This window comes from Thiomicrorhabdus sp. (assembly GCF_041583835.1).
Lineage (GTDB): Bacteria > Pseudomonadota > Gammaproteobacteria > Thiomicrospirales > Thiomicrospiraceae > Thiomicrorhabdus.
The window spans coordinates 1-47,473 of record NZ_JBFHFC010000016.1; the positions used below are offsets into that span (position 1 = coordinate 1).

Sequence of the window (47,473 nt, forward strand, 5' to 3'; positions counted from 1 at the left end):
ACCCTTTGTGACGCAACGACTGTGTCCAACAGCGCTAATCTTGATTTAAATACCGCCAGCGTGGTCTTAGTTGCTTACAACCAAGACGGTGAAGCCACTTTAAATGACTGTAACAGCCAAAACGTCGCCTCAAAAGAGAACTGCGACATCGATTTGTATTATCACCGAGCTACCGCCTCAAACGAGGATAACCGCTTCTTTGACGACGTGATCGTCTCTATCAGCGGCTATGAAATAAAAGCCCATATTCTTTCGCAAATGCTTTCTTGGGACAGCTTTTCCTCAACGACGACCAGTTCCGGCTTGACGCCGACCTATGAGGATTTTGACATCACGGCGGACGACACGGTTCCGGTTTCCAACGACGTTGATACGCCCGACGTCATTCTGGTCAACCGAAACGTCGAAACCGACCTCAATCTTGGTGGTGGTGACGACTATCTGGCGATCGGACACAATCAAGAAACCGGAGCGAACATCGACACCGGTTACGGCGACGACCAACTTTATATCGTCGGACAATCTCAAGCCAACGTCGATCTAAGCCGTGGGGACGACACCTACGTCTTAGGCGCGGATTTAGTGAAAAACCTTGATGCCGGCTGGGGTAACGATAAGGTCTGGATTCAAGGAAATGTTCTCTCCGGTTCAAACCTGGACATGAACAAAGACGATGACATCTTGTGGGTCGGTACCGCCGGGAATGATTCGACAGGACAAATCAACGATGACATAAGTGGTGGTGCCGACTATGACATCCTGGTACTTGAAAACACGAGCAAAGCCGAATGGGAGAGCAACTCCACACTTCGAAACCATGTAAATAATTTTGAACTGGTGATTTTTGAAGCGGATGCTTCGGGCAATCGCGAGTATATCGTACTGTAATCATGCTTCTGGCATTAAGAGTTTCTGTGGTACAACCAAACTAAACACGACTTGAATATTCAAGAACTCAATTTTTTTGCAAAACCAAGCGCTCCTTTTCCGGTTTGGAATACTGCTTGATTTCATATTCACGCTGTGAGGCTTTTTGACGACTTTCCGCTGCCTCTTGATAGACTAATTGACAGGGGCGGCGCGCCTGCGTGTATCGGGCACCACCTTTAATCTCGCCGTTGTGCTGTCTTATCCGGTTTTCCAAACGGTTAGTGATACCGCAATATAAACTGTCATCCGAACAGCGCAGTAGATAAACCCACCAGGCCTGTTCGGTTTTCACGACCACTTCGGAATCAGACTTCGTCACCCTGACGCACCCAATGACCCGATTTACCGCCTTTTTTCTCAAGCAACTGTACCTGATCGATGATCATGCCTTTGTCCACGGCTTTACACATATCGTATAACGTCAATGCGGCTGCACTCGCGGCGGTCAAAGCTTCCATCTCGACACCGGTCTGCCCGACCAGTTTGCAGATGGCGACGATTTCAACGCAGCTTTTCTTGATATTCGGCGTCAATTCAACTTTCACTGACGTCAGCATCAGCGGATGGCACATAGGAATGATATCCGGCGTCTTCTTAGCCGCCATAATTCCCGCAATACGTGCGGTCGCCATGACGTCACCTTTTTTATGCTTGCCTTCGACGATCATCTCTAACGTCTCCGGCAGCATACGAATCACCGCCATAGCACGTGCTTCACGCTCGGTATGCTGCTTTTCGCTGACATCGACCATACGTGCCTGCCCTTTGGAGTCCAAGTGGGTTAGTTTGTTCTCTGTTGTCATAACTTACTCATTAATCGGGTTAAATGGATAAAACGCTACTTTATCACCTTTTTGGATGACAGTATCTTCAGGGATGACCACAAACCCTTCCGCCCAGACGGTCGACGTCAGAACGCCGGAACCCTGGTTCGGATAGATGTCGACATAGGTCTTCTGGTTCTTGTTGACCAATTTGGCACGTGCGAACTCGCGTCTAAAACCGACTTGCGGCCATGCGAAAATGGCTTCCAACCAAATCGGTTTAGACTTCAATTCATTAGCACCCTGCATCTTCAACAGATAGGGACGTGCGAACAGGTTGAACGTCGCAAACGCCGACACCGGATTACCCGGCAGGCCGATGAAAGGCGTACCTTGGATATCACCGTAGGCCAATGGCTTTCCGGGCTTCATTTTAACCTTCCACATATCCAGCGAACCTAGCTGCTCGATAGCCGGCTTGATATGGTCTTCCTCACCCACCGAGACACCGCCTGTCGTCACAACGACATCGGAAATTGAAGCGGCTTGCTTCATTGCTTCGACGGTCGCTTCCAACGTATCTTCAACCTGACCCAAGTCGATCAACTCAAAACCGAGCGCCGGAATCAGACCGGCCAATACATAGCGGTTTGCATTGTAGATTTTACCGGGCTGTGGAGCTTCACCCGGCTCCAGCAGTTCGTCGCCGGTCGTGAAGGTAGCAATTTTTAATGGCTGGTAAACTTCGACTTCACCGATTCCGATGGAGGTGATCAAGCCTAAATCCTGCGGGCGTAATTTATGCCCCGCTTTCAGAATTTCATCGCCCAAGCCGATGTCTTCGCCCAATCGTCGAATATTCTGGCCGGGTTTCGTCTTTTTTGCGTTGATTTTGATCTGCTCGCCGTCTGCTTCGGTCTCTTCCTGCATCACAACCATGTTCGCCCCTTCCGGAATCGGCGCACCGGTAAAGATACGCGCCGCAGTGCCCGGTTTCAGTGCTTGAGGCTGAGATCCTGCTGGGATACGCTGACTTACGCTTAAGGTCGTGTTGTGCTCTAAATCAAAGCTATGCAAAGCATAACCGTCCATCATACTGTTATCGTGCGGCGGCACATTCACACCCGATACAATGCCTTTGGCCAGTACACGTCCAAGCGCCTGAAAGACCGGAATACGTTCGGTCTTTTCGGTAGGCTTAACCTGAGTTAAAAGATAGTGCAAAGCTTCATCAAATGTTTTCATAATCAATCTCAAAAAAATCCCCGCGAAAGCGGGGAAATGACAGAATCCGTTAAAAATTAATGTTTGTTACCTATAACAAGTTTATTGCCAACGCTGTTCGGCGTCTTTATCGCTTAAGCGGGCATCCACCCAACGCTCTTCACCATTCGGCAAAGTTTCTTTCTTCCAGAACGGCGCATTGGTTTTAAGGTAATCCATAATAAAATGCGCGGCATAAAACGCATTTTCTCGATGACGGCTGCTGACCGCCACTAAAACTATTTGGTCGGTCGGGTACATCTTACCGATTCGATGAATGATCACACTCGACTCCAACGACCAACGTTCGTGCGCTTCAAGACGAATTTTTTCAAGAGCCTTTTCAGTCATACCCGGGTAATGCTCAAGTTCCAATACGGAAACGTCATCCCCTTCGTTAATATCGCGTACGGTCCCGACAAACGAAACAACCGCACCGATATCGGTATGACCCTCACGCAATTTGGCAACTTCGGTCGTCAAATCGAAATCGTCTTGCTGAACCTTGATATAAGGATAAGTCGACATTTAGCCTTAGCCTCCCGTAACCGGCGGAAAGAAGGCGATTTCGTCGCCCGCGCGAATTTCCGTTTGGCGGTTAGCGACATCGTGGTTAACAGCGATCTGAAGGTTCTGATTATCCAATAACGCTTGCTTCCAATTATCACCACGGGAAGCCAATTCGACGATTAACGAATCGACAGTGCTATGATTGGCTGGCAACTGTTCGTCTGCCTTGCCTAACATTTCCCGAAAGCTTGCGAAATAAAGTACGTTTACCATCGTTTTTATCCTCTACTGGATTGGATACCAATCAATTTTCTGTTTGTCGGTTTGTATTAACCGCCAAGTTGGACCATTTGTCTGAATTCAATATTGTGGACATTTTCATTAAAGAAATGTCTTTCCGGTTTTTTCAACATCGCATCCGTTATCAGCTGCTCCAACTCTTCGTCGGAGATACCATTTCTGAGCGGTGTGCGCAGGTCAACCGAATCTTCCTGACCAAGGCACAGTGCCAAGACTCCGCGGGCCGTTAAACGAACACGGTTGCAGGTTTCACAGAAGTGTTGTGAAACGGCGGAAATTACACCGATACGCGTATTGGTTCCGGCAATCAAGAAATTACGCGAAGGGCCGTCATGCGTCTTTCCTGAAGACGGCAGTAGATCCTTACCGACGTGCTTCTTAATTCTTGCCAGAATTTTTTCTGCCGGATAGTGCTGATCCATCATACTCACGCCGGCCGGACCGATCGGCATGGTTTCGATAAAGCGCACTTCAACACCTTTCTCAAGGCCATAATCCACCATCGCTTCAATCTCGTCGTCATTGGTACCTTTCATGACCACCATATTGAACTTAACCGGTTGCATTCCTACTTCTAGAGCCTTATCAACCCCAGCCAAGACCTTCTCAAGGTTACCGCCGCGGGTAATTTTATTGAAACGCTCCGGCTTAAGGGAGTCGATCGAAATATTGACCCGTGTAATTCCCGCCTCTTTAAGTGCCAAGGCCTCTCTTTCAAGGTGATGTGCATTGGTTGATAATGCAATATCTTCAAGCCCGTCATACTGGCTGATCTGCCCGACAAAAGTGGGGAGATTCTTTCTAACCAAAGGTTCTCCTCCGGTTAAACGGACTTTAGCGACGCCTAAATTTACAAACGCTTTGATAATCCGCGCCAATTCATCATAAGACAGATATTCGGTATGCTGACCTTCGGGATGCACCCCTTGTTCCGGCATGCAATAACCACAACGGTAATTACATTTATCGGTCACCGAAACACGTACATATTCGATTTTTCGATTAAATGGATCAATCAGTTCTTTTCTCATCAGAAGGTCTGTCTCATTCTAATTATTGCCTAGCGTTATAGCCAGATGGGAATAACGCATTTTACACGAATAATGCATTAGAATTCAATAATGTATTTAAAAAAATAGAGAATTTATTAGTGTCTATTTAAGGCGTATTTTAAAAGCCCTGAAACAAAAAAAGCCCGCATAAAAGCGGGCTTTTTCAACTTCGATGTAATCGGTTGATTACATACCAGAGTGACCTACACCTGGTGGATCTTCATGCATACGTTGAGGAACGTTATACTGAGGAGTACCATCTGGTAGCTTACGTGCTTGACGATAGCTATGGATGTCACCTTTACCGTTACCAACTTGCGCATCAGGACAGTTAGTCATGCAACGCTCGTTATGAATAACAGGACGGTGGTCACAGAAGAAGTTACCTTGGTTCTTCATGAACTTGTTAGCTTTCATCAACATTTCAGAGTTGAAGAAATCTTCGTCTTGAATTTCAGTACCTTCTGAATCCAACTTGATGTAGTTAGATTGTAGGATATAACCAGTCATACCCATGTAACCTGCATCACCGATGAACGGAGCGTTAGGCGTCCAGAAAGGCATTGTACGACGGATGTAGTCGAACAAAGTAACCGCATACGGCCAGTAGTTACCAACAGCTTTCATCGGAGCTGGATCGTAGAAGTCAGAAGTAACAAGGTTTTCTTCAACCGCTAGAGGAAGATAACCTTTAGCACCTTCACCGAATTCACCGTGACACATACCACAGTATTGAACGTAAATCTTAGCACCTTTCTCAACAGTCATACCAACTGAAGCATCAGGAAGACCTTTACCGTCACCGTCTACAGTGATGTTCCACTTCTTCATTGCAGTTTCAGCAATCGGAGTACCGAAGCCGTATGCAGTGAAGTTAGCATCGCTGTAGTAGTTCTTGTTAACACTGTCGTGAACTTCAGTGAAAGCCGCAGGAACTTTACACTGAGCGTTACCGTGGTTACCACCGTCGATGCTGTCGTCAACTTCGAAAGAGTAAGGGTTAGCAGGATCTAACTTACCTTCCAAACCGTCACGACCGTAAGTAGCGTCTTTACCAAGGATCGCTTCAATTACTTTAGCGTCTAGGTATTTACCATCGTTTGCTTTGATAATTTCTGCGTAATCCGCAGCGTACTTACCGTTGATTTTCTCACCAGAAGCCGCACCGTCAGAGCTTCCGCTCATTGCGCTTGCAGAACCAGCAAATAAAGTTGCAACTGCTGCTGCAACGAATGTTTTTTTAGTACTGAACATTTTCAATCATGCCTCCGTTTTTGCCGTCTTCCCAAGCGTGTACGCGCCATGTAACCATCGCAGTACGGTGGTAAACGTTTTTTGTACCTTCTAAGCTACGCATTTGCGGCATAGGCGGCTGAACATAACCGGTTTCATCTGTAACACGGCTCATTAGGAATGCTTCTGAACCATCCCAATCCCATTCAACTTCGAAACGAGTCCAAGCCTTATCAAGAACAGGAGAAGTAAAGTGAGCTTCTTTCCAGTTTTTACCACCGTCGAACGATACGTCAACGTGAGCAACTTTACCGCGACCAGACCATGCTAGACCACGAACGAAGTACTTACCAGGACCTTGCATTTTGAAGTCTGGTGATGGGTAAGTGATTACTGAGTTTGGTTCCATGTACCATGAGAAACGCTGTGCAGTTCCGTCAGGCATCAATTCAGTATACTTAGATGTTTCTTCACGGTGCTGCATAGGCACATCGTGAACTTGGATACGACGTAGGTATTTAACCCACATGTTCGCTTCACAACCAGGAACAACTAAACGGATTGGGTAACCCTGTTCACGACGTAGAGCTTCACCGTTCTGCGCGTAAGCAACGAAACAGTCATCCATAGCGATTTCAAGCGGGATAGAACGTGCCATACCAGATGCATCCGCACCTTCAGGAATGATCCACTTACCTTCCGGCTTGATACCCGCTTCTTTCAATAGGTCAGATAGACGTACACCAGTGTATTCAACACAAGACATCATACCGTGAGTCCACTGAACAGAGTTCAACTGAACACCTTTCCATTCCATCGCACCGTTCGCAGGACACTCAACGAAGTGAATACGTGAGACAGATGGGAAACGCTTAAGATCATCCATAGTGAAGATCAATGGACGCTCTACCAAACCGTGAATTACTAAACGGTGATCATCTGGGTTGATTGTTGGTACACCACCGTGGAAACGCTCGAAGTGAAGACCGTTTGGAGTGATGATACCGTGCAAGCTTTGTAGCGGAGTCATGGTGATAGACGCCATTGAGTCAGGAGTCAACCACTCTAGAGTACGACGTTGAACTTCTTTCTCGAATGGAGAAGGCATACCATAAGGGTACTTACGAACACCGAAACCTAAAGATTTACGAGCTGCACCATCTTGTAGTACTTCTGTAATTTCTTTCTTACCGGCATATGGCGCAACTGCTTTTTTAGCGTCATAACCCGCACCTTCTGCAGCAGAAGCGGCCTTAGTGAAAAGCACGCCTCCAGCTACAGCCGCACCACCTTTTAGAAAGGCACGACGGCTTTGGCTACGGCTTTCTTCAGTTTGAACCGCAACCTTTTCTACGTTTTGATCTGTCATTTAATGCTCCTTGATTGATCTTGTTGCCTGGCAACAACACCCCAGATTCAAGAGTTTTAATTTATTTTAGTTAGCGTGTACTTGTACTGCGATACCGAGTACCGGCTATACATATTTTGCTGGCCTGTAATGATATGTTTTATAACCCAATACTTCAAGCCATGAACTACACAAAAATTAGAAATCACTTATATAATTTTTTTATAGGGGATGTGCCGACAATCTATTTGTAAGTACTTTTATGTAGAAAAATCCACCTTAAAGGACAATATCTAACATAAAGCACCAAAAACCCATCCATCTTAATAAAAATCAACAAGTTACAATCCAGGCAAATTTTCTCTACGGCAGATCGGTCCGGACTTAGGGTTCTCGATATCTTCGGCAACCTGACTCAGAAACTTCTGCAACTCATCAATGCTTAACACCGACAATATCTTATTCATGATTTCAGGATGAATGGCGACCGTCGTGTATTCACCGGACTGCAACATCACTTGTACTCCGCAAGCATCGGCCAAGGCTCCGCCGTCATCGTTACCTTCAATCTGTGCCGCCTGCTCGCCAAAAAACATTTCATTATAAGCCTCTTCAATCAATTCAATGACGTCCCCATCAACATCGTCTTTGAACTGAACGGAGTATGAGTTTTCACCCGATGGCATCTCCTCAACAATCAAAGAGGGCTTTACGGATTGGGATACACAAAAGTCCGCAAATTTCTGTGCCAAAGGTTCATCAAAAAAAACATATTCCACCTGCTCACTCACCGCTTCACTCCTTTTCTTTTTCAGGTTTGAATAGTATCATTCAAACACTTCCATTTAGCGTTATTCAGTTTCTTACAAAGGTTCTCGTTATGATTGATCGTCAATATCCCATTACCCGCATGCGTCGAATGCGTAAAGACGCTTTTTCACGCCGTTTAATGTGTGAAAACGTTCTAACCACAAACGATTTGATCTTGCCGATGTTCGTTATTGAAGGGCACAACACCCGTGAACCGGTTAAATCCATGCCGGGCGTTGAGCGTTTGAGTATAGATCTTTTAGTAGCGGAAGCCAAAGAAATTTACGACCTTGGAATTCCTATGATCGCCCTTTTCCCGGTCACTCCGGACGAAGCCAAATCACTGGATGCAGCCGAAGCTTATAATCCCGACGGACTGGCACAGAGAGCGATTCGCGCGGTAAAACAAGCCTGTCCGGAACTGGGCGTCATGACCGACGTGGCTCTGGATCCGTTCACCACCCACGGTCAAGACGGTATTATCGACGAAAACGGTTATGTGCTTAACGACGACACCGTGGACGTATTAATGCAGCAAGCGTTATCGCATGCCGTCGCCGGTGCCGACGTGATCGGACCTTCAGACATGATGGACGGTCGCATCATCGAAATCCGTGAACTGCTTGAAGACCACGGTCACGTCAACACCCGCATCATCGCTTACTCGGCAAAATATGCATCTTCTTTCTACGGCCCGTTCCGTGACGCGGTCGGTTCTGCCGGCAACTTAGGCAAAGGTAATAAATATACCTATCAAATGGATCCGGCCAACAGTAACGAAGCGCTACACGAAGTCTCTTTAGACTTGAATGAAGGTGCGGACATGGTCATGGTCAAACCCGGCGTACCGTATCTGGACATCGTGCGCCGCATCAAAGACGAGTTTAAAGCACCGACTTACGTTTATCATGTCAGCGGCGAATATGCGATGCTTAAAGCCGCCGCCCAAAACGGCTGGATAGACGAACGCGCCGTAGTTATGGAAACCTTGCTTAGCTGCAAGCGTGCCGGTGCAGACGGCATCTTGACCTATTACGCCAAACTGGCTGCCATCTGGTTAAACGAAAATCGCTAATTCAGGAACTCAAGCTACTATGACGGATGCATACGCGGTGGTCGGCTACCCAATCGCCCACTCAAAATCTCCACTTATTCATCGTTTATTTGCCGAACAGACCGGCGAAGACATCAGCTATGAAGCCATCCTGGTAGATACCGACGAATCTTCGTTCGAGTGGGCAATGGCGGACTTAAAGAATCGCGGTTATAAGGGCATCAATATCACCGTGCCTTATAAACTGGACGCTTTTGAATATGCCGACACGCTTTCAGAACGCGCTCAAACCGCGCATGCCGTCAACACCTTTATCTTTAACGAAGACGGCACCACTATCGGCGACAATACCGACGGCATCGGTTTGGTCAATGACATTGAAATCAACGGTTCCCGACCTTTCAAAAATCAAAAAGTATTGATTCTTGGAGCCGGCGGAGCCGTTCAGGGGATTTTGCAGCCGCTACTCGAAAAGCAACCGGCGATGGTACACATTGCCAACCGGACGGCAAAACGCGCCGAAGTGTTAGGCGAACGTTTTCAAAGCCCGGTTCCAATTAGTGCCAGCGGATGGGACGACATTCCAAATGGTCCTTACGACATCATCATCAACGGCACTTCGGCTAGTTTGGAGGGTAAACTGCCGCCTGTTTCAAGCGATCTGATCGCGGCTAACAGCTTGGTCTACGACATGATGTACGGGCAGGAACCGACGGTGTTCATGAACTGGGCAAAACAGCACCAACCAGACTGTTCCACTATGGATGGCTTGGGAATGCTGGTCGGCCAAGCCGCCGAAGCTTTTTATTTATGGCGCGGCGTCCGTCCACAGACCTCACAAGTCATCGAAACCGTCAGAGAAATGATGGATAAAAACTAAGTCTTCCGAAAATCAAACCCAACAAGTCTGTTGGGTTTGATTTGACAGGGATCTTACGGCACTACCCCTTATTCCTCTTCATCATAAGCATCTTCGCTCTGATACTGATCTTTCAATTTCACGTAATGCCCGGCGGAATATTTGAAAAAGGCCAACTCCTGTTCGGTCAATGCTCTCGCTTGTTTGACCGGAGAGCCCACGTACAAATAACCGCTTTCCAAAACTTTGCCCGGCGGCACCAGGCTGTTCGCCCCCACAAGTACATGCTTTTGCACTACGGCATTATCCAATACCACCGCACCCATGCCGATTAAACACTCGTCTTCAATGATACAACCATGTAAAACTGCGTTATGCCCGACGGTCACATCCTTGCCGACAATACACTTGGATCCCTTGGAAATTTCACTTTCATGCGTGGTATGCACAACACAACCGTCTTGAATATTTGAGCGGTCGCCAATAACGATATCATTTACATCGCCACGAAGCGTAGCATTTGGCCAAATACTGACATCTTCTCCCAACACACATTTCCCGATCACCACAGATGATTCGTCCACCCAAGCCGTTTCGTGCATCACAGGCACTATACCTCGGTAACTTCTAATCGCCATTCCGTTTATCCCATAATCATTTATTCGAGACCTTGGATTATAACGCAGCCAAACTCATTTCAAAACGTAGCCGTTCAACCCCACCCGCCAAGACATAACTCAAACTTATGCCGTTAAAAAATCATTCATGACAAAGCTGCATTTCACCACCGATACTCTAGCTATAATAACCCTATTAGTATTGCTACTAAAGGAATTGTTTATGTCTCAACCGGTTGAAAAACGCTTTGCCAAACGGATACCTTCCAATCGTCCCGTCTTGTTAATATCGGGAAACCAAAACATTTACGCCACTATGACCGACTTTTCAATGCACGGTGTCGGGTTAATTTCGGATATTGCCTTACAGGTAAACGATCGCATTGAAATCCATTTCGACATTCCGGAGGCAGACAAACCGCGTTCATTTCAATTTAAGGCACAAGTCAGGCACTGCATTCCATTGCAATTCAATGCCCACATTGGTGTAAAGCTGGATTTTCCGACCCAAGCTTATTTAGCGCTTTACGAAAAACTTTCGGCGGCTTAACTGCACGATCAAAAATACACATTAATCACTATATACTTATAAAGTTAACTGATTATATTGGCTATACAGATATATAATTTTTCTGATATAGTGCTTTAAACAATTTTTAATACAGACCTCATTTAAGGTACTGCTATGTCACCAAAACAAAAAACATCAAATGCAGACAAACGCCAGGCTGAACGGTATCCGTCCCATAAGGCGTCTATTCTTTTACAAGATGATAAACAGATCTACACCACGATCATCAACTTTTCAGCTAGCGGCGTCGGGTTTTTAAGTGCCGTTCCCCTTATCCCGGGCGACGAGGTTGAACTGCTGTTTGACGTAGAACTGGACGAGCAAACCGTTTCATTCAGACTTCCGATTGAAGTGATTCGATCTACGCAGGATGACGATGAGCATGTGATTGGTGCAAAATTGCAGACCGTCACTTTTGAATATAGACAACTATTGAAGAAACTGGCAAACATGTACACATCTTTAGGAGCGGTTAAATCCCACGATCCTAAAGCAACGCTTTTTTAATCAAAATAAAACAAACTTAATTAAGCGTTAAAAATTAATCAAATCATAAAAAAAAGCCTGGCATAGCCAGGCTTTTTTTATCCGATCTCAATATGCCAAAACATTAACGCATAGTGACCAATTCTTCTGAACTCGATGGATGTATGGCTATCGTCGCATCCAAATCCGCCTTGGTTGCGCCCATTTGCACGGCCACAGCAAATCCTTGCAACATCTCGTCCGCACCGTCGCCGACAATATGAATACCGACAACCTTCTCTTCTTCTCCCGTCACAACCAGCTTTAATGCCGTTTTAATCTGGTGCTTGGTGAACGCATAACGCATCGGCGTAAATTCCGAGGTATAGACTTTAACGTTATCGTGCCCGTACTGCTTACGCGCATCATGCTCGGCCAATCCAACCGTTCCCACAGGTGGATGCGAGAAGATCACCGTCGGCACCGAACTCAAATCCAACTTCAAGTGAGGCTTGTTGTTGTATAAACGCTCGGCAAGGTAACGTCCCGCCCGGATAGCTACGGGTGTCAACTGAGGCTGGCCGGTCACGTCACCGATAGCAAAGACATTATCAACCGCCGTTCTATGTTCATCATCGACGTCAATAAATCCGTATCCGTTTGCCTGTAATCCGATGTTTTCCAGCTTAAGCGGTTCGATCAACGTTTGACGGCCGACAGCCCAAACCACCTGATCGAATCCGCTAATCATTTGTCCGTCGGTACTGTAGACCGTCAAAGTACCGTCTTCCGCTCGCTCCAGCTTCTTCACGGCAAAGTGGTATTCTTTTTTACACCCGCTTTCTAACATCGCATCGGTTAAGGTTTCGCGAATCATGTCGTCAAAACCACGCAAGACCAAATCCTTACGGCTCACTAGTGTCGTCTCCGATCCTAACGCCTGGAAGACACCCGCCAATTCAACCGCAATGTAACCGCTTCCGATGACCGCCACTTTTTTAGGTTGTTCCGTTAACTGGAAGAATCCATCCGACGTAATCCCCAAATCGGCGTTTTCAGTCTCTTGCGGAATCGTTGGCGTTCCACCCGGGGCGATGACAATGGTTTCGGCTGTATATCGCTTACCATCCACTTCAACGGTATGATTATCTACAAAACTTCCCCAACCCTGAAGTACATCTACGCCCTTATCGGACATATAACCGCCATACCAAGTAGTAATATTGTTAATGTACTGTTCGCGCTTTTCTACCAAGGTGCTCCAGTCGAAGCCCTTTTGTTCCACGTGAAACCCGAAATCCGGCGCGTCACGCAACGCTTCGGCGATATGCGCGCCGAACCACATAACTTTTTTAGGAACGCAGCCAATATTAACGCAAGTTCCGCCTAATTTTTTGGCCTCGACGACTGCACATTTCTTTCCGTATTCCGCTGCACGTTCCGCTACCGAAAGCCCACCACTACCGGCACCAATGGCAATCAAATCATAATCGTACTTCATCTCTTTTCCTTTTATCTAACAACGCCCCAAACAAAAAAGGGCCTGAACTCGGGGCATTAACACCGCCCCAAAAGACCCTTTTGCATTTATCTTGTCGTGCGTTTAATCGAAGCGACCGATTTGGTCGCTTCGAAAAAGCTTATTTTGACAAAAACACCTCTAGATCGTCGGAACCGCCGATCAACTCGCCTTCGATAAAGACTTGAGGCACTGTGCTGGCAGATGCAACCGCACGCAAGGTTTTCGAACTTGGACCATGGTTAGAAATCGTAATTTCTTCATAGTTGATTCCGTTTTCTTCAAGCATGGCTTTCGCTTTCTTACAGAAAGGACAACCCGGCTTAGTGAAGATAGTCGCAACCTTCGGCGGCTGTGCTTCCGGATTAATGTAACCTAGCATGGTGTCTGCATCGGAAACCTCAAACGGGTCGCCAGGTACGTTAGGCTCGATAAACATCTTATCGATAACGCCGTCTTTAACCAGCATCGAATAACGCCATGAACGCATTCCAAAACCTAGATCGGTTTTATCTACCAACATGCCCATGCCATCAGAAAACTCACCGTTACCGTCAGGAATTAAAGTGACGTTGTCAGACTCCTGATCTTCGGCCCAAGCATTCATAACAAACGTGTCATTAACGGATAGACAGATAATGTCATCAACACCGTTTGCCTTAAATACACCGGCCAATTCGTTATAACGCGGTAAGTGGCTTGATGAACAGGTTGGTGTAAACGCACCAGGAAGTGCAAATACAATTACTGTCTTTCCGGCAAACAACTCGTCTGTCGTAACATTCACCCACTCGTCTTTCTGTCTTGTACGGAATGTGACTGCCGGTACCTTTTGACCTTCAATATTTTCTAATGCCATCTTTAACACCTCTTGATATGAATTTAACTGTACTCTTCGCCATTCATTTGACTTGGGTACAGTTTACGGAACCACAATCAATTAGTGAAATTGATTGTTTATATGTTAACGATAGCAATTAGCTATCAAGATTTTCTAAATCCCATCACTGTAAGGTTGATCCTTGCAAAGCCCTCATAAAAGGCTCCAGGACCTCTTTTTCTTGCGCATACTTCATTAGCAAACCCAATATGGCCTGATCTTCGTGTTGCGAAGCGATGCGGGCACACAATTGAAAATCCCGATCGGTCACCGAACCGCTGAAGCCGTTCAACTCCAATAGAGCAGCCACCATTCCGACATTCTGTAACAAGCAAGCCGCCTGCAACGGTTTGACCGGTTCGCCCGCGGCATCATTGCCCACTTCAAACTGTGGAGACACAAAATGCTCCTGAACCAGTACCATCGTCATCCAATAATTCATTTCCGGCGCTTCCTGACTCTCAAGCACATTCAGAAAAATCTCTTTCGGATCGATCTTATGCTTTTGAATCAAGGTTTGAACCGTCGCTGAAAAAGGCTGTCGGGTTTGCGGATCTAAATTCAATAAATTCATTCGTCTCTCACTAAAAAATTCAAATAATGTCACGTATCATAACAAGCCAAGACGAGCGCTACAATTCCAGTCCGCAAGCCACGGCAGAAGCCCAGGCCCACTGGAAATTGTATCCACCCAACTGGCCGGTTACGTCAAGAACCTCGCCGATAAAATACAAACCGGGTTGTTTCTTAGCTTCAAAGGTCTTGGACGAAACCTCGTCGGTATCCACGCCTCCCAAAGTCACTTCCGCCTTGTCGTAACCGGCGGTCGATTCAGGATAAATCCGCCAATGCGTCAATTGATCGGCATAGGCTTTTAAATTTTCGTTTGACTGATTCGCTATATCGGCGTCCATTGGATAATTCTCCAACCACATCTGTGTAAAACGCTTCGGCCAAAATTGATTCAACCATTTGGATAACGACTTACCGGAAGTCTTCAAGGCCAATAATTGCGCATACACGTCCTGTTTCGGCAACAGATTTATTTCAATCGGCTGCCCTACTTGCCAATAATTCGAAACCTGCAAGATGCCCGGCCCGCTTAATCCATTATGGGTAAACAACATGGCTTCGTTAAACGCATGACCGTTAGCGCGAATTTCAACCTCTATCGACAAGCCGCTTAAACTGGAAAAGCGTTGCTGCCATTTACCGGAAAATACCAGCGGTACTAAACCCGGAGATTGCGGAATCACGTTTAACCCGAACTGTTCGGCAATCCGGTAACCGAAACCGCTGGCTTTTAACTTGGGAAAAGACAAGGCGCCGGTTGCGACCACCAACTTATCGCAATGAATCACAGCCAGCTCAGTTTCAACCTCAAACCGGTCATCGTCTATCGATTTAACCCTATCCACCGCTGTTTTCAATAAAAACTCAACACCCGCCCAATCACATTCGGTGCGTAAAATCTGAATCAAATCGGAAGCGCGTTCGCGACAAAACAACTTACCCAGTTCGCGTTCTTCATATTCCAAACCATGGCGCTCCACCAATTCGATAAACGCAGCAGAAGGATAGCGAGATAGGGCAGACTTAACAAAATGAGGGTTCCGGCAAATGTAATTCTCGGCAGAGACGTCCAAATTGGTGAAGTTGCATTTACCGCCACCGGAAATGCGAATCTTGGCTGCCGCCTTTGGAGCATGATCGATCACCAGAACCTGCTTACCCCGGTAACCCGCCGTCGCCGCACACATCAGTCCGGCCGCTCCGGCTCCGATAATTAATACATCGACATTTTTATGATTATTGTTTTGCAAAACGACCTGATTCCAAAAGCACAAAAGAATAGAGATTCATCATCTAAAATGAGTCCGATTGACGGAACGGGCGAAGTTTCACCTAAACCAATTCCCATTCCTGGGAACGAGACGTTGCTTCCTCGATCAACACACCCAATCCGACCTCGGCTTCTTCAGGGAGCCCTTCGACACCAAGTTCGATCGTACGCCGGTCGTTCTCGTCAATTTTAGGCAAACTGAATAATCTCAGATCAGGAAAACGTTGCTCGAACTGCTGCATGAACTCCACCCATTCCGACTCCTGGCCGTCGATAAGACGGATCGCCCTTTCCACGGTCGGCGTACACACCAATTGGTCGTAATAATTCATCAGAACCCATTCCATCATCGGTTTCGCCATCATCGGAAATCCCGGCATGAAATGGTGTTGTTGAATAGAAAACCCGGGAACGCGGTTATAAAAATTAGGAATAATTTCGGCGCCTTGAGGGTATTCCGCCATACGAATCCGTTGCGGATACGCTTCATCGCCGAACTGGGCTTCAATCTCTTTTACGGCTTCCGGATGCGCTTCCAAAGGTAAATTGAGAGCCTTAGCTGCGCACTGACGAGTTCTATCGTCTGGCGTGGCGCCAATACCACCAAAACAGAAAACAATATCACCGGATTCAAAGCTCTGTTTTAAGGTCTCGGTCAGCAACTGCGGTTCGTCTCCCAAAATACGAACCCAACTCAACGCCAAACCGCGCGGTCTCAGCAGTTCGTTCGCTTGCGAAAGATGCTTATCCTGACGTTTTCCCGAAAGAATTTCGTCACCGATGATAATCAAACCAATCTTAGGCGTCTGTTGCACGTTTAAACTCCCGCGTTGAAACCGTAACTCTTTGCCGTCTGCATGCCTCTTTGGCGTTCAAACATTCGTCTTTAGAAGAATAAAAAAAACCTTAGGGGTTTTTTGACCCCTATCAGTTCAGACTGACTTCCACCCCGATATGTGCATTTTTATCAAGCTCATAATTAGAATCGACCGTCAAATCCGACGTCAGATAACGGAAACCGATAAAGCCGGTGACACTCGGTAAAATCTGCAATTCTGCACGTACCGCCATTTCCGTCATCGAATTTACATCGCCCGAAGCAACAATCTCGGGAGCATGCAACACTTCGACCGAAATGGCGGCCGGAGACTGCGTCGGCAACCAGTAGCGCCCGCTAACCCCTAGCATCAAGCCGTAACCGTCCAAATCGTGACTGTCTTGGGTCAGGTAAAATGCTTTTCCTTTAAGGCCAAGTTCAAGGTTCGGGTTTCCGGCCATGCCTTTACGTTCTACGCCGGCAGAAACGGAATACACTCGATCGCCCGGTTCGTTATAAAAATAATGCGCGGCATAACGAGTCGAATCCACAGGCGATTGTGCCTGAGAGAAAATTCCAAAATTGGCTGTTTCATCAGACACCGCTAAATCCAATCCCAAAGAATCGGCAGAAACCGGTGTGACCAACAAGGTAGAAGCCGCCAATAAAACGGCCTTAAATGTGAATTTCGCGCGCATCAAATTATTTCCCTTCTTTATCATTGATTGATTCAATTACGTCACTGACTTTATCTCCGGTTGACTCCAGGTGTTCAACCGCGACCTGTGCTTTATCAACACCTTTTTTCGCCAAATCCCGACTGCCGAACCAGTCGAACATAATGGCAAGCACAATAAAAACAATAACTAAAATAATAAAACTGATTTTTCCGAACATAGAGGCTTCTTTACTCTTATGATTTTTCTTGGTAAGTCGTTTCCAATAACCGCACGGTCAGGGCTTTAAACACGTCGTCGGCAAACAAATCCAACGCCTTCCGTTCAATTTCGGGAGTCAGCGTATTTTCCAATTCAATCGCGCCCTCATAGGAGGCATAAGCGACTTGCCGCGGATCCAGCATATCGATCTTCGCAGATAACCCTAAAGGTTGATCCTCTTGGTACTCACCCGTCCTTTCGATGATGTATTTTAAAACCAAATCCGGCTGCTTGGCACTGATTTGCAGCCCTTTTTTTCGTAACGCTTCTGCAAGATCGGCTTCGTATTCCACTGCCTCGGGAATACGATCGTCCAACATCACCAAAAATTCATTGAATAAAATCGTTATCTTACGATCCAAAAGCAGTGCTATCGGCGTTTGCTTGGGTTTGACGGATGCTCCAAGCTTCGCTGCTACCACCCTTAAAGCCTTATACTCTTCGACTTCCGGCAGCGCCGGCAATATGACTCTTAGTTGAGTGATACGTTCGCCATCTTCACCGACATGACGGTAATCGCTTAAATGCCGTTCGATCTCCGCCATACGCTTTTCTGTCATTTGCAACATCGTCTGCCTGGAAACCCGACCTAATACATAGAGCTTGGATTTCTCTTCGTTTACCTCATTGCTAACAAACTCCACTTCCGGCAACGTCATCGCCGGTAACTTGGAAACAACCTCTCTTCGTAGGGCGCGCTCTAATGATGTTTGACTGTCTTGAGGTTCATAAGAAAAGGCAAATAAACGTTCAAACTCTTGCTTAACCAACTGTTCGGCTTGACCTGTTGCCGCTTGCATATCCGTACCGACATCAACTTCGGCGGCCATATAAAGATAAGCGCTATCCCGGGGCATTTGTTCAACCCAATCTACCGCCTCATCGGCAAAAGTCGGCGCAACCAACATTCCCCCCGAACATAAAGCTGCAATAAAAATAAACGACCTAAAAAAATTCGACGAAGAAACGATATTTGATCTATCCATTTTCACAATATTTCCTCAGTTATGACAAGGACTACAGCCAGTTACCCAATCATACAGATTTCTACTCATTTATTCATCTTCCGTTTGCCTGCCAACATGACCGCTTCGCCATTGACGAATAACGAATCTGGCAGGGTGACTGGCGTGATACAAAGATAATGGCTGCGGCAGCGCATCTCCCTGCAGATCGGCAACTATGCTTTCCGCCGCTAAAAAAACCGACATTAATCCTCTCGGACCATGCCCGTTGGAAACGAATAAACCCGGCAAATATTTCTGTGGCGGATATCGATAAACCGCGTGTGTATGAGACTGAGTGACGTAAGCTTCCTGGATCCATTCCGGATCGGCCACCGCCCCCACTATCGGCAAATGATCCGGGGTCGTCGGACGAAAGGCGATTCTACCCTCAACCTCACCTGACTCGGCATTAAGCCAGCCCGGCAACGCTTTGGCCGCTTGCTGCAAGTTCGCCTGATGCCCGTCTTCTGAGAGTATCTCACTCATATCCGGCGCCTCAAATGTTGCACCGGTCACCGCCATTCCTTCTCCGCAAGGTGCCGAATAACCTTCATGCGTTACGGCACAATTTAACGACCAATTCTGTTGGGTTTCAGTAAGATGCGTCACCTGGCCTTTTACCGGCCGAATCGGCAATTCAAGCCGCTCGTTCAAACGGACGTTGAGCGACCCCGTTGCCACCACCAGACTCTCCGCCTGATAAGAGCCATCCTGTGTGACGACTTGCCAACCATTGCCAACGCGTTTGAAATCCTTAACCTCTTGCAAGTAATGAACCTCAATATTGGGATGCCGCAAACAACGTCGAACAACCGAAGGTGGATTAACCCACCCCCCTTGAGGAAAAAACAACCCCGCAACCGCCGCCTGTCCACCGATCTTCTCTTTCGTTTTTTCAATCGTTAATTGTTCGGCAAAATCCATCGGCAATCCCACGCGTGCAAACGCCTCTTCAACCCGTTTCGCGCCCACTTCCGTTACCGCTAATTGCACCAATCCCGTCAGATCACCGAGTATCTCGCCCTTTTGCAGCCAGGGCAACAACGTGCGCAACGTCGCTTCAAAACCTTGAAGATACCACTGACTTCGCAAATTCCAATCTGCCGTCACCAACGGATGCACGGCGCCGGCTAAATTTCCCGACGCCTGAGTGGCAGGGTTACCTTGCGCTTCCAATACCGTTACCTTCCATCCGGCTTCGGCTAACTTATTGGCGACGCCGGCACCCGCCAACCCGGCTCCGATGACAATGGCACGGCCAGTCGCCACCGGTTCGGGACGACTGAACCACGGCGCCTTTAAGCTGAATGGCCGCTGCTGAACAAGCGACCCAAAACACATCTCGCGTTTTTTGCCGTAACCGACGTCCTTTTTAACCTCAAAGCCTACTTTTTGTAGACCGCGACGCACCTCACCCGCCGAGGTAAACGTCGCGAAAGTGGTTTTTGAATGACTAAGACGTGCCATTTGCTGATAAAGAGGCGGTTGCCACATTTGCGGATTTTTTGAAGGGGTAAATCCATCCAACAACCAAGCATCCACTTTCGAACCGATGGAGGCGTCACATTCAGGCAAGCCCTTCAGGACGTCTCCAAACCATAACGTCAGGCGAATACGTCCTTCAAACAGCCAGACATCGTGCCAACCGGGCAACAACAGAGGAAAATGATCGCGCAGTTCCTTTGCCGGAACGGATAAAGTCGGATAAGACTGATGAGCACGTTGCAAATCCTCTACGGTGAGAGGATATTTCTCGAATGAGATGAAATGTAGCTGCGCACCCTTCGGCGCTATTTCAAGCCATAACTTCGCCACCGACAGAAAATTCAATCCCGACCCAAAACCGGTCTCGGCTATTCGGAACGTTTTTTGACCGGACAAATCGCCAAAACGCTGCGCTAAAAAATTATGCTTAAGAAACACATATTCGACTTCTTGCAAACCGTCGTCGGTCGAAAAATAGAAATCGTCAAACCGTTCCGAAAACGGGACATTTTCTTCGGTCCACTGCACTTGGGCTAAGGTGAGTTTTGGTGTATGCATCTTTCAGAAAGCCTTCGGCGTATTCGTCATCTCGGTATTAAGGTTGAAATTATAGAGTTTCCCGCCTGAAAATTCGCAAATTACTTTCTCCCAGAGCGGAAAGTAAGCAAAATCATGCATAAATGGAATTCTACCGACCCACATAAACGAAACACGACCAGGCAGATAAAATCGACAAGGCTTGACAAGGCATCAGCCAAGACGCCATTATTGTCGGTATGGGTGAAATAAAACTATAAAAAACAAGGTCATCCAACCAACGATAAAAACCATGATCGAGAGGAGGCGTAATATGGTTAGATACAGACTATCCCGGCAATATCTTGCTTTACTGGCATCATTGCTTTTCTGTCTGAGCCAACCCGCTTTCGCCGAACAACCGTTGCGTCTCTCCGTCGAACAACTGCAGCAGCAATTAAACTCTCCGAATCTGGTCATTTTGGACAGCCGCTCTCCCGAAGATTACCAGCAAAACCATATCCCGGGTGCCCTCAACTTTCCTGAAGTTTGGACCTATATCGACAAGCAAATCGATGGCCGCATCGCCCAACCGGCTCGCATACAAAATCTTTTACAATCGCTCGGCATCAATACCGACACCTCTCTGGTAATTTATGACGACGGCAAAATGGCCAACGCGGCCAGAGTGTTCTGGACATTAGAAGTGTACGGTTTCACCGATGTCAGAGTACTCGACCAAGGATACGATGCTTGGCTCGATCATAATTATCCGGTTGATGACTTAATACCGAAAACCCAAACAAGCAACTATATCCCGACACTCAACCACGACCGGCTCGCAACCAAGTTGACGACCTTGATCGCCAGCAAAACCCCGAATCAAATCATTATCGACGCAAGACCTAACGACGCCTATAAAGGGTTGGTTTCCTCAGCTAAACGTTTCGGCCACATCCCCACTGCAATCAACATTCCGGCTTCGCATAACCTCGCGGAAGACCATCAGCTCACGCACCTGAAAAGCACGCATGAATTGAATGAACTCTACTCTTTTATCCCTAAAAAAAGTAAGATTATTATCTACTGCGCTATCGGTCGCATCTCGGCAACCAACTATTTGGCATTGAGAGAATTGGGTTATAACGTAGCCAACTACGACGCCTCATGGAAAGAGTGGGGCAATGACATTACTTTACCGATCGAAAGATAATTGAACGATAAAACTAAAAGGCCTTTTCGAATGTGGCGATCACTCAGCATCCGCACGCAACTGTTCATGTTGACCTCCTTAATGTTGCTCGGCATTACGATCATTACCCTTTCCTTAGCCTATTTTCTTGACCAAAAAGAGCGTCAAGAACTCGCGATCGAGTTATCGCATACCCTAAACAAGGCCATGAGTCACGACATGCTCAAAGCCGTTGTCAGCGACCAAACCGACGTTTACTCCGACCTCTCTTTTCGCTTGTCACAATTTGAATCGGTAGACCAGGTAGTACTCTACAACGAACAACAGAAAGCGATTTTCGAATATTCACGGAAACATAAAGATGAATACAGCCATCTAATCCGTGAGGCCACGACCCAACCGCGCTTTGACGGGGAAGACCTTTACGTCAAACATCCACTGATGGTAGACAACCATCGTTTTGGCGATGTCATTTACATTGTCGACATGCAAGATCTGACCACCCAGCTCAACCAACATTTAACCTATCTCATCATCGCTTTTCCGCTAGAGCTTTTGATCGGATTCTTCCTGACGCATTGGCTAAGCCGTCGCTACTCGAAACCGTTTGAAACACTGGCCCAAGCGATGAAAGAGAGTGAGCCGACCCAGAACCGATACCCCGTATTACAAACCCAGTCCAAAAACGAGGTCAAATCACTGTTCGACGGTTTCAATCAGATGATGTCCCAGATCTCCGAAACCACCCAACAAATGCGTTATCAATCCGAACACGACCTGCTCACGGGGCTCTACAACCGTTACTATCTTGAAAATCAGCTTCAACAAGTGCTTAAAGACCTTAACAACCCCTCCCATGCTCTGATCCATATCGATCTGGACCAATTCAAGCTCGTCAACGAAACGGCCGGTTACGAAGCGGGAGACGAACTACTGAAGATGATTGCGCTCGAATGTCAGAACACCCTGCCGGAAAATGCCTTAATGGCAAGAACCGACGGTGATGACTTCTTTATTCTGTTACGCAACACCAATGAAAAAGAGGGACTTAACTTCGCCCGGCAATATTTGAAGGGTTTACGCGATTTCCGTTTTTCATGGCAAGGCCAGGCTTTCTCGGTTTCCGCTTCCATCGGAGTGGTTATCTTCCAGCCATTTATCTACACCATCGAAGAATTGTTCAAAGCGTCCAACAATGCACTTTATGCCGCTAAAGCTTCGGGGCGCAATAAGCTCTACCTATTCCGCCCGGAAGACGACCTTTCCTCGAGACGCAATCAGGAAGTCATCACCGCCGCCTGCATCAAAGAGGCACTATCGAACGGTCCGTCGCGTTTCGAGCTGTATGCTCAAGCCATCGTTCCGTTACAGAAGGAAAGCGAACAGTTCAGTTACGAAATTCTGTTACGCCTATGGGACAGTGAAAACAACCTGATTCCTCCCGACAGTTTTCTTCCAACCGCAGAACGCTATCAACTGATGGCGGAAATCGACAGTTTCGTATTATGGCAATACCTCATACAAGTAACCGAAAATCCCGAACACCTAAACCAGTTGCATTCGGTTCATATCAATCTCGCCGGGTCGTCACTTAACCATCCCGATTTCCAAGCCCGAGTCAAAAAGGCGGTTCAGAACTTCAACTTCCCTTGGTACAAACTGGACCTGGAACTGACCGAAACTTCCGCCGTTGGGAATTTCAGCCAGGCGAAACCTTTTATCGAATGGTTGAAAAACATCGGTATCGGTTTAGCATTAGACGATTTCGGTACCGGCATGTCTTCGTTCGAATACCTCAAAAGCTTACCGTTTGACGTTATTAAGATAGACGGCAGCTTCGTCAAAGATATGCATACAGACCCTTCGGACAAGGCGGTTATTCGTTATATTCAAGAAATCAGCGCATTACGCAATCAAGAAACCGTCGCCGAATATGTGGAAACCGAACAAGATGTCATTGAACTCACACGCATCGGCATTACTTACGGCCAAGGCTATTTCCTAGGCAAACCAAAACCTTTAACCGACTGGCTCGATAATTCATGAATTCACCCTCTTTATCCAACCTACGTTCATTGCTGCAAACCCATCAACATCGATGTCTAGTGATTCTCAGCGGTCAACCCGACTGGCAGATTCGAGAACTTGCCGGACTCTGGCAATCCGACGAACGGGTTTTATGGATTGGAGAAACGGCAAACGAAACCATTAAAGGTTATGAACCGGAAGCGATTCCAAGCAAACGTCTTCCGCACTACCTTGGACAGGAAGCCGACGGCGTCATCATCGATCTAAGGCAAGGTTACAGCGCAAACACCCTAGGCATTGTGGCCGGCCTGATTCGCGCTGGTGGGTTACTGGTACTGTTGACTCCCGATCTTGATCAGTGGCGGACCATGTCGAACCCTGAAAACGCCCGATTCTTGAGCAGCCCTTACACGATCGATCAGGCCACCCACTATTTCAACGAACATCTTATCCGCCAGTGGCAAAACGAACAAAATCACCAAGTAGTATGGTGCCACCAAAACGATCCACACAAAGACACCTTGACGGACATCACTCGACAGCTCGTCGAACAAAAAAGTTTGCCGCCAATCCAACTGCCCACCACAGACCAGAAACAAGCGATCGAAGCGATCGATTCGGTTGCTTTCGGGCATCGGAAACGCCCCCTTGTCATCAGCGCCGACCGGGGTCGGGGCAAAAGCAGCCTACTTGGTATCGCCGCCGTTGAATGCCTGATAAAAGGAAAACAACACATTGTCCTGACCGCAAGTCGTCTCGACCAGGTTCGCGTCGCTTTTGAACAAGCAATACACCAAATTAAAAACCTCTATCCGCAAGTGGAATTAACTGCGGAACAAGCGGGACGGGTCTGTTTCAACTATCAAGACGAAAACAAGGTCTTCGAATTTATCGCGCCGGATCAACTGGTACTGCAACCGACGTCGGCCGATGTGTTTATGGTGGACGAAGCCGCCCATCTACCCACCCCGTTACTGACCCAACTACTACAACGCCATCATCGCATGGTGTTCGCCACCACACTGCACGGCTACGAAGGTTCCGGAAGAGGGTTCGAATTGCGCTTTAAAAAAACCTTGAACTCCCTGACGCCGGATTGGAAAAACCTTCACCTGAACCAACCAATACGTTGGGCGCATAACGACCCGCTGGAACAGGCCGTCAATCGCGCCTTATTGTTGAATCCGGCGCCCTTGGAAGAGAGCGAAATCACTTCGAAAACGTTCGATTCGTTACAACAAGAATCTTTGGAGCTCCAATCGCATTCCGCAGCCTCTTTGTCGGAAAACTCAGAGCGCCTCCACGAGGTTTTTAGCTTGCTTGTACAGGCACATTACCAAACGACTCCAAACGACTTACAACAACTGCTCAGTGCGCCCAACCTAACCATTATTACGGCGACTTACCAGCAGAAAATCGTTGGCGTAACGCTTTGTGTCGAAGAGGGCAAAATCATGCCCAACCACCATCGTGTGCACGGCCACTTGGTTCCGCAGTTGTTGGTTAAAAATTATGCTCAAGCCAATTTCCTGATGTTGTCGACCTGGCGCATCATGCGTATTGCCGTCCACCCACAATACCAACGCTTAGGCATCGGTAAGCGACTGCTGTCCGAACTTAAAGCCAAAGCCCAATTGGCTCGGGTAGATTATTTAAGCAGCAGCTTCGGTGCGAGCGAAGAATTGCTGCCGTTCTGGTTTCATCAAGACTACCGTCCGGTGCACGTCGGTGTAAAACGCGACAAGGCCAGCGGCAGTTACAATCTGGTCGTCGTCCAAGCGCTTTCTTCCATGGCACAACAGGCTATCGCTCAAATACAACGGAATTTTCAGGCACAATTCCCTCACACTTTAATGGAATCGTTGCCGTTCATCTCCGCACCGATGATTCTATGCATCCTGCAAACCTTTCGCTTCAAAACCCAACAACCTCAACTGGAAGAAGCACTACGCTGCTTCCTGGACGAAAAGCGTGCTTACGAGTCCATTAGCGGACAGCTTTGGGAATGGAGTATCCGCTCTCCGATGAGACTGGCAAAAGCCTCAAAACAGGAGCAGGCAATCTGGTGCGACAAGATCTTGAAAAAACACAGTTGGCAAGACGTGGCACATAACCATCATCTTGCCGGCAGAAAAGGAGTGGAGTCCGCTTTAAGAGAGATCGGAAGAAAAATCTAATCCATAAAAACAAAAAGCCCGCATTCAACGGTCGAATACGGGCTTTTCGATGAAGATTCGAAACCGTGATTAAATTTCAAACACCACCGTTTTATTGCCGTGAATCAACACACGGTCTTCCAAGTGGAAGCGTAAGCCACGCGCCAAAACGGTTTTCTCAACATCACGACCCAAACGTTTCATGTCTTCAATGCTGTGAGCATGATTCACGCGAATCACGTCTTGTTCGATAATCGGACCCGCATCCAAAACTTCGGTCACATAGTGACAAGTCGCCCCGATCAGTTTCACGCCACGCTCGTTAGCTTGGTGATATGGACGGGCGCCGACGAAAGAAGGCAAGAAACTGTGGTGAATATTGATTACTTGGCCACTATAGTCTGCACACATCTGCGGAGGAAGAATCTGCATGTAACGCGCCAGCACAATCACATCCGCATCATACTGCTTCACTAATTCCTCTGTCTGCGCAAACGCCTGCGGTTTGGTTTCCGGAGTCACAGGAACATGATGGAACGGCACGTTGTACCACTCCACCATTGAACACAAATCGTCGTGATTAGCAATCACGCACACCACTTCGCCCGGCAAGTCTTTTTCATGCCAGCGATACAATAAATCAGCCAAACAATGCGATTCTTTAGAAGCGAACAAAGCGATCTTTTTCGGTTTTTCCGAATCCGAAATAAACCACTCCATTGAGAATTTATCGGCGATTTCGGCAAATCCGCTTTCAAACGCCGCTAAATCCTCTTTTAAGGAAGAAGCTAAAATTTCATGGCGCATGAAAAACCATCCGTTAACCGGATCGGTATGGTGGTTGGCTTCGACGATCGTCGCCCCTTTGTCCGCAATATACTGGGCGACACTTGCAACAATACCGACCTGATCGGGACAAGAGATGACCAAACGATAAACTCGACTCATAACGACTTACTTCCAATTTGAAAAACAGTGATAAATTGAGCAATATCATAGCAAAATCAAGCTAAATAGCGAGACCCAAAACCCATTCTCGGGATTGGATTTCACCCACATCACCTTAAATAACCATAGAAAGCCTTTTTCGGCACACGGATAAACCTCCGGACAAGCACATTCAAATTCCATCCGAACGGAGCTCTAATCCCCTTCACCATATAAAACCCGGGCAAACTTAGTTATAATTTGCAGCAAACTTACAGTCTATGGATTTCATTAATGAAAATTGTCTCGTTCAACGTTAACAGCGTGCGTTTACGCCTGCATCAATTACAAGCTTTAACCGACCAAATTGCACCAGACATCATCGGTTTACAAGAAACAAAAGTTCAAGATCACGAATTTCCGTTGGCCGAAATCGAAGCGATGGGATATCAGGCAATTTTCATGGGACAAAAAACCCATTACGGCGTTGCTTTATTGTTTAAAAACGAACTTGAACTGGTCGACTTTCAAAAGGGTTGGAAGCATGATGGCGACGACGCTCAAAAACGAATGATCATAGGAGACTTCAAACTTCCGAACGGTGAACAGGTTCGCGTCATCAACGGCTACTTCCCTCAAGGCGAAAGCCGCGACCATCCGGTGAAATTCCCTGCCAAAGAGAAATTTTACGCCGATCTGATGCAATATTTGAATGAAGATTGCGATCCGAATCAATACCTGAGCGTCATCGGGGACTTCAACATCTCTCCGGAAGACAAAGACATCGGCATCGGCGAACCGAACCGCAAACGCTGGCTGCGCGACGGCAAGACCAGCTTCCTGCCGGAAGAACGCGAATGGTGGGCAACCCTTTTAAACTGGGGCTTGGTGGATACTTTCCGCACCATCCACCCCGACGAAGACAATCTGTTCAGCTGGTTTGACTACCGATCCAAAGGCTTCGACCGCGAACCGCGCCGCGGCCTGCGCATTGATACCGTCCTAGCGACCAAGCCGTTGAACGAAAAAGCCATTGCCAGCTCGGTAAGCTACGACGTGCGCGGCATGGAAAAGCCGTCCGACCACGCGCCGGTATGGACCGAATTTAAACTTTAATAAAACCACTTTACGTACGTTTTATAACAGGAAACCCTATGTCAGACACACATACGCTTAAAGTGGTTCATATTGAGCAATATACGCCGCAGATCTTCAAACTTTTAATGAAACCGGATTTCCCGATAACTTATGCCTCGGGCCAATACATCATGCTCGGTTTCAATACCGAAGATTTAAAACCTTTTTCTATAGCCGCCGCTCCACGCGAGGACGGCTTGATTGAATGCCATATTCGTAAACAACCCAATAACGAATGGATGGATCGGCTTTTTGAAGTCAAAGTCGGCGATTCTTTGGTCATGCAAGGCCCGAAAGACCAAATTTCTATAAAACCGGCACATACTCCGATCATTTTCGTTGCCGGAGGAACCGGTTTTGCACCGATGAAGGCGTTATTGGACGAATACCTCAGACAGCACACCGAAGTGCCGTTGCATTTCTACTGGGGGGCTCGCCAATCTGAAGACCTGTATATGCACAAGGAGATGTTGGACCTTGAGCGCAAGCATGCTAATCTTGTTTACGTACCGGTCGTGTCCGAAAATGATCCGAATTGGCAAGGAACAACCGGCTTGGTGCACCTTCAAGTGCTTAAAGACTATCCGACCTTATCACACAAAACCGTTTATATGTGCGGCCCTTGGCCTATGATCGAAACGGCGAAGCAGGACTTTATCGATGCAGGGTTGGATCCAATTGCGTGTATCCACTGATGAAAAAAACGCTGAGTAGCTTGCTCATCTTCTTCTCCACAGCCGTAGTGGCTGAGGAGAGTGTGCCCGTACCCGGAAAACAAGACCTCACCAACATCACCCCCAGTGCTTACGACCTCTGTATTCACAACATGCTGCTCAACGGTTCCGACGACCTTACCGTCGGTCAAATCCGTCAAAAATGCGCTAATGTCGAAACGCCGGAACAGCCCTTAAGCAAACGTCGTTTAAGTGAAGTGCTGACTGAAAAAAATCCGTTCGTCATCACCCCTCATCGCCTCAATTATTTAATGATCGGTTACTATATGCCTTCGGTGAACGAAGACCCGTTTCAGGAACAAAATCCCGATACGCCTCTGCATTACGAAGATTTAGAGGTTCAGTTTCAACTTAGCTTTAAGTTCCCTCTTGCCAAAAAAGTCATTTACGACATGGTCGATATCTATGCGGCCTATACCAACCGCTCTTTCTGGCAATTTTTCGACGACAGGGACTCCATCCCTTTCCGCGAAACCAATCACGAACCGGAAATTTGGGCGGAATTTCATGCGGACATGGATATTTTCGACTTCAATTTGCACAAAGTGCTTGTCGGAATCAACCATCAGTCAAACGGCCAATCGGGAACATTGTCACGTGGTTGGAACCGTGTGTTTGTTCAAGGGTTGCTGCAAAAGCAGGACGGTTACCTAAGCTTTAAAACCTGGCAACGTTTTAATGAACAGGATGAGTTCGATAATAGCTTCGATTACGCAAAATATCTCGGTGACTATGAAATCGAAATGGGTTACCAGCGAGGCAAACACACCGTCGGCCTAGCCCTACGCAACCGCTACGTATTCAATCAGTATGGTTCGGTGCAATTGGATTATACTTATCCATTAACCAAGAGAATTAAAGGTTATGTGCAGTGGTTCAACGGTTACGGCGACAGTCTGATCGATCTGGACCATCATACCAATAAGATCGGAATCGGAATTGTTCTAGCAGACCGGATTTAAACTCAGTAATTCCATCCCGGCATGCCTAACAAGGCCATTAGCAAGGTAAAGCGAATGCAGCAGGTCTCTTTTAGAAAACTCATGCGGAAACAGATTCTGTTGGCAATAGCGATCAGCCTGCTTATCAGCGCACCTATCACCCTCATTCCCGGTTACTTCATTTTCACTAACAACATCCAAAACGAACTTGAACGTCTTGAAACCCATAGTTATCAAGAGATCAACCAGCAGCTTTCGACCGGCTGGCAACCCCGCAATGTCGAACGCATTCTCTCGAACCTTAACCGGCAAATGCCCGAAGCTTCTTTCTATCTGCAAAAAGCACCGACGTTTTTAAAGGATCAAAAAACAGATTCCACTTTGGGAATTATCCAAAACCCGGCAATTCAAACGCTCGTCAAAGACGTGGAAAAAACACTTCAACCTACGATTCAAACCCGTTTTTTCGAAGGCTATCTTTACGCCGCTTACCCAATCAAATTCAAAGACAAATGTCTAAGCTGTCATGCGCGTGAAGTGGCCGAAGGCACCATCTATCCGGGCTTACTGGCCGGCACCATTGCATTTAAAGCGCCAATTTCGGTTTCACATTTATCTTCGGCGTCCCTGCTGATATTTTTCCTGATTTTCATCGTCACCTTCGTTTTCATCGCGCTGATATTGAGCGAACATTTCTTACAACAAAAACTTCTGACCCCGATTAAAGCTCTTTCGTTGCGTATTGCTAACTTAAAATTGGATACCCACCACCAATCCCTTGACTGGCAACGTACCCCGCAAGAAGTGGCGGAAATTGATTGGATAGATGAAAATATCACGGAAAACATTCAGACGATTCAAAGAATTTACAGCAAACTGGATGCCTTGATTGTCACCGAACATGAAACCGGGCTTTTTCATCGAAACCGCTTCAATGAAGTGATTCAATACGAACTGCTCAGAAGCAGACGTTACCAACACCGATTCTCGGTCATTACCGTGAAATTGCTTCACGTGAAACACTTACAGACACAAACTGATCAGGAAACACCCAAAAAGAAACAGAAAGAAGCGGAAGTTCAGGCATTCAGTCGGTTATTGATGCTCAACTCCCGTGTCACCGACTTTGTATTCCGCATTACCGAAGACCTGTTTGTAATCGTTGCACCCGAAACCGATCAGGAAGGCGCTAAAATTATGCGCCAACACCTATCTCAACGTTTGGAAACACCGAAAGAGTCGTCCGAAAACCAATCTGCCGAACAGCAAGAAAACCAACCACCGCTCTACGAATTCGAATTCCAACTGGGCTATGCAACTTATGAAGAAGACGGCTTAAGCGCGAAACAGATTATTCACGAAGCCATAAAACGGATGCAAGCCAGTGATAAGGCGATACGTTCCTAAGAACCCCGCCTAGGGCTTACTTCTGCTGCTTCTCAAGTTGCAAGATCGCTTCTTTATAGGTCAAGGCCGCTTGGCGATCCTCCCCTTCCGCTTCATAGCATTGTGCCAGTGCATGAAAGGTCTCGATCTCGGCACGTAAGCTTAAACTCTTTTTCAAATAACTCTGGCCCAATCCCCACAGCTGACTACGGCAAGCCAAACGCCCCAAACTTAACAACAATACCGGATTCTCCGGTTGCTGCTTAAGCCACGGTTCGGCCTTTTTCAAGCGATCGAACGCCGGCCCCAGACTCAAACGACCATATTGATAAACCAAGCGGTCATTCCATTGTTTTTTCAGACTCTTCTCAATCCGGTCGGCCAGCCCAACCTCTTGCTGCCAACCAATTCGTTGCTCGACATACTCCGCTAAAATCTGGGGGATTAATTTTTGGCGGTTATCTAATTGCTCCCACAAGGCATCCAATGCTTCTTCATTAGTGACACTGGCCAACTTACCGGCCCATATTTGAATTTCAATCTCGGCGTATTCATTACGATCCACTTGACGGCTACGCTTCAATTCCGGCATTAAAGATTCAAGCATCTCCCACTGCTGCAATTCCCGCAGTAAACGCGAATATTCCACCAAAACGGTCTGTTGCTTAGGCTGTTGTTCATGCAGCGCTTCAAGAATGGTCAGAGCGACTTCCGGCTGCTTATCCGACAACAGTCGTGCCTCGACTAAACCGATGGTGACGTAATCCTGAGGATATTCGATTCGAGCCTGAGCCAAATATTGATCGCGACGATCAAATGCATTTTGATTATCCGCCATTTTAGCGGCGCTTAAATAATGAACCAAACCGGCCTCACTATGCTTGGCACTTTTAATCAACTGCCTTTCCGCTCTCTGCCAGTCACCGTATTCCAAAGCAATCATGCCTTTTGCCATGGCGTTTTCAGCCTTGGTATAGCGTTTCATTTTGCGGTGCTTACGCCAAAAACGCGGGAAATTCCAGACATTCAATAACAAACGTACGGCAAGATAGATCAGCAAGAAAACGACTACCCCGGCAGCCAAAGCAAAACTTAAACTGGTTTCGATGACCCAATCGCCCCACACCATCGATAGATAGCCCGTATCATGCAACATCAACGTCGCCAATACGGTACTTGCTCCAAACACCAGCGCCCAAACAACTACCTGTTTCATGAAAATCCTAACCGTTTGCTATTACCATCATTCCAAAAGAGCACTGCAACAACTTGCCCGCCATTGAATTGAAACCTACATGCCATTATTGACACTTACAATTGCCAAAGGCTTTCTAGACATCAAGGCCTCTTGACCGAATTTATCCACCACCGCTTGAAATTCGGACTTTTGAGAACCGAAATGCAACGCAACAAACTCCGAAATCTGATTCAATGCTTCGTTTGCATCGCTCTCGGAACGTACCTGCAAAGCCCATTCCAAACGGTCAATCAACAGATATAGCCGCTGAATCAAAACATCGTGCTGTAAAGCCGATTCAACCGAACTCAACTCGTCACCCGTTTCGCGTTTTTTCAAACTGACCAAGCCGCTCAACTTATGTAATAAGTCATCCATTTTTGAACCGCTTTCGTTTTGCTTTTCGACATTCGCAGACATTTCGTCAGCGATAGGCGGCACGCTCGTTTTTGAACTTAAATCCGGTCGAGGCAACTGCCCGACCAAAGCTTTCAGTTCAGCCAACCATTGTTTCTGTTGCTGTTTTTGACGACTTACCTGATCACTATATTTCGCGACATCGCGCAGATCTTCACCAATGATACGCCCCACTTCGACTTTATCCGCCAACTCACTCAAACCGATGGCCTGTTCCAAAGCCATCAACTGTTGTTGGGTTTGCGCTGCGTTGCCCTGAAGTAGCCACTGAGTATTAATTTCAACTATCCATTGCTGAATTTGATAATTATTCAATGGCTTAGGCGGTTGCATTGTTTCAGGCGGTTTGGATTCCTGCTGCTTCTTAAAGTCCAACAGCTTATTAATTTCTTCACCGACCTGCCCTAATTTCGATTGAACCGTTTCCTCAAACTGTTTCAGGCCTTGCAAATCTGCTTCCGAGGGCTGTAGAGCCTGCTGAGCTTTCTCCGCCAACGCATCCCACTTGCTTTCCGCTTGCTGGCCGATGGCATCCAACTGCTGCTGTAACTGTTGCTGAAGTGTCTTGATCTCTTGCTCTACTTCGGATTTCAAACCGTTCAAATCGCCTTGACTAACCAGGGGCTGATTTTCCGGACGGCTCAGCACCTCGGCAATTTTTTGATCGATGGACTTCTGCTGTTGCTCGATTTTATCGACTAATAATTTATTGGTTTCATGCAACTGAACCACTTGAGTTTGTAAACGATTGATATGTTCGATCTGCCAATCCTGATCGGGACGGGTATAAAACAACACCGCAACCACAATCGCCATACTGATGAGCCAAACGGTTGTTTTAGTCAACCAAGCGGGCAGTTGGGCTAACGCTTTCGATCCTTTACCGGATTGGCCGGAAGCAGATTTTTCGCTCGTTTGCCGATCAGCCTGCTCGGCACGCTGTTGCGCCCGACGACGAGCATTGGCGTCACCGCTTTGATTATTCTGAGCACTGCCCTGGCCCGCTTCATTCACCACTTCACCGTCAATCACGCGGCGATCCGCTTTTGGCGTTACCGGTTCTGTCATGATTCTATCTTCCTTACAATCGTTGTAATACTTTGTGCAATACCATCATCACTTTGCGTCGGCACGATGACGATTTGTCCCTGCCAACCTCGCTTTTGCGCCCACATTTGAATCCTTTGACTAAAGACCACCAACGGCTGCCCCCTCAACCAATCCGACCAGGCCTGTCGATTTTCGGAAGACACGCCTTCAGCATTGACAACGGCCTCCATCAAAGACTCCAAGCCGCTAACACTGGTGGCCAAAACAATCGGTCGAGGACTCTCGATAAACAGACGCCATATTTGCTGACACAAAGGTAAAGGTCGGCGGCGATACAATTCCCAGGCGACCACTTCGGCCCCTCTTTCCACGAAACTGTTCTCCAACAATTCACGTCCGCCCCGACCTTTGACAATCAATACACGCTGACCGTTTAAATCCTGTAAATCCGGCAGCTCCAACAAAGCCTCACTGTCAAAACGTTCGCCTTCGGCCGTTCTCATCTCCAGACCGGCTTTTCTCCCGGCATTAAGCGTCGCTTGACCGATTGCAAACAATTCAACCGTCGGTTTCGGCTGCGTTGGAAATTGTGCGGCAAAGGCTTTGACGGCATTGGCACTGATAAAGACCAGTTTATCGAAACCGCTTAAATCATGCTTGGACGGCAACGATAACATTTCGATTTCAATGGTCGGGCAAGACAAAGCATGCCCGCCAAGAAGTTCTACACGTTCCCGTAACGCTTCTGCCTGATCGACCGGACGCGTATTAAGAAGAGTGAATTGCGGCATTTCAGCCCCCGAAACGATAACAACTACCTACGCACGTTCCGCGGAATAAACCGCATCCAAAATGTCCTTAGCACCCTGATCCAACAGTTTTTCAGCTAAAGCGACACCTAAAGCATGCGCATCATCACGCTTACCTTCAATCGATGCGTTTAGAATGGTCGAGCCATCCAAAGACCCGACTAGCCCGCGAATTTTGATCTGCTCGCCGTCCAGTTCCGCAAAAACACCGATCGGAACCTGACAGCCCCCTTCCAAACGATGGTTCATGGCACGTTCCGCCGTGGTACGAATTTCGGTTTCGTGGTGGTTCAATACCTTGATGATCGCAAGCGTCTCCTCGTCTTCTGAGAAATATTCGATACCCAATGTTCCCTGGGTTACAGCCGGCAAACAGACTTCAGGTGCCAACTCATGACGGATACGTTCGTCTAATTCCAAGCGCTGCAAACCGGACGTGGCCAAAACGATCGCGTCGTATTCACCGGCATCCAATTTACCTAAACGGGTTCCGACATTTCCGCGCAGGTCACGCACATCCAGATCAGGGCGCAACGCCATCAACTGTGCCTTACGGCGCAAACTGGAAGTCCCCAGAATCGCACCTTGCGGCAAGTCGTCGAACGAAGCGTATTTATTGGAGACAAACGCGTCGGTCGGCGCATGACGTTCCAAGATTGCGCCTAGGGCAAAACCCTCTGGCAGTTCCATCGGCACGTCTTTCATAGAATGCACTACAATATCGGCTTCTCCAGCCATCATGCGATCTTCCAACTCTTTGGTGAACAGCCCCTTACCACCGATTTTAGCCAAAGGAACGTCAAGAATCTTGTCACCTTTAGTCGACATCGGCAACAATTCAATCTGTAATCCAGGATGGGCTTTTTCCAATTCGGCTTTGACAAATTCTGCTTGCCACATGGCTAAGGGACTTTTTCGAGTTGCGATACGCAAGGTTTTTTTCATAGTGCTTTCCAATTCGTTTTTATTGCCGGGCATCGTATTTGCCGGAGATTTTAGACGTACTTTTATGTTATCCGGCCATTTTACTGAAAATAGGGTGAAAGTTTTAGTTAAAATAAGGCCTTAATGCCAAGTGACATGAGTTTGCTTAAGTTGAAACACACCGACTTGCCGATCCGTCCAAATGTAATCCGAACGATAAAGCAGAGGTCGGTTTACATGATGCTTTGTGCAAGCTTGCTGCTAGGCGGCATTCAAAGCGTACATGGCGAAAATAATACCGCGTTTAAAGAATTAAACGACCTGCAGCAATTAGCTGAACGCTCGAATCGAACGGGGCTGCCCATCATGCTGATGTTTGGCGCCGAGTGGTGCGAATTCTGCCAACAATTAGTCGAAGAAGTCTTCAACCCGCTGGCAATGAGAGGTAACTACGACGGTAAAGTGGTTCTGATGCGCCATGGGGGTGTAGACGAACAAGAACGAATACCCGGCTTGGACGGCGAACCGATTAAAAAATCGCAATGGGCTTACAAACTGAACGCCGATTTGACGCCTACGGTGATTTTTATCGACGGCCGTGGTAAAGAGGTGGCACCGCGAATCGTCGGTATAGCCAACATCCACATGTACGCAGGCGTGATTCACCGTAACCTGAACATCGCATACGAAAAGATGGGCAATCCGTTACGCATACCGGCCACACCCGAGTTGTACGAAAAACAACTCCAAAAACAGCTGCTTAACCCTTAAAATTTTGTAATTCTTTGAGAGAGTCATGACAACACAGAACAACCTACACAATCAGGAAAAACTATCCAGCGCACGTTTTAGCGAATCAACCGATGCGTTTGTGGAAGAGTTTACCGCATCGATTCAATTCGATAATCGTATGTATAAACAGGATATACAGGGTTCGATCGCTCACGCCAAGATGCTGACTAAAGTCGGGATTTTAAATGCGCAGGAATTGGAAGACATCATCAAAGGTCTGACTCAAATCCAGGCAGACATCGAAGCTGGCAAGGTTGAATGGTCGATCAAACAAGAAGACATTCACATGAATATCGAGTCGCGCCTGACCGATCTAATCGGCATCACGGGTAAAAAGCTGCATACCGGACGTTCGCGTAACGACCAGGTCGCGACCGACATCCGTCTGTATCTACGTGACGAAATCGATGCCATTCTGCCGGAGATGAGACGTCTGCTTGCTGGATTGGTTGAACTGGCTGAACGTGAAGCCGATACCATTATGCCCGGTTTTACCCATTTGCAAACTGCACAACCGGTCACGTTCGGACACCACATGTTGGCATGGTTTGAGATGATCAAACGCGATGTTGAACGCCTTGAAGACTGCCGCAAACGCGTCAATACCATGCCGTTGGGTTCGGCAGCGCTGGCTGGCACAACCTATCCGATCGACCGAGCTTACACGGCTGAGCTACTTGGATTCGAGCGCATTAGCGAAAACTCTCTTGACGGCGTTTCCGACCGAGATTTCGCCATCGAATTCACTTCATTTGCCGCGACGTTGATGATGCATCTGTCACGTTTCTCGGAAGAGTTGGTATTGTGGTCTTCGGCACAGTTCCAGTTCATCGATCTTCCGGATCGTTTCTGCACGGGTTCATCGATTATGCCGCAAAAGAAAAACCCGGATGTACCGGAACTGGTACGCGGAAAAAGCGGACGTGTATACGGCCACTTGATGAGTTTATTGACCCTGATGAAGTCGCAGCCTTTGGCTTACAACAAAGACAATCAGGAAGACAAAGAACCGTTGTTCGACACCGTTGATACCGTACGCGGAAGCCTGCGTGCGTTTGCCGATATGGTTCCGGCGATCATCGTCAAACGTGAAGTGACTTACGAAGCGGCCAAACGCGGATTCTCGACCGCAACCGACTTGGCGGATTACCTGGTTGGAAAAGGGTTGGCATTCCGCGATTCCCACGAAGTGGTCGGGTTGGCTGTGGCGCACGGCATCAAAACAGGTGAAGATTTGTCCGAAATGTCGCTAGAAACGCTTCAAGGTTTCTGCGATAAGATCAGCGACGATGTCTTTGAAGTACTGACGCTGGAAGGCTCTGTTGCAGCACGCGACCACCTGGGCGGAACCGCGCCAAACCAAGTTCGTGCAGCAGTCATGCGTGCTAAAGAGTGGTTGGCTTGATAAGCAAGCGCTAACCGCCTGCCAAGCCTATTAAAGAGTGCTTAAATAAAAAACGGCTGCATCAAATAACTTGATGCAGCCGTTCTTTTTATCAGATGAAATCAATACGGACGGCTTATTCAAAGCCGACTAAACAAATTTAAGCAATTTTGGACTTGGACTCCGGAAGTAGATCCGAGTACGCCACGATTCGGTTGCGTCCGCCGTCTTTGGCCTGATACAGTGCCTGATCGGCATGATGAAGCAATTCCATTTCATCCGCCACTTCGGTTTTAGGGAACGAAATATACCCCAAACTCACTGTAAAACTGATTTCCTGGTCGTTGATTTTCAATCTCGAATCTTCAACAACTCTACGAATGCGTTCCGCCGTGTTCCAACAGTTCTGTTCGGAAGCTCCGGGCAAAATCACCAAGAACTCTTCCCCGCCATAACGAGCCAAAACATCGCCTTCACGCAAGGTGTTCAAAATGGTTTTGGTCACCAACACAATCGCCTTATCTCCCACCAAATGCCCGTAAGCATCGTTGATATTCTTGAAATGATCGATATCGATCATCAATACACCCAACGGCGAGTCGTTACGCTGCGTACGCTTGAACTCCTCTTTAAGTCGTTTCAAACCGAAACGGCGGTTGTAAACATTGGTCAAACCGTCCAAAGCGGCCAGCCTCTGCAAACTTTCATGCGCCATCGCATTATTAAGAGCTAATCCCATCCCTTGACGGAACATGTTGATCATACTGATCGACTGATCGTTAATGTGAACCGGAGACGCTAACACGAACACCCCTAGATTCTGCTGTTTAAACAAAATCGGCACGACCACAATCTCTTGGGGACGGAAATGCGTTAAGAGACCATCCACTTCGATATTTTCCGGCAAAGTGATGCGCTCTATACGATAGTCGTCCATCGCTTTGATAATATAATCGTGTTGAACAATTTGTTCCGCACTGACGATACCCTGGGCATACACCATCTTCATTTCGCCTTCGTCTTCGACAAACAACCCACCGGCACTGCATACGGTATGTTCAATCAATAGATGAATTGCTTCTTTTGCCAAGCCTTCCAGCTCAAGATTGGACGATAAGGCTTTTGAAAAATTGGTGTAGACGTATTCGACTTCATGAGCGCTTTGCAGCGCCTCGACCATTTCGTTAAAAGCACGGGCGCTCTCGCCGAATTCGTCATCCGAAACCGCTTCGATAAAACAACTGTCGCCCATGCAATGCACGTCCGATTCCTGATAGGTTTTATCGTTCACAGTCCCCTTAATCAACATCATACGGTCCGCCAACTCTTTCAAGTGCGGTCGCACTACAAAATGCACTAATCCGAAATTCATAACACCCATAAAGAAACCCGCCATCAGAGAAGCCGTATAAAACAACGGCGTCATGACATTAGCTTCCGGAATACCTAACAAAATCATGAACGGCGGAAAGACGAAGCCGACCACCAGGCCGAGCGTCACCATCCAAATAAACTGATCCGTAAAAATCTTGCTGGTAATTCTTGGCATATGCATATTCAGAGGGTTCCTTTAATTTAGGGACTTTAATCTTCCAATTGAATGACCGAACGTACCTTCATGTCTTTATAAACAAAGCTATTCAATGCGGCCAGATCGATCAAGCAGGCCAGCCCTACAACTTCATAACCGACCTTTTCGCATAACTCGGCCGCCGCACCCATTGAACCACCAGTCGCAATCAAGTCGTCAAGCAATACAATTCGGCTACCGTCACCTTGTTGCATTTCCAGAGTATCCGAACCGTACTCCAAACCGTACTCGATTTTAGCGCAAACATTCGGTAACTTACCCGGCTTGCGGACTTTGATGAAACCTTTGTTCAACTTGTACGCCAAGGCCGAGGCAAAAATAAAGCCGCGGGACTCAATTGCAGCCAGATAATCGACTTTAGCCCATTCTTCTTCGGTAAACAGTTCACTCATCGCATCGATGGTTTCAACGAAATGCGTCTTCAGCAATGGCGAGATATCACTGAAAATAATGCCCGGCTTCGGAAAATCCGGGATCGAATCTAAATATTGGGCTAATGGGTGTTGTGACATATGTACTTCCTTTCACTTAACGGCTTTCAATATGGCAAAGCCTTGCGAAGTTAAAATGCATTATTCTAACAATAACTTAATAAAAACAATGAAATTTACTGATCGATGGATAAGCAAATATCACCCTAACGGGTGATAACGCTTAATAGAGGTTATTTCTCGACTTGTTTTAACGCAATCAAAGTCGTGCGGGCATCTGCATTACCGTAGTGGTCGGCCATGATTAACCAAGAGAATCCGGCAGATTTGTCTTGCTCGACACCAAGGCCGTTTAAATACATTAGTCCAAGTTTGTATTGCGCTTCCAAATTGCCTCGTTGAGCCGAAAAATTAAACAACTTAAATGCCTTGAATAAATCCTGAGGCAATCCGGTGCCTACCTCATACATTTTTGCCAAGTTGAATGCCGCTTGGGGATTCCCTTTCTTATACGCTTCGTGAAATAAGTGGGCGGCCATCGAATAAGATCGCTGGACACAACGTCCATCACGATACATGACTCCCAAACGTTCTTCGGCAAGTGAAAAGCCCTTAAAAGCACCGTTTTCATACAGATTAAACGCCGAGGCCTGGTAACCTCCCGATTCCATTTGGCTGGCTTTTCTATAAATCGCATAAGCGTAGTGCTCATCCGCCAAAGCTTCCATGCTGTCTTTAGGAAAGGCTTTTGAAGAGATAAACACCTTCCTCCTTACCCATTCCGGAATGGTGTTATCTTTTAACCACATCTTTAAATCCGGCAAGCTTGGCCGATTGGATGGATTCTTATCCGTCATCCACACAATTAAATATCGCCAAAAAATCGGCAATCGATTAATTTTTCGAATCGAATGATGCGTATGCGCCCACATCTGATCCATAGGATCGTTCACTTTATTCAAACGATAAATGTGCTTGCCTGTCAGCGCAAAAAACAAAGTACAACCTAGCTGATAAATATCGCCTTTTTCATCACACTGGCCATTCAATCGTTCCGGCGGGCAATAACGGCAATCTTCGGGTAAAACTTCGGCTTCATAAGAAGTAAGGGAGGGAATGGCATGCTCAAAGCCAATCAAATAGGAACTTGTATCCGACATCACAATATTATCGGGCTGAATTGAAGTATGCACAAAGCCTACGGCATGTAATTTTTCTAAGCCATTGACTAAATCTTTAAGCAGTTTTTTTGCCGTTTTTTCCGTCAGGCCAAAAGGCTTAATATAGGTTCGCGCTAAGGTCTTTTTACCGACATAATCGAAAAACAACAAATAGTGAAAACCGACCTTACGAATTTCATTAAAGTTTGGAAACTCAGAAAACGCATTTAGGTATTGCAATAAATCCTTTGTGCGTTTGATCGCATAATGATTTTGTAAGTTATCCAAGACTTGGATAGTCTGTTTTATATTACCTTGATCAGTATGTTTGACGGCATTAAAAAAACGAACCGGCCGACTCGTCTTCAACGGTTTGATTTTAGTTAAATCTGGCTGTTGCGCTAAAATGGAACTAACCTCGTCAGACATCCTTTTCTCCAAATGTTTTCAGACGTATCGAACTAGAATAAAAAAACCAACCCTTAACGAGCAATTATCATATCTTGTAATAATTTTATTGACTAGGAAAAAGGTTTACAAAAGCGGTATCGGATGTATTCATATTCTCTAAATCACGCAATAGAAATATTCATTTTGTAACCGATTTCCGTTCTAAGCTTAAACGGATTAATAATAACTCTTTGACACCAACTTAAAAGCATTTATCCCAAAACAAGCTAGAAAACAACCGACTCCTTAAAGACCTTTAAGGGGAAAGTACATGCTCTGTTCAGAGAAACTCAAAAACATCGTTTTCTGAATTCTCGTCATCACAACACAGTAACGAATCAATAGAACCCATGTCACTTGTCCCGTCCGGTGCACAATAAAAAGGATTTTTCTCGACTAAAATCATCTCCTTAACTCCAATCCCTCCATGCCCATTTTCTATATGAACATTGATGGAATGCAGGTCAGGAAGAGACTCCGCATCATTAGTGAAAGAGTTGACACCAGCTTCGGTTATTTTCAGTTCGCCCGTTATGGAATCTATAATAAACAGATCATTACCATCCGCATCCTTAAGATTTTCAGAAATAATGAATTTTGGAAGATCACACCCTAAGCCATCCACCGAAATTTTGGCCTGCAGTTTCAAATCGCCTTCACTTCCATAATAATCCATTTCATTCGGGATGATGACCGATGCGATTACTATTGGTTCATCTTCTTCTACATTATTAGTGGTGCCAAACAGATGAAATTTTCGAATAAAATTCTCTACGCTGGAAGCAACACCAGAAAGCATTCCTGAAGACACGCTACCTGAATAGGCTAATCTTTCTACAAGCGCTTCTCCTCCAGAGTTTGCACTTGATACAGCATTATTGCCCGCGCCTGTTTCTTCTAGGTTTTCAATATTAGCACCTTCTAATATTGCTTTTTTCAAAGTATCCGCATCAACGCCATTTTCTGTAACGGGGTCAGTTGAACTCCCTAAGATATCTTCATCTAGCAGCATTTCGGTGTCTCGGCCCAGAGTCAATATCTCACCATTATTTAAGGCGATACTCACGCCACTCATCGCTGAAGTTAAAATGATATCTCCAATAAAAACCTCATCACCTTCTTTTAGTATGCGAACTTCTCCACTATTTGGATTAATAGCCTGGACAAACCCCGTTACAACATTAACTTTTCCTGCAATAACTGACATAACACATCTCCATCGACGTATAACGCAAACTTCTATGCTTACGTAAAATTGATTATTAAGTTATTGCATATACTACCTATAAAAAATGGATGTCTACTGTACTTGCGTACAATTAGGTATTTAATAAGAAAAAACATTAAATTTATTATGATTTTTTCTCAAAAAACATTCTAGTCAGTTGAAATCACTAAATTCCAGGCATAAAAAAAGGCACCCAAAAGGTGCCTTTAAATTAAAGATTAAAAAGATTTTTCAGTAATTATTGATTTTGATAGTCGATATTATTGTCATCAACCTGAACTTGAAGCGTATCATTTTGATCCAAGACGGTATCAATCACCACTTGGGTGTCCGTATTCCCATCTTTATCCGAATCAATATTCAGAGTAGTCGTACCTTCATGGTTATCAACAACCATATTCAAATAATCACTTAAACTCTCGGAATTTTGTGGATTTCCATCGATAACTTCACTCAAATCCAGTACATCTTCAGTTACATCAAAGTCTTTGATTTCAACTTGAGACACACTGTCGTCAATCACAAACTGATCGGAACCATCTTCTGCATAAAGAATGCTATCAACACTAACCAATCCGTTTACTTCAAAATTATCAATCGTTGCATATTCCTGAGAACTCGTTGTATTGGCATGCAAATCTAAAGAGAAACTTCCATTCTCATCCAACACGACATCAAAACTGTAATGATCACCATTATCGCCACTAGATCCGGAATATGTATCATGCTCAATGCGATCATCATTACGATTAGCATCGGTTACATTAATATCAAAATAATCTTTATAGGATCCGGTTGATTCCCATTCGTCATTTACCAAAAGGTCAAACTCAACGGTAACCGCTTGTCCTGCATATTCAGAGCCAAAATTAAATGTTTTCTGTGCATGCTCATCATCTTGAATCAGCATTTTCCCATCAAACTGACTTACCTCTGAGCCCCAACCTGAAACATCAGAATCAAAGGATTCTTTATAATTTAATGCCGTTAAACCTGTAGAGGTAAACAGTAAATCAAAATCTGTCCAATCTCCGTTTCCATCAGTAGCAACTACAGATAATGTCGCCGTCCCGGCATTTGCACCAACTAAACTATAAGAACCTGTAGCAAAGTTAAAGTTCAAACTACCACCAATAACATTATTGACCGTGATATTTCCACTCGCATCAGCATCCGAAGCATTATAAGTAGTATCGCCGAACTTAACTGCTGTAATGCCTCCGGAAACACCTTTACCATCGTCACCGAAATCAATATTGTTCAATACGTTACCACTAACGGAACCATCAGCTGTAATCGCAATCTCATTCGCGGCTGTCGGGACAGATTCAAGATCAACGTTAATACTGACAGAAAAATCAGTCGCATCTCCGTCAGCATCCGAGGCATTCACTGTGAATTGAAGTAAAGTATCCTTATCGAAATCGTTAGATCCCGCATGGTAAACGTATTCTCCCGTCTCAAAATTAAACTTAAGGACACCAGATCCTGCTATAGGCATACCTACAGAAGGGAAATTACTGCTGGTGTATGTCACACCATCGACGACAATACTATCAATCGATATTGTTCCATCACCACCACTCACATTATCAAGCACATTACCCGATACAACACCTGTTACATCCGAAGGAACAATCACTGAACTTAAATCATTCGCGTCGTCTACTTCTTGTACCGTAGTGTTTCCTGCCGTCGCCAAGACATTTAGATAATCAGAAGCGGATGTTTCTAATGCAACAACGTGTAATTCATCGACATAAGTATCTACAAAATTATCCCAACCAGCTAGGTAATCCTGATCTAAATAGGTACCTGCTGAACTTGCACTTCCTCCATCAGGGTTCTCTGATGTTGGCTTACCGTCGGAAATGAAATACGCAACTGTTTGGTCAGCAACCGGCTCCGAATAGCTGCTATAGGTTTCAAAAACCGCATCTTCGTAGTTCGTCGAACCATCTGCCGTTAATGCATTGATTGTGCTGATAGCATCAGAAGCGCTCATCCAGTTAGCAGAAGCTTGGCCTTCTGAGCTAAAGGTAACCAACTTAACATTAACACCGCCATTATCTTCATAGGCAGTAATCATGTTGGCTAGAGCCGCTTTTGCAAGGTTTAAACGGCTTCCATCCATACTGCCGGAAACATCCAAAGTAATAACAACATTGGTGGTAACAGAGGTATGACCAGTTAAATCCAAATCCTGTTCTTCAGGGATAGAAACTGGAACTTCGTCTCTAACTTCAATATTGACAGTAAAGTCGGTCGGATCCCCATCGAAATCCGATGCATTAACACCAAACGATAGAGTTTCATAACCGGCAAATTCATTCGCATCTGCGGAATAAGTGTAGTCGCCTGTTGTAAAGTCAAATACAAGCTGTCCTTTACCATCAATAGCAACACCGGATAGCGGCAATTGGGTTGTGCCATTACTGCCATCTGCAGTATACGTGACGCCATCCACGACGATACTATCAATCGATATCGCTCCATCTCCACCACTAACATTATCAAGAACATTACCTGATACAGCACCCGTTACATCGGCAGGAACAATCACATCACCCAGATCATTTGCATCATCCACCTGTTCTACCGAAATATTTCCAGCCGATGCCAAGATATCTAGATAATCAGAACTGGACGTTTCCAATGCAACAACATGCAGCTCATCCACGTAAGTATCAACAAAATTATCCCAACCATTTACATAGCCAGCGTCCAATAAAGATGGGCCTTCATTGCTTCCATCATAATTCTCGGATGTCGGCTTACCGTCAGAGATGAAGTACGCGACTGTTTGGTCAGCTGCAGGCTCTGAATAGTTGTTATAAGTCTCAAAAACTGCATCTTCGTAGTTTGTCGATCCATCCGCCGTCAACGCATTGATTGCACTGATAGCATCAGAAGCGCTCATCCAGTTAGCTGAAGCCGTTCCTTCAGAATTAAAGGTGACCAACTTAACATTAACGCCGCCATTATCTCCATGAGCCGTGACCATGGTAGCCAGAGCTTCTTTGGCAAGACTTAAACGGCTTCCATCCATACTGCCGGAAACATCCAACGTGATAATAACATTGGTGGTTATTGAAGAATCGACGCTATTAAACGTAAGAATCTGAGTTTCATCAACACTGGTAGGCGCAGTATCGGCCTGTGGAGTCACTTCCGTAATAGTTTGATCAATGTTGACATTGATCTCACCAAGAGCAGAATCACCATCCGAATCTGTCGCCAATACAGGTAAATTTAATGTCTGATCACTTGGTTCAAGAACCTGGATACCATCTAACAGCACAGTAAATGTATTTGAACCCGTACCCTGGATTTCGACACGCGCAAATGGCGTATCAGAGCTGTAAGTAACTTGTGTGCCATTTACAACCGAATAACTCTCGGAACCGACCTGGTTACCATATTGGTCATAAGATACAACAGTGAATGCCGCTTCCGAAGTTTCAGAACCTTGAACTCGGTTAATCGTAAACTGAAAACTTGATACTAAAGCATCATTCAATCCTGCTGGTTCAGAAGCTAAATAATCTGAACCTCCAATCACATTTAGATTGTCGACAAACTCGAAAATCAAACGCTCTTCACTGTCAATGGATTGACCACCACCGACCGCAAAACCTTGCGTACTATTATTAACGGTAGCTACAGCCCCTCCATCAAGAGTTCCACCATCACGTCCAGTCATTAATACATCAATTGAAGAGCTTCCAATGTTACTAATTCCATATAACGTATCGTTACCTGCCGTCAGACTATCTGGAGCAGGGAAAGACTGCATATCTGTAATAGTTGTAAAAACACCGTCTGAAACATTACTAACGATATAACTACCATCAGAGCTCAAGGTAACCATAAATCCGGTTACTGGCGTACCGCTAACAGGATCTGTTGCAGCAGTTAACTGTGTACTTTCAGCATTAACCGTCCAATAAAGAGGTTCACCATTAAGGTACAGAGCATCGCCATTACTATTAAGAACAGGAGAATCTGTCGTAATACCTGAGAAAGAAACGGAGCCATATCCGTCTGCACCTATACTAACATCAGTATCACCCGATACAGATCCCATACCAGGGACAACGATTACAGAATCGTCGCTGATGATAGGCATATCATCCTCTATCGTGATTGACAAAGTACCAATATCAGCTGGATTAGCACCGTCACTAATAGAAACATCCAACGACAATGAAAGCGTATCTTCAACACTATTTTCCGGATGAACAAACGGAGCAAGTAACTCAACTTCATAGTCAACACTAGTCGGTACTGAAGAACCGCTCATATCAAGAGTAGTCGAGCCGCCATTTAAAGTAATACGAATCACATCTTGAGTACCATCGTTACCAATCAATACAGCCTCGTTATTCTGATCGTAAGACCAACTAATCGTTGTTCCACCAACTACCGTATTCGTTGAAGGTTCAACCAACCCAACTGTTAATGGATAAGTACCATTACCTGTAATGGCGAGTGAACCCGTTGCAGATGCATCATTCGTCGTATCATTACTTGGAGAGCTAATACTACCGACCGTATCGATATTTCCACCATTTAAACCTTCTTCAGATACAAAATCAGAAGCATCGCCGATCGTTGGCACAACATCAACATCATCAATCGTCGTGGTCACGGTCGCTGCGTCGTAGCCGACATTTTCATAAACACTTTCGTTCGTGAAGCTGCCGTCATTCAACGAG

Annotated in this window: 43 protein-coding genes; 14 read left to right on the forward strand and 29 right to left on the reverse strand. The window is 46.3% G+C overall.

The window, feature by feature from the left end:
* On the forward strand, positions 1–888 hold an 888-nt coding region (locus ABY044_RS08595), incomplete at its 5' end, for a hypothetical protein (protein WP_373019907.1).
* 67 nt (positions 889–955) lie between these two features.
* On the opposite strand, the gene ABY044_RS08600 is transcribed toward ABY044_RS08595, so the two are convergent.
* From ABY044_RS08600 to ABY044_RS08640, 9 genes are all read right to left on the reverse strand, one after another.
* A complete protein-coding gene (locus ABY044_RS08600) occupies positions 956–1,249 on the reverse strand; it encodes a GIY-YIG nuclease family protein (protein WP_373019908.1) in 294 nt (97 codons plus the stop codon).
* Positions 1,236–1,733: a cyclic pyranopterin monophosphate synthase MoaC gene (moaC, locus tag ABY044_RS08605; protein WP_373019910.1), complete on the reverse strand. Its 498-nt coding sequence runs from the start codon at positions 1,731–1,733 to the stop codon at positions 1,236–1,238. The genes ABY044_RS08600 and moaC overlap by 14 nt, the downstream gene beginning before the upstream one ends.
* 3 nt (positions 1,734–1,736) lie before the next feature.
* Positions 1,737–2,939, reverse strand: coding sequence for a gephyrin-like molybdotransferase Glp (gene glp / locus ABY044_RS08610; RefSeq protein ID WP_373019912.1), 1,203 nt, complete (start codon positions 2,937–2,939; stop codon positions 1,737–1,739).
* Between the two features lie 81 nt (positions 2,940–3,020).
* Positions 3,021–3,485: a molybdopterin synthase catalytic subunit MoaE gene (moaE, locus tag ABY044_RS08615; protein ID WP_373019914.1), complete on the reverse strand. Its 465-nt coding sequence runs from the start codon at positions 3,483–3,485 to the stop codon at positions 3,021–3,023.
* A 6-nt stretch (positions 3,486–3,491) separates the two neighbouring features.
* Positions 3,492–3,740: a molybdopterin converting factor subunit 1 gene (gene moaD / locus ABY044_RS08620; protein WP_373019916.1), complete on the reverse strand. Its 249-nt coding sequence runs from the start codon at positions 3,738–3,740 to the stop codon at positions 3,492–3,494.
* Between the two features lie 56 nt (positions 3,741–3,796).
* The gene (moaA, locus tag ABY044_RS08625; protein WP_373019918.1) at positions 3,797–4,798 is read right to left on the reverse strand and encodes a GTP 3',8-cyclase MoaA; all 1,002 of its coding nucleotides are present in this window, start codon (positions 4,796–4,798) and stop codon (positions 3,797–3,799) included.
* Positions 4,799–5,005: 207 nt separating this feature from the next.
* Positions 5,006–6,073 carry a c-type cytochrome gene (locus tag ABY044_RS08630; protein WP_373019919.1) on the reverse strand — a complete coding sequence of 356 codons (1,068 nt, stop codon included), beginning with the start codon at positions 6,071–6,073 and terminating at the stop codon, positions 5,006–5,008.
* Entirely contained in the window at positions 6,060–7,421 is a 1,362-nt protein-coding gene (soxC, locus tag ABY044_RS08635; protein ID WP_373019920.1) for a sulfite dehydrogenase, read from the reverse strand. The genes ABY044_RS08630 and soxC overlap by 14 nt, the downstream gene beginning before the upstream one ends.
* 320 nt (positions 7,422–7,741) lie before the next feature.
* On the reverse strand, positions 7,742–8,191 hold the full coding sequence (locus ABY044_RS08640; protein ID WP_373019922.1) for a hypothetical protein: 450 nt from the start codon (positions 8,189–8,191) through the stop codon (positions 7,742–7,744).
* An 89-nt stretch (positions 8,192–8,280) separates the two neighbouring features.
* On the opposite strand from ABY044_RS08640, the gene hemB reads away from it, so the two are divergent.
* The gene (gene hemB, locus ABY044_RS08645; RefSeq protein ID WP_373019924.1) at positions 8,281–9,285 is read left to right on the forward strand and encodes a porphobilinogen synthase; all 1,005 of its coding nucleotides are present in this window, start codon (positions 8,281–8,283) and stop codon (positions 9,283–9,285) included.
* A 19-nt stretch (positions 9,286–9,304) separates the two neighbouring features.
* A complete protein-coding gene (aroE, locus tag ABY044_RS08650; RefSeq protein ID WP_373019926.1) occupies positions 9,305–10,144 on the forward strand; it encodes a shikimate dehydrogenase in 840 nt (279 codons plus the stop codon).
* Between the two features lie 68 nt (positions 10,145–10,212).
* Here aroE and ABY044_RS08655 read toward each other — a convergent pair whose 3' ends face one another.
* Positions 10,213–10,761 (reverse strand): gamma carbonic anhydrase family protein, encoded by a 549-nt coding sequence (locus tag ABY044_RS08655; protein ID WP_373019928.1) that lies wholly within the window; start codon positions 10,759–10,761, stop codon positions 10,213–10,215.
* Between the two features lie 202 nt (positions 10,762–10,963).
* Between ABY044_RS08655 and ABY044_RS08660 the strand changes: the two genes are divergently transcribed.
* Complete coding sequence (locus tag ABY044_RS08660; protein ID WP_373019929.1) at positions 10,964–11,290, forward strand: PilZ domain-containing protein; 327 nt, start codon at positions 10,964–10,966, stop codon at positions 11,288–11,290.
* Positions 11,291–11,425: 135 nt separating this feature from the next.
* On the forward strand, positions 11,426–11,818 hold the full coding sequence (locus tag ABY044_RS08665) for a PilZ domain-containing protein (protein WP_373019930.1): 393 nt from the start codon (positions 11,426–11,428) through the stop codon (positions 11,816–11,818).
* A gap of 103 nt (positions 11,819–11,921) precedes the next feature.
* On the opposite strand, the gene gorA is transcribed toward ABY044_RS08665, so the two are convergent.
* The 9 genes from gorA to mnmC form a co-directional block, all read right to left on the reverse strand.
* Positions 11,922–13,277: a glutathione-disulfide reductase gene (gene gorA / locus ABY044_RS08670; protein WP_373019931.1), complete on the reverse strand. Its 1,356-nt coding sequence runs from the start codon at positions 13,275–13,277 to the stop codon at positions 11,922–11,924.
* Between the two features lie 139 nt (positions 13,278–13,416).
* Entirely contained in the window at positions 13,417–14,154 is a 738-nt protein-coding gene (locus ABY044_RS08675) for a glutathione peroxidase (protein ID WP_373019933.1), read from the reverse strand.
* A gap of 145 nt (positions 14,155–14,299) precedes the next feature.
* Positions 14,300–14,749 (reverse strand): hypothetical protein, encoded by a 450-nt coding sequence (locus ABY044_RS08680; protein WP_373019935.1) that lies wholly within the window; start codon positions 14,747–14,749, stop codon positions 14,300–14,302.
* A gap of 58 nt (positions 14,750–14,807) precedes the next feature.
* The gene (locus ABY044_RS08685) at positions 14,808–15,998 is read right to left on the reverse strand and encodes an NAD(P)/FAD-dependent oxidoreductase (protein ID WP_373019937.1); all 1,191 of its coding nucleotides are present in this window, start codon (positions 15,996–15,998) and stop codon (positions 14,808–14,810) included.
* An 82-nt stretch (positions 15,999–16,080) separates the two neighbouring features.
* Positions 16,081–16,833, reverse strand: coding sequence for a competence/damage-inducible protein A (locus ABY044_RS08690; RefSeq protein ID WP_373019938.1), 753 nt, complete (start codon positions 16,831–16,833; stop codon positions 16,081–16,083).
* A gap of 112 nt (positions 16,834–16,945) precedes the next feature.
* Positions 16,946–17,533: a YfaZ family outer membrane protein gene (locus tag ABY044_RS08695; RefSeq protein ID WP_373019939.1), complete on the reverse strand. Its 588-nt coding sequence runs from the start codon at positions 17,531–17,533 to the stop codon at positions 16,946–16,948.
* 4 nt (positions 17,534–17,537) lie between these two features.
* The gene (locus tag ABY044_RS08700) at positions 17,538–17,732 is read right to left on the reverse strand and encodes a hypothetical protein (RefSeq protein ID WP_373019940.1); all 195 of its coding nucleotides are present in this window, start codon (positions 17,730–17,732) and stop codon (positions 17,538–17,540) included.
* Positions 17,733–17,748: 16 nt separating this feature from the next.
* Positions 17,749–18,759, reverse strand: a complete 1,011-nt coding sequence (locus tag ABY044_RS08705) for a hypothetical protein (protein ID WP_373019941.1) — start codon at positions 18,757–18,759, stop codon at positions 17,749–17,751.
* Between the two features lie 69 nt (positions 18,760–18,828).
* Complete coding sequence (gene mnmC / locus ABY044_RS08710; RefSeq protein WP_373019942.1) at positions 18,829–20,823, reverse strand: bifunctional tRNA (5-methylaminomethyl-2-thiouridine)(34)-methyltransferase MnmD/FAD-dependent 5-carboxymethylaminomethyl-2-thiouridine(34) oxidoreductase MnmC; 1,995 nt, start codon at positions 20,821–20,823, stop codon at positions 18,829–18,831.
* A gap of 292 nt (positions 20,824–21,115) precedes the next feature.
* Between mnmC and ABY044_RS08715 the strand changes: the two genes are divergently transcribed.
* Genes ABY044_RS08715 through ABY044_RS08725 form a run of 3 tightly spaced genes read left to right on the forward strand, consistent with a single transcriptional unit; the run spans position 21,116 to position 26,178 of the window.
* The gene (locus tag ABY044_RS08715) at positions 21,116–21,994 is read left to right on the forward strand and encodes a sulfurtransferase (RefSeq protein ID WP_373019943.1); all 879 of its coding nucleotides are present in this window, start codon (positions 21,116–21,118) and stop codon (positions 21,992–21,994) included.
* A 30-nt stretch (positions 21,995–22,024) separates the two neighbouring features.
* The gene (locus ABY044_RS08720) at positions 22,025–24,019 is read left to right on the forward strand and encodes a putative bifunctional diguanylate cyclase/phosphodiesterase (protein WP_373019945.1); all 1,995 of its coding nucleotides are present in this window, start codon (positions 22,025–22,027) and stop codon (positions 24,017–24,019) included.
* Positions 24,016–26,178, forward strand: coding sequence for a tRNA(Met) cytidine acetyltransferase TmcA (locus ABY044_RS08725; protein ID WP_373019946.1), 2,163 nt, complete (start codon positions 24,016–24,018; stop codon positions 26,176–26,178). The genes ABY044_RS08720 and ABY044_RS08725 overlap by 4 nt, the downstream gene beginning before the upstream one ends.
* 69 nt (positions 26,179–26,247) lie before the next feature.
* Here ABY044_RS08725 and purU read toward each other — a convergent pair whose 3' ends face one another.
* Complete coding sequence (gene purU / locus ABY044_RS08730; protein ID WP_373019947.1) at positions 26,248–27,105, reverse strand: formyltetrahydrofolate deformylase; 858 nt, start codon at positions 27,103–27,105, stop codon at positions 26,248–26,250.
* 273 nt (positions 27,106–27,378) lie between these two features.
* Here purU and xthA point away from each other — a divergent pair, with 273 nt between their 5' ends.
* Genes xthA through ABY044_RS08750 form a run of 4 tightly spaced genes read left to right on the forward strand, consistent with a single transcriptional unit; the run spans position 27,379 to position 31,303 of the window.
* Positions 27,379–28,200 carry an exodeoxyribonuclease III gene (gene xthA / locus ABY044_RS08735; protein ID WP_373019948.1) on the forward strand — a complete coding sequence of 274 codons (822 nt, stop codon included), beginning with the start codon at positions 27,379–27,381 and terminating at the stop codon, positions 28,198–28,200.
* A gap of 38 nt (positions 28,201–28,238) precedes the next feature.
* A complete protein-coding gene (locus ABY044_RS08740) occupies positions 28,239–28,916 on the forward strand; it encodes an NAD(P)H-flavin reductase (RefSeq protein WP_373019950.1) in 678 nt (225 codons plus the stop codon).
* Complete coding sequence (locus ABY044_RS08745; RefSeq protein WP_373019952.1) at positions 28,916–29,917, forward strand: phospholipase A; 1,002 nt, start codon at positions 28,916–28,918, stop codon at positions 29,915–29,917. Before ABY044_RS08740 ends, ABY044_RS08745 begins: the two co-directional genes overlap by 1 nt.
* A 54-nt stretch (positions 29,918–29,971) precedes the next feature.
* Positions 29,972–31,303 (forward strand): diguanylate cyclase domain-containing protein, encoded by a 1,332-nt coding sequence (locus tag ABY044_RS08750; protein WP_373019954.1) that lies wholly within the window; start codon positions 29,972–29,974, stop codon positions 31,301–31,303.
* A gap of 16 nt (positions 31,304–31,319) precedes the next feature.
* Here ABY044_RS08750 and ABY044_RS08755 read toward each other — a convergent pair whose 3' ends face one another.
* The 4 genes from ABY044_RS08755 to hemC all read right to left on the reverse strand — a co-directional run bounded on the left by ABY044_RS08755 (position 31,320) and on the right by hemC (position 35,740).
* Positions 31,320–32,498: a heme biosynthesis HemY N-terminal domain-containing protein gene (locus ABY044_RS08755; RefSeq protein WP_373019955.1), complete on the reverse strand. Its 1,179-nt coding sequence runs from the start codon at positions 32,496–32,498 to the stop codon at positions 31,320–31,322.
* Positions 32,499–32,573: 75 nt separating this feature from the next.
* On the reverse strand, positions 32,574–34,004 hold the full coding sequence (locus ABY044_RS08760) for a hypothetical protein (RefSeq protein ID WP_373019956.1): 1,431 nt from the start codon (positions 34,002–34,004) through the stop codon (positions 32,574–32,576).
* The gene (locus ABY044_RS08765; RefSeq protein ID WP_373019958.1) at positions 34,001–34,777 is read right to left on the reverse strand and encodes a uroporphyrinogen-III synthase; all 777 of its coding nucleotides are present in this window, start codon (positions 34,775–34,777) and stop codon (positions 34,001–34,003) included. The genes ABY044_RS08760 and ABY044_RS08765 overlap by 4 nt, the downstream gene beginning before the upstream one ends.
* 27 nt (positions 34,778–34,804) lie before the next feature.
* Positions 34,805–35,740, reverse strand: a complete 936-nt coding sequence (gene hemC, locus ABY044_RS08770; RefSeq protein WP_373019960.1) for a hydroxymethylbilane synthase — start codon at positions 35,738–35,740, stop codon at positions 34,805–34,807.
* Positions 35,741–35,956: 216 nt separating this feature from the next.
* Here hemC and ABY044_RS08775 point away from each other — a divergent pair, with 216 nt between their 5' ends.
* On the forward strand, positions 35,957–36,490 hold the full coding sequence (locus tag ABY044_RS08775) for a thioredoxin family protein (RefSeq protein ID WP_373019962.1): 534 nt from the start codon (positions 35,957–35,959) through the stop codon (positions 36,488–36,490).
* A gap of 25 nt (positions 36,491–36,515) precedes the next feature.
* Positions 36,516–37,916 carry an argininosuccinate lyase gene (gene argH, locus ABY044_RS08780; RefSeq protein ID WP_373019963.1) on the forward strand — a complete coding sequence of 467 codons (1,401 nt, stop codon included), beginning with the start codon at positions 36,516–36,518 and terminating at the stop codon, positions 37,914–37,916.
* A 139-nt stretch (positions 37,917–38,055) separates the two neighbouring features.
* Here the strand turns inward: argH and ABY044_RS08785 are convergent, their stop codons facing one another.
* The 5 genes from ABY044_RS08785 to ABY044_RS08805 form a co-directional block, all read right to left on the reverse strand.
* On the reverse strand, positions 38,056–39,450 hold the full coding sequence (locus ABY044_RS08785; RefSeq protein ID WP_373019964.1) for a diguanylate cyclase: 1,395 nt from the start codon (positions 39,448–39,450) through the stop codon (positions 38,056–38,058).
* A 29-nt stretch (positions 39,451–39,479) separates the two neighbouring features.
* On the reverse strand, positions 39,480–39,998 hold the full coding sequence (locus tag ABY044_RS08790) for an adenine phosphoribosyltransferase (protein ID WP_373019966.1): 519 nt from the start codon (positions 39,996–39,998) through the stop codon (positions 39,480–39,482).
* A gap of 152 nt (positions 39,999–40,150) precedes the next feature.
* Positions 40,151–41,506 carry a Sel1-like repeat-containing protein kinase family protein gene (locus ABY044_RS08795; RefSeq protein ID WP_373019968.1) on the reverse strand — a complete coding sequence of 452 codons (1,356 nt, stop codon included), beginning with the start codon at positions 41,504–41,506 and terminating at the stop codon, positions 40,151–40,153.
* A 301-nt stretch (positions 41,507–41,807) separates the two neighbouring features.
* Positions 41,808–42,734: a retention module-containing protein gene (locus tag ABY044_RS08800; protein ID WP_373019970.1), complete on the reverse strand. Its 927-nt coding sequence runs from the start codon at positions 42,732–42,734 to the stop codon at positions 41,808–41,810.
* A 259-nt stretch (positions 42,735–42,993) separates the two neighbouring features.
* Positions 42,994–47,406, reverse strand: coding sequence for a VWA domain-containing protein (locus tag ABY044_RS08805; RefSeq protein WP_373019972.1), 4,413 nt, complete (start codon positions 47,404–47,406; stop codon positions 42,994–42,996).
* Positions 47,407–47,473 lie beyond the last annotated feature (67 nt).

Coding starts and splice junctions, on each gene's coding strand:
- moaC (WP_373019910.1), bottom strand. CDS start 1,733: ATGACAACAGAGAACAAACTAACCCACTTGGACTCCAAAGGGCAGGCA.
- glp (WP_373019912.1), bottom strand. CDS start 2,939: ATGAAAACATTTGATGAAGCTTTGCACTATCTTTTAACTCAGGTTAAG.
- moaE (WP_373019914.1), bottom strand. CDS start 3,485: ATGTCGACTTATCCTTATATCAAGGTTCAGCAAGACGATTTCGATTTG.
- moaD (WP_373019916.1), bottom strand. CDS start 3,740: ATGGTAAACGTACTTTATTTCGCAAGCTTTCGGGAAATGTTAGGCAAG.
- moaA (WP_373019918.1), bottom strand. CDS start 4,798: ATGAGAAAAGAACTGATTGATCCATTTAATCGAAAAATCGAATATGTA.
- ABY044_RS08630 (WP_373019919.1), bottom strand. CDS start 6,073: ATGTTCAGTACTAAAAAAACATTCGTTGCAGCAGCAGTTGCAACTTTA.
- soxC (WP_373019920.1), bottom strand. CDS start 7,421: ATGACAGATCAAAACGTAGAAAAGGTTGCGGTTCAAACTGAAGAAAGC.
- hemB (WP_373019924.1), top strand. CDS start 8,281: ATGATTGATCGTCAATATCCCATTACCCGCATGCGTCGAATGCGTAAA.
- aroE (WP_373019926.1), top strand. CDS start 9,305: ATGACGGATGCATACGCGGTGGTCGGCTACCCAATCGCCCACTCAAAA.
- ABY044_RS08655 (WP_373019928.1), bottom strand. CDS start 10,761: ATGGCGATTAGAAGTTACCGAGGTATAGTGCCTGTGATGCACGAAACG.
- ABY044_RS08660 (WP_373019929.1), top strand. CDS start 10,964: ATGTCTCAACCGGTTGAAAAACGCTTTGCCAAACGGATACCTTCCAAT.
- ABY044_RS08665 (WP_373019930.1), top strand. CDS start 11,426: ATGTCACCAAAACAAAAAACATCAAATGCAGACAAACGCCAGGCTGAA.
- gorA (WP_373019931.1), bottom strand. CDS start 13,277: ATGAAGTACGATTATGATTTGATTGCCATTGGTGCCGGTAGTGGTGGG.
- ABY044_RS08675 (WP_373019933.1), bottom strand. CDS start 14,154: ATGGCATTAGAAAATATTGAAGGTCAAAAGGTACCGGCAGTCACATTC.
- ABY044_RS08680 (WP_373019935.1), bottom strand. CDS start 14,749: ATGAATTTATTGAATTTAGATCCGCAAACCCGACAGCCTTTTTCAGCG.
- ABY044_RS08695 (WP_373019939.1), bottom strand. CDS start 17,533: ATGCGCGCGAAATTCACATTTAAGGCCGTTTTATTGGCGGCTTCTACC.
- ABY044_RS08700 (WP_373019940.1), bottom strand. CDS start 17,732: ATGTTCGGAAAAATCAGTTTTATTATTTTAGTTATTGTTTTTATTGTG.
- ABY044_RS08705 (WP_373019941.1), bottom strand. CDS start 18,759: ATGGATAGATCAAATATCGTTTCTTCGTCGAATTTTTTTAGGTCGTTT.
- mnmC (WP_373019942.1), bottom strand. CDS start 20,823: ATGCATACACCAAAACTCACCTTAGCCCAAGTGCAGTGGACCGAAGAA.
- ABY044_RS08715 (WP_373019943.1), top strand. CDS start 21,116: ATGGTTAGATACAGACTATCCCGGCAATATCTTGCTTTACTGGCATCA.
- ABY044_RS08720 (WP_373019945.1), top strand. CDS start 22,025: ATGTGGCGATCACTCAGCATCCGCACGCAACTGTTCATGTTGACCTCC.
- ABY044_RS08725 (WP_373019946.1), top strand. CDS start 24,016: ATGAATTCACCCTCTTTATCCAACCTACGTTCATTGCTGCAAACCCAT.
- purU (WP_373019947.1), bottom strand. CDS start 27,105: ATGAGTCGAGTTTATCGTTTGGTCATCTCTTGTCCCGATCAGGTCGGT.
- xthA (WP_373019948.1), top strand. CDS start 27,379: ATGAAAATTGTCTCGTTCAACGTTAACAGCGTGCGTTTACGCCTGCAT.
- ABY044_RS08740 (WP_373019950.1), top strand. CDS start 28,239: ATGTCAGACACACATACGCTTAAAGTGGTTCATATTGAGCAATATACG.
- ABY044_RS08745 (WP_373019952.1), top strand. CDS start 28,916: ATGAAAAAAACGCTGAGTAGCTTGCTCATCTTCTTCTCCACAGCCGTA.
- ABY044_RS08750 (WP_373019954.1), top strand. CDS start 29,972: ATGCAGCAGGTCTCTTTTAGAAAACTCATGCGGAAACAGATTCTGTTG.
- ABY044_RS08755 (WP_373019955.1), bottom strand. CDS start 32,498: ATGAAACAGGTAGTTGTTTGGGCGCTGGTGTTTGGAGCAAGTACCGTA.
- ABY044_RS08760 (WP_373019956.1), bottom strand. CDS start 34,004: ATGACAGAACCGGTAACGCCAAAAGCGGATCGCCGCGTGATTGACGGT.
- ABY044_RS08765 (WP_373019958.1), bottom strand. CDS start 34,777: ATGCCGCAATTCACTCTTCTTAATACGCGTCCGGTCGATCAGGCAGAA.
- hemC (WP_373019960.1), bottom strand. CDS start 35,740: ATGAAAAAAACCTTGCGTATCGCAACTCGAAAAAGTCCCTTAGCCATG.
- ABY044_RS08775 (WP_373019962.1), top strand. CDS start 35,957: ATGATGCTTTGTGCAAGCTTGCTGCTAGGCGGCATTCAAAGCGTACAT.
- argH (WP_373019963.1), top strand. CDS start 36,516: ATGACAACACAGAACAACCTACACAATCAGGAAAAACTATCCAGCGCA.
- ABY044_RS08785 (WP_373019964.1), bottom strand. CDS start 39,450: ATGCATATGCCAAGAATTACCAGCAAGATTTTTACGGATCAGTTTATT.
- ABY044_RS08790 (WP_373019966.1), bottom strand. CDS start 39,998: ATGTCACAACACCCATTAGCCCAATATTTAGATTCGATCCCGGATTTT.
- ABY044_RS08795 (WP_373019968.1), bottom strand. CDS start 41,506: ATGTCTGACGAGGTTAGTTCCATTTTAGCGCAACAGCCAGATTTAACT.
- ABY044_RS08800 (WP_373019970.1), bottom strand. CDS start 42,734: ATGTCAGTTATTGCAGGAAAAGTTAATGTTGTAACGGGGTTTGTCCAG.